The organism is Crossiella sp. S99.2 (assembly GCF_023094165.1).
Lineage (GTDB): Bacteria > Actinomycetota > Actinomycetes > Mycobacteriales > Pseudonocardiaceae > Crossiella.
Map to the genome: position 1 here is coordinate 228,163 of NZ_JALMDK010000008.1, position 56,096 is coordinate 284,258.

58 protein-coding genes and 2 riboswitches (2 of these 60 only partly in view) are annotated in these 56,096 nt (G+C 70.9%); of the genes, 33 read left to right on the plus strand and 25 right to left on the minus strand.

What is annotated here, in order from left to right:
• Both MZC64_RS29545 and MZC64_RS29550 read left to right on the plus strand, forming a co-directional pair.
• On the plus strand, window positions 1–513 hold the 3' portion of the coding sequence (locus MZC64_RS29545; RefSeq protein WP_247762469.1) for a TetR/AcrR family transcriptional regulator. It extends 120 nt beyond the left edge of the window; only the last 513 of its 633 coding nucleotides appear in the window; its start codon lies off the left edge, out of view; its stop codon occupies window positions 511–513.
• A gap of 553 nt (window positions 514–1,066) precedes the next feature.
• A complete protein-coding gene (locus MZC64_RS29550) occupies window positions 1,067–1,291 on the plus strand; it encodes a hypothetical protein (protein WP_247762470.1) in 225 nt (74 codons plus the stop codon).
• 2 nt (window positions 1,292–1,293) lie between these two features.
• Here the strand turns inward: MZC64_RS29550 and MZC64_RS29555 are convergent, their stop codons facing one another.
• The 3 genes from MZC64_RS29555 to MZC64_RS29565 all read right to left on the minus strand — a co-directional run bounded on the left by MZC64_RS29555 (window position 1,294) and on the right by MZC64_RS29565 (window position 4,950).
• Window positions 1,294–2,919, minus strand: coding sequence for a long-chain fatty acid--CoA ligase (locus tag MZC64_RS29555; protein WP_374205801.1), 1,626 nt, complete (start codon window positions 2,917–2,919; stop codon window positions 1,294–1,296).
• 17 nt (window positions 2,920–2,936) lie between these two features.
• The gene (locus MZC64_RS29560; protein ID WP_247762474.1) at window positions 2,937–4,157 is read right to left on the minus strand and encodes a lipase family protein; all 1,221 of its coding nucleotides are present in this window, start codon (window positions 4,155–4,157) and stop codon (window positions 2,937–2,939) included.
• Between the two features lie 196 nt (window positions 4,158–4,353).
• A complete protein-coding gene (locus MZC64_RS29565; protein ID WP_247762475.1) occupies window positions 4,354–4,950 on the minus strand; it encodes a TetR/AcrR family transcriptional regulator in 597 nt (198 codons plus the stop codon).
• A 363-nt stretch (window positions 4,951–5,313) separates the two neighbouring features.
• Between MZC64_RS29565 and MZC64_RS29570 the strand changes: the two genes are divergently transcribed.
• From MZC64_RS29570 to MZC64_RS29590, 5 genes are all read left to right on the plus strand, one after another.
• On the plus strand, window positions 5,314–6,801 hold the full coding sequence (locus MZC64_RS29570) for an AbfB domain-containing protein (protein ID WP_247762476.1): 1,488 nt from the start codon (window positions 5,314–5,316) through the stop codon (window positions 6,799–6,801).
• Window positions 6,798–7,865 carry a hypothetical protein gene (locus tag MZC64_RS29575; RefSeq protein WP_247762477.1) on the plus strand — a complete coding sequence of 356 codons (1,068 nt, stop codon included), beginning with the start codon at window positions 6,798–6,800 and terminating at the stop codon, window positions 7,863–7,865. Before MZC64_RS29570 ends, MZC64_RS29575 begins: the two co-directional genes overlap by 4 nt.
• 120 nt (window positions 7,866–7,985) lie before the next feature.
• Window positions 7,986–8,291 carry a hypothetical protein gene (locus tag MZC64_RS29580; RefSeq protein ID WP_247762478.1) on the plus strand — a complete coding sequence of 102 codons (306 nt, stop codon included), beginning with the start codon at window positions 7,986–7,988 and terminating at the stop codon, window positions 8,289–8,291.
• Between the two features lie 42 nt (window positions 8,292–8,333).
• Window positions 8,334–9,110, plus strand: a complete 777-nt coding sequence (locus MZC64_RS29585; RefSeq protein WP_247762479.1) for an EI24 domain-containing protein — start codon at window positions 8,334–8,336, stop codon at window positions 9,108–9,110.
• A gap of 84 nt (window positions 9,111–9,194) precedes the next feature.
• The gene (locus MZC64_RS29590) at window positions 9,195–9,716 is read left to right on the plus strand and encodes a hypothetical protein (RefSeq protein WP_247762481.1); all 522 of its coding nucleotides are present in this window, start codon (window positions 9,195–9,197) and stop codon (window positions 9,714–9,716) included.
• Here the strand turns inward: MZC64_RS29590 and MZC64_RS29595 are convergent.
• From MZC64_RS29595 to MZC64_RS29620, 4 genes are read right to left on the minus strand one after another with little or no spacing between them, the layout of a single operon-like run.
• A complete protein-coding gene (locus tag MZC64_RS29595; protein WP_247762483.1) occupies window positions 9,713–11,239 on the minus strand; it encodes a methylmalonyl-CoA mutase family protein in 1,527 nt (508 codons plus the stop codon). The genes MZC64_RS29590 and MZC64_RS29595 overlap by 4 nt on opposite strands.
• 3 nt (window positions 11,240–11,242) lie before the next feature.
• On the minus strand, window positions 11,243–12,784 hold the full coding sequence (locus MZC64_RS29600) for an AMP-binding protein (RefSeq protein WP_247762484.1): 1,542 nt from the start codon (window positions 12,782–12,784) through the stop codon (window positions 11,243–11,245).
• A gap of 1 nt (window position 12,785) precedes the next feature.
• The gene (locus MZC64_RS48130) at window positions 12,786–14,867 is read right to left on the minus strand and encodes an acetate--CoA ligase family protein (RefSeq protein WP_282106136.1); all 2,082 of its coding nucleotides are present in this window, start codon (window positions 14,865–14,867) and stop codon (window positions 12,786–12,788) included.
• Window positions 14,867–17,221: a bifunctional salicylyl-CoA 5-hydroxylase/oxidoreductase gene (locus tag MZC64_RS29620; protein WP_247762485.1), complete on the minus strand. Its 2,355-nt coding sequence runs from the start codon at window positions 17,219–17,221 to the stop codon at window positions 14,867–14,869. The genes MZC64_RS48130 and MZC64_RS29620 overlap by 1 nt, the downstream gene beginning before the upstream one ends.
• A gap of 65 nt (window positions 17,222–17,286) precedes the next feature.
• Here MZC64_RS29620 and MZC64_RS29625 point away from each other — a divergent pair, with 65 nt between their 5' ends.
• A complete protein-coding gene (locus MZC64_RS29625) occupies window positions 17,287–18,048 on the plus strand; it encodes an SDR family NAD(P)-dependent oxidoreductase (RefSeq protein WP_247762486.1) in 762 nt (253 codons plus the stop codon).
• Window positions 18,049–18,074: 26 nt separating this feature from the next.
• Here the strand turns inward: MZC64_RS29625 and MZC64_RS29630 are convergent, their stop codons facing one another.
• Both MZC64_RS29630 and MZC64_RS29635 read right to left on the minus strand, forming a co-directional pair.
• Entirely contained in the window at window positions 18,075–18,476 is a 402-nt protein-coding gene (locus tag MZC64_RS29630; RefSeq protein WP_247762487.1) for a DUF952 domain-containing protein, read from the minus strand.
• Complete coding sequence (locus MZC64_RS29635; protein ID WP_247762488.1) at window positions 18,473–20,104, minus strand: AMP-binding protein; 1,632 nt, start codon at window positions 20,102–20,104, stop codon at window positions 18,473–18,475. The genes MZC64_RS29630 and MZC64_RS29635 overlap by 4 nt, the downstream gene beginning before the upstream one ends.
• 105 nt (window positions 20,105–20,209) lie before the next feature.
• Between MZC64_RS29635 and MZC64_RS29640 the strand changes: the two genes are divergently transcribed.
• Window positions 20,210–21,070: a PaaX family transcriptional regulator C-terminal domain-containing protein gene (locus tag MZC64_RS29640; RefSeq protein ID WP_247762489.1), complete on the plus strand. Its 861-nt coding sequence runs from the start codon at window positions 20,210–20,212 to the stop codon at window positions 21,068–21,070.
• On the opposite strand, the gene MZC64_RS29645 is transcribed toward MZC64_RS29640, so the two are convergent.
• The 4 genes from MZC64_RS29645 to MZC64_RS29660 form a co-directional block, all read right to left on the minus strand.
• On the minus strand, window positions 21,060–21,356 hold the full coding sequence (locus MZC64_RS29645; protein ID WP_247762490.1) for a hypothetical protein: 297 nt from the start codon (window positions 21,354–21,356) through the stop codon (window positions 21,060–21,062). The two genes, MZC64_RS29640 and MZC64_RS29645, sit on opposite strands and share 11 nt — an antisense overlap.
• Window positions 21,356–21,898, minus strand: coding sequence for a DinB family protein (locus MZC64_RS29650; RefSeq protein WP_247762492.1), 543 nt, complete (start codon window positions 21,896–21,898; stop codon window positions 21,356–21,358). The genes MZC64_RS29645 and MZC64_RS29650 overlap by 1 nt, the downstream gene beginning before the upstream one ends.
• A 241-nt stretch (window positions 21,899–22,139) precedes the next feature.
• A complete protein-coding gene (locus MZC64_RS29655) occupies window positions 22,140–22,532 on the minus strand; it encodes a RidA family protein (protein WP_247762842.1) in 393 nt (130 codons plus the stop codon).
• A gap of 2 nt (window positions 22,533–22,534) precedes the next feature.
• The gene (locus tag MZC64_RS29660) at window positions 22,535–23,287 is read right to left on the minus strand and encodes an SDR family NAD(P)-dependent oxidoreductase (protein WP_247762844.1); all 753 of its coding nucleotides are present in this window, start codon (window positions 23,285–23,287) and stop codon (window positions 22,535–22,537) included.
• A gap of 50 nt (window positions 23,288–23,337) precedes the next feature.
• Here MZC64_RS29660 and MZC64_RS29665 point away from each other — a divergent pair, with 50 nt between their 5' ends.
• Window positions 23,338–24,516, plus strand: coding sequence for a thiolase family protein (locus MZC64_RS29665; RefSeq protein WP_247762494.1), 1,179 nt, complete (start codon window positions 23,338–23,340; stop codon window positions 24,514–24,516).
• 16 nt (window positions 24,517–24,532) lie between these two features.
• Window positions 24,533–25,330: an enoyl-CoA hydratase-related protein gene (locus MZC64_RS29670; RefSeq protein ID WP_247762495.1), complete on the plus strand. Its 798-nt coding sequence runs from the start codon at window positions 24,533–24,535 to the stop codon at window positions 25,328–25,330.
• Between the two features lie 40 nt (window positions 25,331–25,370).
• Here the strand turns inward: MZC64_RS29670 and MZC64_RS29675 are convergent, their stop codons facing one another.
• Complete coding sequence (locus MZC64_RS29675; protein ID WP_247762496.1) at window positions 25,371–25,994, minus strand: TetR/AcrR family transcriptional regulator C-terminal domain-containing protein; 624 nt, start codon at window positions 25,992–25,994, stop codon at window positions 25,371–25,373.
• Between the two features lie 56 nt (window positions 25,995–26,050).
• On the opposite strand from MZC64_RS29675, the gene MZC64_RS29680 reads away from it, so the two are divergent.
• Entirely contained in the window at window positions 26,051–26,746 is a 696-nt protein-coding gene (locus tag MZC64_RS29680; protein ID WP_247762498.1) for a hypothetical protein, read from the plus strand.
• Here the strand turns inward: MZC64_RS29680 and MZC64_RS29685 are convergent.
• Entirely contained in the window at window positions 26,671–27,126 is a 456-nt protein-coding gene (locus MZC64_RS29685) for an Lrp/AsnC family transcriptional regulator (protein WP_247762500.1), read from the minus strand. The genes MZC64_RS29680 and MZC64_RS29685 overlap by 76 nt on opposite strands.
• A gap of 125 nt (window positions 27,127–27,251) precedes the next feature.
• Here MZC64_RS29685 and MZC64_RS29690 point away from each other — a divergent pair, with 125 nt between their 5' ends.
• From MZC64_RS29690 to MZC64_RS29700, 3 genes are all read left to right on the plus strand, one after another.
• On the plus strand, window positions 27,252–28,091 hold the full coding sequence (locus tag MZC64_RS29690) for a tryptophan 2,3-dioxygenase (RefSeq protein WP_247762502.1): 840 nt from the start codon (window positions 27,252–27,254) through the stop codon (window positions 28,089–28,091).
• A 63-nt stretch (window positions 28,092–28,154) separates the two neighbouring features.
• Window positions 28,155–29,324 carry a kynureninase gene (kynU, locus tag MZC64_RS29695; RefSeq protein WP_247762504.1) on the plus strand — a complete coding sequence of 390 codons (1,170 nt, stop codon included), beginning with the start codon at window positions 28,155–28,157 and terminating at the stop codon, window positions 29,322–29,324.
• A 58-nt stretch (window positions 29,325–29,382) separates the two neighbouring features.
• Window positions 29,383–29,994 carry a bifunctional 2-polyprenyl-6-hydroxyphenol methylase/3-demethylubiquinol 3-O-methyltransferase UbiG gene (locus tag MZC64_RS29700; protein WP_247762506.1) on the plus strand — a complete coding sequence of 204 codons (612 nt, stop codon included), beginning with the start codon at window positions 29,383–29,385 and terminating at the stop codon, window positions 29,992–29,994.
• Between the two features lie 9 nt (window positions 29,995–30,003).
• Here the strand turns inward: MZC64_RS29700 and MZC64_RS29705 are convergent, their stop codons facing one another.
• Window positions 30,004–30,813 (minus strand): alpha/beta hydrolase, encoded by an 810-nt coding sequence (locus tag MZC64_RS29705; RefSeq protein ID WP_247762508.1) that lies wholly within the window; start codon window positions 30,811–30,813, stop codon window positions 30,004–30,006.
• Window positions 30,814–30,928: 115 nt separating this feature from the next.
• Here MZC64_RS29705 and MZC64_RS29710 point away from each other — a divergent pair, with 115 nt between their 5' ends.
• A complete protein-coding gene (locus MZC64_RS29710; protein ID WP_247762510.1) occupies window positions 30,929–31,201 on the plus strand; it encodes a hypothetical protein in 273 nt (90 codons plus the stop codon).
• Between the two features lie 33 nt (window positions 31,202–31,234).
• A complete protein-coding gene (glmS, locus tag MZC64_RS29715) occupies window positions 31,235–33,052 on the plus strand; it encodes a glutamine--fructose-6-phosphate transaminase (isomerizing) (RefSeq protein WP_247762513.1) in 1,818 nt (605 codons plus the stop codon).
• Between the two features lie 56 nt (window positions 33,053–33,108).
• Here the strand turns inward: glmS and MZC64_RS29720 are convergent, their stop codons facing one another.
• Window positions 33,109–33,507 carry a hypothetical protein gene (locus MZC64_RS29720; RefSeq protein ID WP_247762514.1) on the minus strand — a complete coding sequence of 133 codons (399 nt, stop codon included), beginning with the start codon at window positions 33,505–33,507 and terminating at the stop codon, window positions 33,109–33,111.
• Between the two features lie 130 nt (window positions 33,508–33,637).
• On the opposite strand from MZC64_RS29720, the gene MZC64_RS29725 reads away from it, so the two are divergent.
• The 14 genes from MZC64_RS29725 (at window position 33,638) to gcvP (ending at window position 45,392) form a co-directional block, all read left to right on the plus strand.
• Entirely contained in the window at window positions 33,638–34,357 is a 720-nt protein-coding gene (locus MZC64_RS29725) for a DUF6319 family protein (RefSeq protein WP_247762516.1), read from the plus strand.
• Window positions 34,358–34,671: 314 nt separating this feature from the next.
• Window positions 34,672–34,899, plus strand: coding sequence for a hypothetical protein (locus MZC64_RS29730; protein ID WP_247762518.1), 228 nt, complete (start codon window positions 34,672–34,674; stop codon window positions 34,897–34,899).
• Window positions 34,900–35,010: 111 nt separating this feature from the next.
• Window positions 35,011–35,637 (plus strand): CDP-alcohol phosphatidyltransferase family protein, encoded by a 627-nt coding sequence (locus MZC64_RS29735; protein WP_247762520.1) that lies wholly within the window; start codon window positions 35,011–35,013, stop codon window positions 35,635–35,637.
• Window positions 35,630–36,520 carry a DUF881 domain-containing protein gene (locus tag MZC64_RS29740; RefSeq protein WP_247762522.1) on the plus strand — a complete coding sequence of 297 codons (891 nt, stop codon included), beginning with the start codon at window positions 35,630–35,632 and terminating at the stop codon, window positions 36,518–36,520. Before MZC64_RS29735 ends, MZC64_RS29740 begins: the two co-directional genes overlap by 8 nt.
• On the plus strand, window positions 36,517–36,849 hold the full coding sequence (locus tag MZC64_RS29745) for a small basic family protein (RefSeq protein WP_185003507.1): 333 nt from the start codon (window positions 36,517–36,519) through the stop codon (window positions 36,847–36,849). The genes MZC64_RS29740 and MZC64_RS29745 overlap by 4 nt, the downstream gene beginning before the upstream one ends.
• A 1-nt stretch (window position 36,850) precedes the next feature.
• On the plus strand, window positions 36,851–37,588 hold the full coding sequence (locus tag MZC64_RS29750; protein ID WP_247762524.1) for a DUF881 domain-containing protein: 738 nt from the start codon (window positions 36,851–36,853) through the stop codon (window positions 37,586–37,588).
• A gap of 46 nt (window positions 37,589–37,634) precedes the next feature.
• The gene (gene gcvH, locus MZC64_RS29755; RefSeq protein WP_247762526.1) at window positions 37,635–38,021 is read left to right on the plus strand and encodes a glycine cleavage system protein GcvH; all 387 of its coding nucleotides are present in this window, start codon (window positions 37,635–37,637) and stop codon (window positions 38,019–38,021) included.
• A 116-nt stretch (window positions 38,022–38,137) separates the two neighbouring features.
• The gene (gene garA / locus MZC64_RS29760) at window positions 38,138–38,593 is read left to right on the plus strand and encodes a glycogen accumulation regulator GarA (protein WP_185003510.1); all 456 of its coding nucleotides are present in this window, start codon (window positions 38,138–38,140) and stop codon (window positions 38,591–38,593) included.
• On the plus strand, window positions 38,590–39,318 hold the full coding sequence (locus MZC64_RS29765) for a MerR family transcriptional regulator (RefSeq protein ID WP_247762528.1): 729 nt from the start codon (window positions 38,590–38,592) through the stop codon (window positions 39,316–39,318). The genes garA and MZC64_RS29765 overlap by 4 nt, the downstream gene beginning before the upstream one ends.
• A gap of 162 nt (window positions 39,319–39,480) precedes the next feature.
• On the plus strand, window positions 39,481–39,954 hold the full coding sequence (locus MZC64_RS29770; protein ID WP_086781012.1) for a bifunctional nuclease family protein: 474 nt from the start codon (window positions 39,481–39,483) through the stop codon (window positions 39,952–39,954).
• A 407-nt stretch (window positions 39,955–40,361) separates the two neighbouring features.
• The gene (locus tag MZC64_RS29775; protein ID WP_247762529.1) at window positions 40,362–40,928 is read left to right on the plus strand and encodes a MerR family transcriptional regulator; all 567 of its coding nucleotides are present in this window, start codon (window positions 40,362–40,364) and stop codon (window positions 40,926–40,928) included.
• 132 nt (window positions 40,929–41,060) lie between these two features.
• Window positions 41,061–41,786: a hypothetical protein gene (locus MZC64_RS29780; RefSeq protein WP_247762530.1), complete on the plus strand. Its 726-nt coding sequence runs from the start codon at window positions 41,061–41,063 to the stop codon at window positions 41,784–41,786.
• A 119-nt stretch (window positions 41,787–41,905) separates the two neighbouring features.
• A complete protein-coding gene (locus MZC64_RS29785; RefSeq protein ID WP_247762532.1) occupies window positions 41,906–42,166 on the plus strand; it encodes a hypothetical protein in 261 nt (86 codons plus the stop codon).
• A gap of 82 nt (window positions 42,167–42,248) precedes the next feature.
• Window positions 42,249–42,348, plus strand: a riboswitch (glycine riboswitch).
• Window positions 42,349–42,466, plus strand: a riboswitch (glycine riboswitch). It abuts the riboswitch before it with no gap.
• A 43-nt stretch (window positions 42,467–42,509) separates the two neighbouring features.
• A complete protein-coding gene (gene gcvP, locus MZC64_RS29790) occupies window positions 42,510–45,392 on the plus strand; it encodes an aminomethyl-transferring glycine dehydrogenase (RefSeq protein WP_247762534.1) in 2,883 nt (960 codons plus the stop codon).
• A gap of 190 nt (window positions 45,393–45,582) precedes the next feature.
• Here the strand turns inward: gcvP and MZC64_RS29795 are convergent, their stop codons facing one another.
• From MZC64_RS29795 to MZC64_RS29830, 8 genes are all read right to left on the minus strand, one after another.
• Complete coding sequence (locus MZC64_RS29795; RefSeq protein WP_247762536.1) at window positions 45,583–45,813, minus strand: DUF397 domain-containing protein; 231 nt, start codon at window positions 45,811–45,813, stop codon at window positions 45,583–45,585.
• 82 nt (window positions 45,814–45,895) lie between these two features.
• Window positions 45,896–47,641, minus strand: a complete 1,746-nt coding sequence (locus MZC64_RS29800) for a substrate-binding domain-containing protein (protein WP_247762537.1) — start codon at window positions 47,639–47,641, stop codon at window positions 45,896–45,898.
• A 173-nt stretch (window positions 47,642–47,814) separates the two neighbouring features.
• Window positions 47,815–48,771: a 3-methyladenine DNA glycosylase gene (locus MZC64_RS29805; protein WP_247762846.1), complete on the minus strand. Its 957-nt coding sequence runs from the start codon at window positions 48,769–48,771 to the stop codon at window positions 47,815–47,817.
• 23 nt (window positions 48,772–48,794) lie between these two features.
• Entirely contained in the window at window positions 48,795–49,499 is a 705-nt protein-coding gene (locus tag MZC64_RS29810; RefSeq protein ID WP_247762539.1) for a hypothetical protein, read from the minus strand.
• The gene (locus MZC64_RS29815) at window positions 49,496–50,020 is read right to left on the minus strand and encodes an RNA polymerase sigma factor (RefSeq protein WP_247762540.1); all 525 of its coding nucleotides are present in this window, start codon (window positions 50,018–50,020) and stop codon (window positions 49,496–49,498) included. The genes MZC64_RS29810 and MZC64_RS29815 overlap by 4 nt, the downstream gene beginning before the upstream one ends.
• Before the next feature lie 504 nt (window positions 50,021–50,524).
• Entirely contained in the window at window positions 50,525–51,568 is a 1,044-nt protein-coding gene (locus MZC64_RS29820; protein WP_247762541.1) for a hemolysin family protein, read from the minus strand.
• Window positions 51,565–52,923 (minus strand): hemolysin family protein, encoded by a 1,359-nt coding sequence (locus MZC64_RS29825; RefSeq protein WP_247762543.1) that lies wholly within the window; start codon window positions 52,921–52,923, stop codon window positions 51,565–51,567. Before MZC64_RS29825 ends, MZC64_RS29820 begins: the two co-directional genes overlap by 4 nt.
• A gap of 249 nt (window positions 52,924–53,172) precedes the next feature.
• Window positions 53,173–54,201, minus strand: a complete 1,029-nt coding sequence (locus tag MZC64_RS29830; protein ID WP_247762545.1) for a LacI family DNA-binding transcriptional regulator — start codon at window positions 54,199–54,201, stop codon at window positions 53,173–53,175.
• Window positions 54,202–54,325: 124 nt separating this feature from the next.
• Between MZC64_RS29830 and MZC64_RS29835 the strand changes: the two genes are divergently transcribed.
• Complete coding sequence (locus MZC64_RS29835; protein WP_247762546.1) at window positions 54,326–55,483, plus strand: Gfo/Idh/MocA family protein; 1,158 nt, start codon at window positions 54,326–54,328, stop codon at window positions 55,481–55,483.
• Window positions 55,480–56,096: the 5' portion of a dihydrodipicolinate synthase family protein gene (locus MZC64_RS29840; RefSeq protein WP_247762547.1), read on the plus strand. The gene runs 544 nt beyond the window's last position; only the first 617 of its 1,161 coding nucleotides appear in the window; it begins with the start codon at window positions 55,480–55,482; its stop codon lies off the right edge, out of view. The genes MZC64_RS29835 and MZC64_RS29840 overlap by 4 nt, the downstream gene beginning before the upstream one ends.

A 56,096-nucleotide genomic window follows, 5' to 3' on the forward strand; every position in this document is an offset into this window, starting at 1 on the left:
GCCGCCGCCAGCATCGAACGGCTCTGCGCCCAGGCCGCGGTGTCCACCCGTAACTTCTACGAGGAGTTCGGCAGCCGGGAAGCCCTGCTGATGGCCTTGCACGACCGGGTCAACACCGCCGCCATCGAGGCCGTGCGCACCGCCTTCGCCCGACTGCCCGAGGCCGGCCTGGTGGAACGCACCCAGCTCGCCGTGCACACCTACCTCGACGCCACCGCGCACGACCCCCGGCTGGCCAGGGTCGCCTACGTCGAGGTGGTCGGCGTCAGCGCCGAGGTCGAGCGCTACCGGGCAGGCTGGCGCGAACGCTGGATCGACCTCCTGGAAGCCGAGGCACACCGCGCGGTCGACCGCGGCGAGGCCCAGCCCCGCGATTTCCGGCTCACCGCGATCGCCCTGATGGGCGCGGTCAACGAACTCGTGCACCACTGGTCAGTACTCGGCGGCAACACCCCAATCGAGGACATCACCAAAGAAATCGCCCGCATAGCCACCTCCCAGATCCAGCACTAACCCACCCCACCCGAGTGTTGGCCGTTATGGGACGGGGTGTTGGCCGTTGTTGTACGCCGCTGGTCGCGATTTCGCCCTGGCGTGCCGATCTTCCGGCGAGTTGGGCCAACTGGTACGCCGGTTTGGCTCAAGTGGGCGTACCAGTTGGCCCAAGTGGTACGGGGTTTGGATCAAGAGCCGGGATGAGTAGGTTGCGGGGCGGGGTTTGGGCTGCTGGGGCCGCATCCAGCGCGGCTCCGAGGGCTCGCGTGTTCGCCGCACGACCTTCCGCAAGCCAACCACACCTCACCGAGCGGCCCTCGTCGTGGCGCCACCCTTGCCTCGCCCCACAACGGCCAACACCCCGTACGACAACGGCCAACACACCGTCCATTTCGGCCAACACTCGGATGGCGGTACGGGGTGCACTTCCGGATGAAAAGCGGTGAATGTTGCCAGTTTCCCGTTGGTGTCGATCAGTCATGCTGAATGCTCGTACGTATGAAGCTCTGTCCTGATTGCTTCGGTTCCGGCACCGTGCCCGACAAGGACTACGCGGCCTGCGGGAGGTGTGGTGGCGTTGGAGACGTCCCCGGTCAGCACTGAGACGCCCTGCACGCTGTGCCGCGGCACCGGCTTCTTCGAGTGGACCCAGCCCGCGCCCGGACCCGGTGGTTCGTTGGTGCTGCGGCAGTTGCGGCATCCGTGCGTGCACGGTTGCTCGGGCTGGTGGCGGCAGCCCGCGGCCGAACGTGGCCGGGTGGTGGACGGCGTGATCGCCGCGGTGCTGCCGCCCTAGCTTCAGTTTTCCGGGTAGAGCGCGTCCAGCTCGGCCGCGTAGCGGGCCGCCACCACCGCCCGCCGCAGCTTCAACGTCGGCGTCAGCTCCCCGGTCTCCACGCTGAAATCCCGCGCCAGCAAGGCGAATCGGCGGATCCGCTCCGGCGGCGCGTACGCCTCGTTGGCCGCGGCCACCACCTCCTCGATCAGCGCGCGCACCCTCGGGTGCCCGGCCAGTTCCGCGGGCTCGACGCTGATTCCCAGTTCCCGGGCCAGGTTCGGCAGTTCGTCCGGGTCCAGGGTGATCAGGGCGACCGGATACGGGCGGCGGTCGCCGTGCATGACCGCCTGGGAGATCCAGCGGCAGCCGCGCAGGTCGTTCTCCAGGTTGGCCGGGGTGAGGTTCTTGCCGCCGGCGGTGATGATGATGTCCTTCTTGCGTCCGGTGATCCGCAGGAACCCGTCCTCGTCCAGGGCGCCCAGATCACCGGTGTGCAGCCAGCCGTCGATCACGGTGGCCGAGGTGGCGTCCGGGTTGTTGTGGTAGCCGGGGAAGACGTTCTCGCCGCGCGCCAGCACCTCGCCGTCGGCGGCGATGCGCACCTCGATACCGGGGAAGGGTTTGCCCACGGTGCCGAACTTCCAGGCGTCCGGGTGGTTGCCGCTGATCAACGCGGTGGACTCGGTCATCCCATACGCCTCATACACCGGGATCCCGCAGCCGGCGAAGAACTCCAGCACGGCGGGCGCGATCGGCGCGGCCCCGGTTAGCGCCTCCCGCAACCGCCCGCCAAAAGCGTTGCGCACCATCTCCGGGACCTGCTCCGCCGGTAGCCCCAGGGCTTGCACGGTGGTGTGCACCTTCTCGAACAGCCGGGGCACCGACGGCAGAATCGTCGGGCGCAACGCAGCCAGGTCGGGCAGCAACTGCCGGATGTCGCCGCGGTAGAAGCCCAGTGTGGCCCCGTGCGCCAGGGTCAGGAACTGCACGATGCGGGCGAACATGTGCGCCTGCGGCAGGTACAGGAACATCACGTCGCCGGGTCCCACCCGGACCAGCGGGCCGATCGCGTTCAGCGCGGCGTGCCAGTTCCGCTCGGTCAGCAGGCAGCCCTTGGGCGGGCCGGTGGTGCCGGAGGTGTAGATGATCGTGTTGAGGTCCGGGGAGGGCGGAGCCGCGCGCACCCCGCGAGCACGCAGTTCCGCCAGCGAGACCGCCCCAGGCACCTCGGTGAAGCTCACGATGTGCTGCAGCTCCGGGAGTTCCGGCCGCAACCCGGTCACCCGGTCCACCTGCGCCGCGTTGCCGCAGAAGACCAGTTTCGCCCCGGAATCACCCAGCACCCAGGCGCATTCCGGTGCCGAGTTGGTGGGGTAGACCGGCACCACAACCGCGCCGACCGCGGCGATGGCCAGGTCGGCCACCGTCCACTCCGGACCGGTCTCGGCCAGCACCGCGACCCGGTCGCCGGGGCCGATGCCGATGCCGGTGAGGCCGTCGGCGGTGGCGCGGACCGCTCCCGCGAGTCCGGCGTAGGACAGGTCCTGCCAGTCGCCGTCCCGGTGGAACCGCAGTGCGGGCGCGTCACCGTAGACCTCGCCCGCCCAGGCGGCCAGGTCGGCGATCGCGGGATAGGTCCGCGTCACGTCAGCCATCCCCTCACTCAGCAGTTGCTCGGCGCCGGACGGTTGCCGAACCGGTCGGCCAGCCAGTGCACCGCACCGGGCGCACCGGTGATCGCCAGGCTGATGTGCTCGCTCAGCAGGCTTTCCCGCAGCTGCACCGGCACCCCGCGCGAGCACCAGCCGCGGACCAGCTGCCGGGCGTCGTTGATCGGCATGAACTCGTCGTTGACCGATTGGTAGACATAGGCCGGAATCGCCGGGGTGCCGGTGCCCAGTCTGTTGTGCGCCAGCACCTGCTGGAACTGCGGCAGCTGGATCGGATCGGGCACCTCGGTGAACTCGCTGATCCGGTGGAAGGCGTACGGCGGCGTCCACTGCGCGTGGCACTGATTCCGCACCTCGGCGAAAGCCTTGCGGCCCTTGGCGTTGAGCACCTTTTCCAGCTGCATCTCCGGATGCGCGGTGTCCAGTCCGATCGCGGCGGCCAGGAAGAAGCCGAAGAACGGGCCGCCGTCGATCTTGTAGCCGACGTTGCCGATGTCCCTGGGCACCCCGCCCGCGGCCACCCCACGCACGTTCAGCTCCGGCGCGTACCCCGGTTGCAGCTCGGCCGCCCAGGAGGAGGCGAGTCCACCTTCGGAGTAACCCCAGATGCCGACCGGGCCCTTCGGATCCAGTCCGGCCTCGGGAAGTCGTTGCGCGGCACGGATTCCGTCCAGCACCGCGTGCCCGGTGGGGCGGCCCGCGGTGTAGGTGTGCGGGCCGGTGGTGGCCGAGCCTTCGTAGTCGCTGACCACGACCGCCCAGCCCTTGGCCAGGGCCAGGGTCATCAGCGCCAGCTCGTACTCGATCCCGGCGCGGAACCAGAACGAGGGCGCGCAGTTCGAGGACAGGCCGTGGGTGCCGATGTTGTAGGCGACCAGGGGACGCGGGCCGTTGGTCCAGGGCGTGTGCGGCACCAGCACGGTGGCGACCACCGCGTTGGGCGCGCCCTGGTTGTTGGTGGAGCGGTGCAGCACCTGCCAGGCACGCACCGGGAACGGCAGCACCAATGCCTTGGCCACGATCGGCCGGGAACGCAGGATATCGCCGGCGGCCACCGGCGGCAGCGGGGCAGGGGGACGGTAGAAGGGATCGGCCGAGGGCAGTGGCACCCCGGCCGTTTCGGCACTCGCAGGGGTCGTGACCAGCGTGGACAGGGTCAGAACGGCGGTGAGCAGGCTGGTCAGTAGCGCACGACGACGGGAACTACTCGACATGTTCGCCCCTTTTCTCCGGGCGTCTGATAAGGGCTGTTGCCAGATGAACGGACCGTACCTACTCGCGCGTTAACTGACAAGACCCCTTACCGGATTGCTCCGGCAAGGGGCCTGCGGGCGATTGTGAGATAGCCGTGTCCCAAGTGTGGGTCAGCTGGAAACGAAGTCCATTGTGGACTGTCGAGTGTGGACTGGATCAGTCCTTGGCGAGCAGGCTGGTGAGCTGGCGGTGCAGCACCGCGCGCAGCCGCTCCGGCGGCATCAGGTCGGGGGCGGTCACCGCGTGCAGCACCATGCCGTCCATCAGCACGTGCAGCCGGTCCGCCTCCAGCCTCAGGTCCAGGCCCTCGGCCAGCATCCCGTTCGCCGCCAGCTCGTCCAGCAGGCGGCGGCAGGTCCGGGACAGGTGCTCGTGACCGCCGCGGTTGATCCGCCGCGCCTCGTCGTCGACCAGGGTGCGGGACAGGAAGGCCACCCACACCTCGGCCACCGCGCGCAGCTCGGACTCCATGGGCAGCATGCGTTCCAGGGCTTCCTGGGCCGCGTCCCTCGGGTCCGGCGGCAGTGTGCTCCTGGTGGGCGCCCGGCGCAGCACCTCGGAGATCATCCGCATCGCGAAGGCGAGCAGGTCGGACTGGGTGGTGAAGTAGTACTGCACCGAACTCGGCGACCAGCCTGCCTCGCGGGCCACGCTGCGCACCGAGGCGCCGTCGATGCCCTGCTGCCGGATCACCTGCCAGAGCGCCCGGCCCAGCTCGCGGCGCCGCTGTTCGTGATCGACGACCTTGGGCACCGGACAACTCCTTCCTGTGGCTACCGAACGAATACATCAGTGTCCGGTATCAGTGCGAGCGTACTGAATAAACTGTATGAAATGACTCCAAACGGGCCAAGTCGCACCCGCCTTGTTCTGCCGGTTTGGCTCCGGACGCCTACTGCCGGGGGCCAGCCGCCGCGCCGCCTTTCGTCGGGTCGTGATCAAGAAGTTGTCGTGGCGAGTAGGGAGATCGGACCTCTATGACTTACCGTGTCGATCAGGCAGTCGACGTAAGGGGTTGTGCGGCAAGCGATAGGCACCGGATGGCCGCTTCAACCCCGCCGTTTGGCTACCTACCATGGTCCGACACGCGGCATGCTCGACCAAAGGGGGTCGGCGATGTGGTCTCGCCCTGCGCGCTGGGTCGCGTTCCTGGGGATCATCGGGCTCGCCTTCGGGCTGATCGCCGAGCCGATAGCCACCGCCCAGAGCGGTCAGGCCCCGACGTACACCTCCTTGCGGGCCTTCAACATTCCCAACGGGTACGTCCGCCACGGCGGCGGCTGGGCCCGGCTGGACGACATCTACCCGCACAGCCCTGAGTGGGCGCGGGCGGACGCGACCTGGGCCGTTGTCCCTGGTCTGGCCGGCAACTGCGTGTCGCTGGAGTCGCGCAACTTCAAGCGGCACTACCTGCGGCACCAGAACGGCAGGCTGCGCCTGGACGGCTTCCAGGACAGCCGCGGTTTCCGTGAGGACGCCACGTTCTGCCAGGTGTCCGGGCTGGCCGACCCCAACGCGGTGTCCCTGCGGTCCTTCCAGTTCGGCAACGCCTTCCTGCGGCACGCCGGCGGGCAGGTCTACCTGGCGGACAACGACAACAGTCCGCTGTTCCGGGCCGACGCGACCTTCCGGACCAGCTCGCCGCTGATCTCCGGGGTGTTCTACAACTCGCTGCTGGACCGCGGCGCCGACCCGACCATGGTGCGGCACAACAACGTCTACTACCTGCTGCAGGGCGACCAGTACAACGGCAACGACCTGGTGATCCGCAAGTCCGGCTCGGTGGAGGGCCTGCGCGACGCGCCGCCGATCGTGCTGTGGCGGCATCCGCAGTGCCCGGCCATCGCCTGCACCGAGGTGTGGGCGCCGGAACTGCAACGGATCCGCAACCAGTGGTGGATTTTCTTCACCGGCGCCTCGGACAACGGCAACGGCCGAAGTCATCGGATGTTCGCGCTGCGTGGCCGTACCGACGATCCTTCGGGCCCGTACGACTATCTGGGTGAACAGCGGCTGCCGGACGGGCAGTGGGCCATTGACGGCGTGTGGTTCGAAAAGGACGGTCAGGGCTACTACGCCTGGTCCGGCTGGGATCGGGACTACGGCAACGCCAACGAGGTCCAGCACCTGTACGTGGCCAGGATGCACGATCCGATGACCCCGGCCGGTCCCCGGGTCAAGATCTCCTCGCCGACCCAGCGCTGGGAGACCCGGCCCAACCACGCGAACGTGCTGCTCAACGAAGGCCCGCAGCCGATCATCGGTCCGCAGAACCAGCTGTTCATGACCTTCTCGGCGAACGCGAGCTGGACCGACGACTACTGCATCGGCCTGCTCACCCTCAACGGCTCGCCCACCGAGCCGACCGCCTGGTCCAAGTCCGGCGACTGCGTCTTCCACGGCCAGGACAGCACCATCGCCCCTGGCCACAATGGATTCATCCAGGTCAACGGCCGCTGGTGGATCACCTACCACGCCCGGCAGTACCCGGGCACGGGCTGGATGGGCCGCAGTGTCCGGTTGCAACCGCTGTCCTTCAACGGCGCCGGCCAGCCGATCTTCGGCACCGCGGTCAGCGCGCACCAGCCGGTGCCGCTGCCGTGAGGCCGCTGCTGGACCACACCGTGTCCGTGCACTACGGACAGATGTACCTGCTGAACCGGGACAGCCCGTTCGACGGCGACCTGAGCGCGAGCTTCCGGGGCCAGTCGAACGGGCTGCTCGGCGCGGCCCGTCCCGAGCTGTTGTTCCTGATCACCGGCAGGCACACCGGCGAGGTGGGCCTGACCATCGAGCTGCACGAGCAGGAGCCCCCGCTCGGCGAGGACTGGCCGGATGTGGTCGAAGCGTCGTGTCAGCTGACCGGCGATGATCCCGTGCTCAGCGAGTGGGGCGAACGCTGGTACGCCCTCGATCTGCCGCCGGGGGAGTACCGGATCCGCTACTGCGCCCAGGGCATGGACGCCGCCAACGACGCGATTACCGAGGACGGCGTCGTGGACCGCTACCTGCTCCAGCTCTGGCCCGCCGAGCCCGCCCCCGACGCGGTGCGCCGCCAGACCAGCAAGAACGCCGCCTACTGGCATGCCGAGGCCCGCAAACTCCCGCCGCCGCCCACCCCGGCCGAACTCGCCGCCGAGGAAGCCCGCCGTAGCGCGGAGGAGCAGGTGCGGGCGGCGCTGCGGCAACGCCAGGAGGACATCCGCCGCTGGGGTGGCGAGCCGCCCAGTCCCGCGTTGCGGCACCTCAAGGGCAACGCCCGCAAGGTGATCCGCGAGCACCGGGAGGTGGCCGAGGCCCTCGCCGCGGCCGCGCCGGCCGCTCAGCGTGACCTGGCCGCCGGACTGGCCCGCCAGGCCTGTGCCGCCGCCGGGCTGACCACGCTGGACTGGATCACCGGCGCGCTGGCCGCGGTGGACCGCGGCGAGGAGCCGTTCACCGACTGGCGGGTGGCGGGGGAGCGGCTGCTCGCCGATCCCGGCGTGCCCAGCACCGTGGCCTTCCCCGGCGGCCTCCGGCAGCAGACCGCCGCCTTCGCCACCCTGCGCCTGGCCGTGCTGCCGGACCCCCTGGCCGCGGCCCTGGAGACGCTCTCGGCCACGCTGAGCACGGTCGGTCCCGAGCACCGGGACGGCCTGCTCGCCCAGGTCCGGCACACCCTGTCCTGACGCCCGCGTCAACCCCGTTCCGCTGGATTTCACCTGACGGGGTGCAAGCCTTGGACCTGCGACGACGTGACTGGCAGCCCAGCGAAAGCCGCCCCGGTGGCGTGGCCTATGTTTCTGCCCATGAGCACCGAGACCGCGCCGCGGTACATCCGGCTGAACGTCGAGCTGATCGTGGAGCTCACCGATGAGGGTGAGCTGAAGGCCGCTGCGCTGGAGCAGCTGAAGGCCGACACCGAGGTGTCGGAGGAAGCCCGCGTGGAGGCCATCGCCGCACTGGAGGCCGACCCGGCCGACGCCCTGTCCTACTTCATCGACCCCTTCGCCGTGGTCAACGAGGCCCCCGGCATCGAGCTGGTCGAGGTCGGCTGGGACGGCGAGGTCACCGAGTACGACCCCGACGCCGAGGAAGAGGCGGACGAGGCCTGATTCGCCCTCCTGGCTGGATGTGGCACCCCTACGATGATCGGTATGTCACATCCAGCCCAGGTCCCCGCCCCTGGCAAACCCGGCGTCCTCACCGGTCTCGGCTTCCTGGGCCGCGCGGTCGGCATCGCCTTCCGCAACCCGAAACTGCTGCTCCTGGGCGCCATCCCGGCGGTGCTGACCACGCTGCTGATGCTCGGCGGCCTGATCACCCTGGCCTACTGGGCCGGTGACCTGGCCACCTGGCTGACCCCGTTCGCCGACACCTGGTCGGACTGGCTGCGCCAGACCACCCGGTTCGTCGCCGGCCTGGCCGTGGTGCTGGGCGCCATCGCGGTCAGCGTGGTCGCCTTCACCGCCATCACCCTGGTCGTGGGCGGCCCGTTCTACGAGCACATCTCCGAAACCGTCGAGGACAGCCTGGGCGGGGTGCCGGACGCGGAGAAGGTCTCCTGGGGCCGGATGCTGTGGCTGGGCATCCGGGATTCGATCCTGCTGGTCGCGGTCAGCATCCTGATCAACCTGCCGCTGCTGTTCGCCGGGTTCATCCCGGTGGTCGGCCAGACCGTGATCCCGGTGCTGGTGGCCTGTGTGGGCGGCTGGATCCTGGCCCTGGAGTTCTCCGCGGTCCCGTTCACCCGCCGCGGCCTGACCCTCAAGCAGCGGCACCACATCCTGCGCAGGCACCGCGGCATGGTGCTGGGTCTTGGCGTGCCGGCCTATCTGCTGTGCGCCATCCCGTTCGTGTCCATCCTGGCCATGCCGATCGTGTTCATCGCCGCCACGCTGATGGCCCGCGAGGCGCTGTCCCGCCGCCCCTGACGAAAGTCTGGACCTGCGCTGACTAGCGGCTGCGTTCGCCTCCACCGGCTGTAGGACCCGGTCCCGGGGCCGTACGGTCTGGGCATGCGCAGTGAGGACGCGGCCACCAGGGCGATCAGCCGGGTCTGGCCCGAGGTCGTGGTGGTGGCCGATTTCGCCAAGCGGCCGGATTACGCGGTCCGCGGCTACCCGCCCAAGGTCCCCGGCGCGCCGTGGCAGCTGCACCTGGTGTGGATGGTGCCCGCGGTGCTGCTGATCGCGGTCGCGGTGTCGGCCTCGATCCTGGCCCCTGGCGGCTGGGATCGCAGTGAGCGCAAGCCGAAGGTGCGTGGGACGGGGCCGGGCGCGCTGGCGGTCGGCCTGGGCGAGGCGTCCCGGACGGTGCGGCTGGGTGGGATCAACCGGGAGCCGTGGCTGGCCGCGGGCGGCAACCGGGTGACGGTGTTCGTGACTGCCAACGGCGAGGTGCGCACGCTGTGGGAGGGCCGCTACGAGTCGATGCGGGTGTACGGCTCGCGGCGGCGACCGTTGCTGCGCCTGACCTTCGCCGATTCCTCCTCGATCGAACTGCCGCTGAGCCGGGCGCAGGGCGCGCGGGCGCGTTAGAAGGCGGTGGTGGGCTGCCAGCGGCCGTGGATCTCCCGCAACCGGTCCACGATCTCGCCCACGGTGGCGTAGGCCTCCACCGCGACTACGCAGGCGGGCACCACGTTCCCGCCCGCCTTGGCCACCGCGCTCAGTTCGTCCAGGGCGTGTTCGACCGCGGTCGCGTCCCGTTCCGCGCGCACTCGTTGTACGGCCGCGACCTGTTCGGCCTCCGCGCCCGGGTCCACCGAGAAGACTTCGAGGGGTTCGGCGCCGGAGGGGTACAGGTTGACCCCGACCACGGGCCGTTCGCCGCTTTCCACCTCCACCGCGTACCGGTAGGCGGCGTCGGAGAGTTCGCGCTGGAACCAGCCGGAGCCGATGCAGGCCAGCGCGCCGCCGCGGTCCTCGATCTCGCCGAGCAGGCCCCAGATCCGCGCTTCCAGTTCGTCGGTGAGGGATTCCACCGCGTAGGAACCGGCGAGCGGGTCGACCGTCTCGGTCAGTCCGGTCTCGAACGCGACGACCTGCTGGGTGCGCAGGGCCAGGGTGGCCGCGGCCTCGGTGGGCACGCCGAGGGCTTCGTCGTAGGCGCACACGTGCAGGGTCTGCACCCCGGCCAGGGCCGCGGCGGTGGCTTCGACGGTGGTGCGGGCCACGTTGTTCAGTGGTTGCTGCGCGGTCAGTGAGGATCCGGCGGTGAAGGCGAAGATCCGCAACTGGTGTGAGCGCGGGTCGATCGCGCCGTAGTGGTCCCTGGTCAGCCGGGCCCAGACCCGCCGGGCAGCGCGGAATTTGGCGACCTCGCGGAGCAGGTCGATGTTGCTGGAGAGGAAGGTGAACAGGGTCGGCGCGACGTCGTCCACGCTCATCCCGCGGCGTACGCACTCGTCCAGGTAGGCGCGGGCGTTGGCGAAGGTGAAGGCGATTTCCTGCACGGCGTCCGCTCCGGCCTCCCGGATGTGGTAGCCGCTCATGGCCAGGGGTACCCAGCGCGCGGCGTGCGCGGACGCGTGTTCGATGACGTCCACCGCGAGCTGTAGCGAGGCTTCCGGCGGGAAAATCTGGGTGCCCCGCGCGATGAACTCCTTGAGCACGTCGTTCTGGATGAACAGCCCGAACGAATTCGGGTCGACGCCGCGGCGTTTGGCCAGGGCCAGGAACATCGCGGCCCAGATGTAGCCGATGGAGTTCGCGGTGGTGCGCACCTGGCTGATGCGCTCCAGGGGGATGCCGTCCATCAGCGTTTCGACGTCGGCGAGTGAGTCGATGGCCACCCCGACCCGCCCGACCTCGCCTGCGGCCAGGGGGTGGTCGGAGTCCAGGCCCAGCTGGGTGGGCAGGTCGAGGGCGACGCTGAACCCGGTCACCCCGGCGGTGAGTAGCTGCTGGAACCGCCGGTTGCTGGCCGCGGGTGTGCCGAACCCCGCGTACTGTCCCATGATCCACGGCTTCGGCTCGGCCGAAACCCCACGCGTGTAAGGGAATTCCCCGGGGTGCTCGGCCCCGTCGGGCGCGTAGTCCGCGCGCAGCCGCTCCACCACGACTCAGCCCTCCCGCTCGCCGAGCGTCTGCCGCAGCACCTGTTTGGCGATCTTCCCGGTGGAGTTCAACGGAAAACTGCTCACCCGGTGTAGCTCCTTGGGTTTCTTGTACGCGGCCAGTCGATCCCGGCAGTGCGCCAGCAGCACGTCCTCGTCCACCGACACTCCATTGTGGACGGAGTAGGCGGCGACCACCCGCTGCCCCCAGTCCGGATCGGCGATGCCCACCACCGCGACCTCATGCACACCCGGCACCTCGGCGAGCACGTCCTCCACCTCCCGCGGGTAGATGTTGTACCCACCGGAGATGATCATGTCGCCCTTGCGGTCCACCAGCCACAGCCGTTCGGCCTCGTCCAGCCGGCCCAGGTCGCCGGTGTGCAACCACCCGTCCCGCACGCTCTTGCCCAGATCGGTGCGCCGCCCGGACTGCCAGTACCCGCGCATCACATGCTCGCCCCGGGTGATCACCTCCCCGATCTCACCCGCCGCGACGTCCATCCCGTCCTCGTCCACCACCCGCAGTTCGACCCCGAACGCGGGCCGCCCGGCCGAGGTCAGCAGCTCCGGCTGTTTCCCCAGACCCGCCGCGTGATCGGCCGCGTCCAGCACGGTCACCGGCGGAATGGCCTCGACCAGTCCGTAGTACTGCACCAGGTTCGGCGTGATCCGCTCGAAGGCCTGCCGGATCTGCTCCGGCGGCATCGGCGCGCCCGCGTAACCCAGCATCTTCAAGCCCCGCATGGTCTTCCGGTCGCACTCCGGCATCGCCAGCAGCCGCGCGATCATCGTCGGCACCAGTGCGGTGTGCGTGACCCCGCGCCGCGCCACCGCGTCCAGCACGGCGCCCGGATCCCACTGCGGCAGAATGAGTTGCGCCGCCCCCGCCGCCAGGAACGGCAGTACGAACAGGCCGCTGGTGTGCGTGATCGGCCCGGCGTGCAGGTAGGTGTCCGCGCCACCCGGGATCACCCCGAGCACATCCGAGGTCATGTTGACCACGCTGGCCAGCCGATTCCGGTGCGTGCGCTGCGCGCCCTTGGGTCGCCCGGTGGTCCCGGAGGAATAGTTCAACGACACCAACGCATCCGCGTCCAGCACCCCCGACGGCCACCCCGTCGCCGCGTCGCCGATCAGGCGTTCGTACCGGATCCCCGGCCCGTCCCCGATGACCACCACCCGCCCGGCCAGTCCGTCCCGCAACGCCTCGGTCGGCTCGGCGAACCGCGCGTCGTAGATCAGCGCGGTCGCCCCGCAGTCATCCGCGATGTGCTCCCAGTCCCGCGGATGCAACCGATAGTTCAACGCCACCCGCACCAGTCCGGCGGCGGCCAGCGCCAGATCAGTCTCCACATAGGTGTTCTGATTGGTCTGCAGATCCAGAACCCGATCCCCGGCGGAGAGTCCCAAGCCCCGCAACCCATTGGCCAGCCGGGCCACCCGATCCCCGAGCTGCCCGAAACTCTGCCGCCCCTGCGGCCCGTCCAGGGCAGTCCGCGCCCCGAACCGCCGTGTTGCCCGAGCGACCACCCGTCCGACATCCACCTCAGTCAGCTCCTTCGGCCAGGTACACCGCGTCCAGGACCCGAACCCCGTGTGGCAGTACCGCCACCGGATTGAGATCCACCTGCCCACCCCACCCCGACACCAGCGAACTCACCCGTACCACAAGATCAATCAGGGCATCCACGTCCACCGCGGCCCGCCCCCGAACCCCATACAGCAAGGCGGATCCCCGCAACTCACCCACCATCCGCCGCACCTCATCCGCATCCACCGGCAACGGCGCCAGCACCACGTCATCGAGCACTTCGGCGAAGATCCCGCCCAACCCCAACGCCAGCATCGGTCCACAGGGTCCAGGAGCCACCCCGACCAGCACCTCCACCGCGCCAGTCACGAACTCCTCAACCAGCACCGCCCCACCCAACCCCGCCAGCCGTTCATAAACCCCAGCCGCAGCCCCAGGATCCACATCCAGCACAACCCCACCGGCCTCGGTCTTGTGCACCAACCCGGGCACCACGGCCTTGAACACGGCGCGCCCACCCACCTCGCCCACCGCCACAACGGCGTCCTCAGCCGAGTCGACCACCCGCCCCAGCGGCACCGGAATCCCATGCTCCCGCAGCAAGTCCTTGAAGTCGGCCTCGCTGATCCCATTGGCGGGAGCCACAATTCCCCCTGCCGTGCCTGCCGTGCCTGCCGTGCCTGCCGTGCCTGCCGTGCCTGCCGTGCCCGCCGCCGCCACCGCCACCCGCGCCCCGGCCCGCACCGCGGCCGCCGCCACCAGCACCGCCCGGCCGGGCGTCGGATAAACCGGCACCCCACCAGCCCGCAACACCGCCCCCGCCCCCGGCGCCAAGTGCTCCGCCCCGGTCCGCGCGACCAGCACCGCCTTCCCCGTCTCCCGCCGCACCCGCGCCAGCCCGTCCGCGATCCCGGCCACATCCGACCCGGTCAGCACGCAGAAACAGGCCAGCACCACATCCACCGCCGGATCCGCCGCCACCACGTCCAGGCACCGCTGGAACAACTCCGGCCGCGCCATCACCGCCGCCGTGACATCCACCGGATTCTCCACCGACCCGTACGCCGGCACGACCTCCGCCAACGCCGCCCGCGTCCCGGCCCCCAACTCCGCCAGCCGCAAACCCTGCTGCGCCAACGCGTCCGCGGCCAGAATCCCGGACCCACCCGAGGTGGTCACCACCGCGACCCGGTCCCCGCTGGCCCGCATCCCGGCCGCGAACGCCTCGCCGACGTCGAGGAGTTCGTCCACATCGGACACTCGCACGATCCCGTACCGCCGCAGCACCGCGTCGGTCACCCGGTCGTCGGTGGCCAGCGCCCCGGTGTGCGAGGCCACCGCCCGCGCCCCCGCCGCCGACCGCCCGGCCTTGACCAGCGCCACCGGTTTGCCCGCCGCGGCCAACCGCCGCAACGACTCGACATCCGCCAGCGACTCCACATACCCCAGCAACCCGGTGCATCCGGGCTCCTCGGCCAGTGTCGCCAGCACTTCCAGCGCGGTCACCTCGGCCTCATTGCCGGTGCTCACCGCCCAGCCCAGCCCCAGCCCGCGCTCGAAGGCCAGGCTCACCGCCCCGAATCCCAGGGCCCCGCTCTGACTCACCAGCGCCAGCGACCCCGGCACCAGCCGGGTCGAGGCCGCCTCGAACAGCGGGCTGAACGAGGTCACCTGCCCACTCGCCACCCCAACCGACCCGATGCAGTTAGGTCCCAGGACCCGCAGTCCACTCGCTTTCGCCTGCGCCACCAGGGCTTCCTGCCGCAATGCACCCTCGTCGCCGGTCTCGGCGAACCCGGAGGAGCACACGATCGCCGCCCGCACTCCGGCCGCGACGCAGTCCTCGATCGCCGCGGGCACCCGGTCCGCCGCCACCATGATCATCGCCAGGTCCACCGGCCCGGGACACGCCGCCACCGTCGGATAGGCGGGCAGCCCGAACACCGTCTCGTTCTTCGGATGCACTGGCAGCACGCGCCCCTGATACCCGTACCGCAGCAGGAATTCCACCGGCCGCCCGCCCAGTGCCCCTGGTCGTTCGGTCGCGCCGATCACGGCCACCGAGCGGGCTGACCACAACGCGGCCAGGGCGCGCATCACGCGCCGTCCGGAGTCCAGCGCGCGTGCCGGGTGGCCGGTTCGCCTTCCCGGACCAGGTCCAGCCGTGGCCGCGGCCCGTCCGTGCGCCCGGTCTGCGGGCGTCGCCGCCCGGCCCGGAACTGCGCCGGCCAGTCCGCGGCCGGTCCGGCGTAGTCCTGTTCGGCGGCCGCGTGCAGTGTCCATTGTGGATCGTAAAGGTGGGTGCGGCCCAGCGCGCACAGGTCGGCCCGGCCGGCCAGCAGGATCGAGTTGACGTCGTCCGCGGAGGAGATGGCCCCGACCGCGATCACCGCGATGCCGTGTTTGCGCCCGATCTCGTTGCGGATCCGGTCGGCGAAGGGGGTCTGGAAGCTGCGCCCGTACGCGGGTTGTTCGGTGGAGACGACCTGCCCGGTGGACACGTCGATCCCGGCCGCGCCGTGCCGGGCGAAGGCGTCCGCGATGGCCAGGGCCTCCTCGATGTCCACCCCGCCGTCGGCCCAGTCGGTGGCCGAGATACGCACCGTCATCGGCCGCTCCACCGGCCAGGCCGCGCGCACCGCGTCGAAGACTTCGAGGGGGTAGCGCAACCGGTTCGCCAGGCTGCCGCCGTACTCATCGGTGCGCTGGTTGGTCAGCGGCGACAGGAACGAGGACAGCAGGTAGCCGTGCGCGCAGTGCAGTTCCAGCACATCGAACCCGGCCCGCGCGGCCGAGCGGGCGGCGTCGGCGAACTGCTCCCGGATCAGCAGCATTTCCGCCCGGTCCAGCTCCCTGGGCACCTGGTTGTCCGGGGCGTAGCGCAGCGGTGAGGGCCCGCACACCGGCCAGTTCCCGGCGGGCAGCGGCTGGTCGATGCCATCCCACATCAACCGGGTGGACCCCTTGCGCCCCGAGTGTCCGATTTGGACACCGATGCGGGCGGAGGTGTTGCCGTGCACGAAGTCCACTACCCGCCGCCACCCGTCCTCGTGCTCGGGCCGGTACAGCCCGGCGCATCCGGGGGTGATCCGCCCGGAGGCGGACACGCAGACCATCTCGGTCATCACCAGTCCGGCGCCGCCGAGTGCCTTGCCGCCCAGGTGCACCAGGTGGAAGTCGTTCGGGGTGCCGTCGGTGGCGGAATAGGTGTCCATGGGGGAGACCACGATCCGGTTCTTCAGCTCCAGCTCGCCGAGCCGGTAGGGCTGGAACATCGGCGGCCGGACCTCGCCGCCGGCGGCGAACCAGGAGTCGATCCCGGCCACGAACTCCGGATCGCGCAGCCGCAGGTTGTCGTAGGTGACCCGGCGGCTGCGGGTGAGGATGTTGAAGGCGAACTGTTCGGGCGCCTGATGCGCGTAGCCACCCAGGTTCTCGAACCACTCCAGACTGGCCTGCGCCGCGCGCTGGGTGGAGAGCACCACCGGCCGCCGCTCGGCCTCGTAGGCGGCCAGCGCACTGTCCACTGTGGACTCCTCGTGCAGGCAGGCGGCCAGCGCGAGGGCGTCCTCCATGGCGAGTTTGGTGCCGGAGCCGATGGAGAAGTGCGCGGTGTGCGCGGCGTCGCCGAGCAGCACGATGTTGCCGTGCCGCCAGGTCTGGTTGCGCACGGTGCCGAAGGTGACCCAGCGCGAGTTGTTCGCGTACAGCTCATGCCCGTCGAGGACCTCGGGGAACAGCTCGCGCAGCATCGCGATCGACCCCTCGTCGCTCTCACCTGGCGCGAGATCGTCCCGATAGTGCCGGGCGAACCCGGCGCGCTGCCACACGTCCTCGTGCATCTCCACGATGAACGTGCTGCCCTTGGCGTCGTAGGGATAGCCGTGGATCTGCATCACCCCGTGCGGGGTGTCCTTGATGTGGAACAGGAACGCGGGGAACACCAGGTCGGTGCCCAGCCACATGTACCGGCACCGCCGCGATTCCACGCTGGGCTGGAACACCTCCGCGTACCGGGCGCGCACCGCGGAGTTGACCCCGTCCGCGGCCACCACCAGATCGTGCGTGGCGGCCAGCTCGGCCACCTCCGGCGCCGGGGTGGACAGTCGCACCCGCACCCCGACCTCGGCGCACCGCTCGTGCAACACCTGCAACAGTCGTCGGCGGCTCATCGCGGCGAACCCGTGCCCGCCGGAGGTGATCACCTCGCCGCGGTAGTGCACGTCGATGTCGTCCCAGCGCGCGAACTCCCGCTGCATGGCCTGGTGGATCACCGGATCGGCGTGCTCGATGCCGCCGAGGGTCTCATCGGAGAACACCACGCCGAACCCGAAGGTGTCATCGGCCGCGTTGCGCTCCCACACGGTGATCTCGTGTTCAGGACCGAGCTGACGCGCCAGCGCGGCGAAGTAGAGCCCGCCTGGCCCGCCACCGACAACCGCGATTCGCACCTCGCCAGGGTATGCTGCAATCCTGACGACCGTCAACAGAACGAAATGCCACACCGGAGGTCGGGATGCGCTTCGAGGGCCGGACGGCAGTGGTCACCGGCGGCACCGGCGGCCTGGGCCGCGCGGTCTGCGCGGGCTTCGCCGCCGAGGGCGCCGCGGTCGCGGTACTGGATGTGGCGGGCGCGGCGGACTTCGCCGAGGACCTGACCAGCGGCGGTGCGGTAGCGGCGGGGTACACGGTGGACGTGCGCGACCCGGCCCAGGTCACCGAGGTGATGGCCGCCATCCACCGGGACCTGGGCGGCCCGCACCTCCTGGTCGCCCTGGCCGGCGGCTCCCTGGGCACCCCGAAGGACCTGGCGGACATCGAACCGGAACACCTGGACCTGGTGGTCGACGTGAACCTCAAAGGCACGTTCTACTGCTGCCAGGCCGCCCTGCCGTACCTGGCCGCCGCGGGTGACGGCGCCATCGTCACCACCTCCTCGATCGGCGGCCGCCAGCCCTCCCCGGTCACCGGCGTGCCCTACGCGGCGAGCAAGGCGGCCCTGGTCGGCCTGACCAAGCGACTGGCGAAGGAGGCAGGCCCGGACGGCGTGCGCGTCAACGCGATCGCGCCCGGGTTGTTCCTCACCGACCGGTTACAGGGCATGTTCGACGACCTGAGCCAGGCGGAACGCGACGAGGTGCTCAACGCGATCCCGTTGCGCCGCATGCCCGAGCTGCGGGAGGCGGTCGACCCGATCCTGTTCCTGTGCTCGGCCGAGGCTTCGTACATCACCGGGGTGGTCCTGGATGTCAACGGCGGCCGCTTCATGCCGCTCTGACAGCCCGCGCTCCGGGCCGGACTACCTCAGCGCTCGGCGGGGGTCGCCGTCCTGGTGTGGGTGCGCGCGATCGGCCAGCGATGCAGCGCCGCGGGCAGCTCGAAACCGTGCGGCTGCTCCGGGAAGTCGTGCACGGCGATCACCGCGGACACCGGGATCGTGCCGTAGACGTGCGGGAACCACGGCGCGGACGGGTTGCCCGGATCGCTGGAGGCCCGCTCCCACACCAGTTCCGCGTCCAGCAGGTCCGGGTCGACGACCAGCAGCACCAGGTCGTCCCGGCCGCGGAAGAGGCGGTTCGCCGGGAGGTGGACCAGGCCGAAGTCGCTGCAGTGCACGAAGCCCTCGGCGGCGTAGCCCGCGGGTTCGTGCCGTCCGGACTCCTGGGCCGCGGCCCAGTCCGCGTGCGAGCAGATGTGCAGGATCACCCGCCGATGGTCCCAGACTCCGCCGCGGCGCGTTCGCGCAGCCGGAATCGTTGCAGCTTGCCGGTGGTGGTGCGGGGCAGCTCGGGCAGGAACTCGATCACCCGCGGGTACTTGTACGGCGCGATCACGCTCTTCACGAAGTCCTGCAGTTCGGTCGCTTTGGCCGCGTCGCCGGTGACGTCAGGGGCGAGCACCACATAGGCGTGCACCACCATGCCGCGCTGCTCGTCCGGCGCGCCGACCACCCCGCATTCGACTACCTCGGCATGGCTGAGCAGGGCGTTCTCCACCTCCGGGCCGGCGATGTTGTAGCCGGAGGAGATGATCATGTCGTCGGTGCGGGCCTGGTACCAGAAGTAGCCGTCGGCATCGCGCAGGTAGGCGTCGCCGGTGAGGTTCCAGCCGTCCCGCACGTAGCTCAGTTGCCGCTCGTCGTCCAGGTAGCGGCAGCCGGTCGGGCCGCGCACCGCGAGCCTGCCGACCACGCCGTCCGGCGCCGGTTTCCCGTGCTCGTCCAGGATTTCCGCCCGGAACCCGGGGACCGGTCGGCCGGTGGCGCCAGGCCGGATGTCGTCATCGGCGGCGGAGATGAAGATGTGCAGCAACTCGGTCGCGCCGATGCCCTCGATGATCCGCAACCCGGTCGCCCGCTCGGCCTCGTGCCACACCGCGCTCGGCAACGCCTCGCCGGCCGAGACCGCCCGCCGCAACCCGCGTAATCGGTCCGCCAGTCCGGCCGCCAGCATCGCCCGGTACGCCGTCGGCGCGGTGAACAGCACGGTCACCCCATGCTCCCGCACCGCCTCGGCCAGCTCGGCCGGCGTGGCCCGCTCCAGCAACAGCGTCGCCGCGCCCACGTGCAGCGGGAACACCACCAGGCCGCCGAGACCGAAGGTGAAGCCCAGCGGGGGAGTGCCGGTGAAGACGTCCCGCGCGTCCGGGCGCAGCACGTGCCGGGCGAAGGTGTCGGAGTTGGCCAGCACATCCCGGTGGAAGTGCAACGTCGCCTTGGGCCGCCCGGTGGTGCCGGAGGTGAAGGCCAGCAACGCCACGTCGTCCGCCGCGGTGGCCACCGGCGCGAACCCGGCCGGTTTCGCCGCCGCGCGCACCGTCAGGTCCGCCGGGTCATCGCCGCCGTAGCTGATCACCGGCAGGTCCACGGCCGCCAGCTCGGCCAGGAACCGGTTGTCGCACAGCGCGATCGCCGGTTTCGCGATCTCGGTCAGCGTGCGCAGTTCACCCGAGCGCAGCAGCGGCATGGTGGTGACCGCGACCCCGCCTGCCCGCAGCACGCCGAACCAGCAGGCCACCAGCCACGGGTTGTTCGGCCCGCGTAGCAGCACCCGGTTGCCCGGCACCAGCCCGCAGTCCTCCACCAGCACCCGCGCGACCTGGTTCGCCCGGTCCCGCAACTGCCCGTAGGTCCAGGCCGGACCGGTGGGGCTGAGCAGGCACGGCCGGTCCGCGCCGTGCCGGGCGATGGTGTCCTCCAACAGGGTGACCGCGCAGTTCAGCCGGTCCGGGTAGACCAGCTCGGGCAGGCTGAACTCCAGTTCCGGCCACTGCTCGCGCGGTGGCAGGTGGTCCCGGCAGAACGTGTCGACGTGTGCTGAGCGGGACAGATCCACGGGCACGCACCTCGTCTCGGCGTCGGTGAGCTGCCCGGCCAGTATTCACCGTTCATGACGACAGTCAATAGGCCGACATACGCATCGACGCGATATCGTTTGCCGGTGACCACCCTGGTTGACCTGTCCGAAGTGGACGGGGGAGCGGCGGACGCCCAGTCCGCGCAACCCCGCCAGCTCATCGTCACCGTCTACGGCCTCTACGCCCGCGAGGTCGGCGGCTGGCTGTCGGTGGCCGCCCTGATCCGCCTGCTGGGCGAACTGGGCGTGGACGAACCGGCGGTGCGGTCCTCCATCTCCCGGCTCAAGCGACGCGGCATCCTGGACGCCTCCCGGGTGGGTGGCGCGGCCGGATACGCCCTGTCCGAGCAGGCCAGACTCATCCTGCGCGAGGGCGACCACCGCATCTTCGAGCGTCCGAGGGCCACCGTGGCCGACGGCTGGGTGCTGGCGGTGTTCTCCGTCCCCGAGTCCGAGCGCCAGAAGCGGCACACCCTGCGCTCCCAGCTCACCCGGCTCGGCTTCGGCAACACCGCCCCCGGCGTGTGGATCGCCCCGGCACACCTGCGTGCCGAGACCGCCGAGGTCCTCTCCCGCCTGGACCTGTCCGCCTACGTCGACCTGTTCCGCGCCGACCACCTGGGCTTCGCCGAACTGACCGACAAGGTCGCCACCTGGTGGGACCTGGCCGCCCTGCGCGCGCTGTACACGGAGTTCCTCACCGCGCACCGCCCACTGCTGGCCCGCTGGCGTCGCCGCCGCACGGTGCAGCCCGCCGAGGCATTCGCCGACTACGTCCGCCTGCTCACGGCCTGGCGCCGCCTGCCCTACCTGGACCCGGGCCTGCCTGCCGAGTTGCTGCCGGCGGACTGGCCCGGCGCCGAAGCCGCCGAGTTGTTCACCGCGCTGCAGGACAAGCTCGCCCCGGCCGCGCACGACCACGCCGAGTCCCGCATCACCTCCTGACTCCATAGAGCTGGTTGAGATCCAGCACGTGGTGGCCCAGCACCGTGCAGGCAGGCACGTCCAGCACCACCACGAGAAACACGTTCCGCGGACCGGGGAACAGCACATGCCGGAAGCCCAGCTCCGGCATGTCCCGCACCGCCTCGGGCGTGGCCGCGAACCCACGCCGCTGGGCACGCGGGACCGACTTCAGATAGGCCCGGACCACCGCGGGCACCTCGGCGGCGACGAGGACCGGATGGGTCTGGATGGTCGCGCGGAACTCCGCGTCGGTGAGCAGGCGCATCAGTGGCCGGTGACCCCGTCGGTCCGCTCCCGTAAGAGATCCGCGTGCCCGCAGTGCCGCGCGTACTCCGCGATCATGTGCACCACGACCCGGCGTAAGGCCAGCGGCCGCCCGGTGGCCAGGTGGACCCCGGTGTCCTCCAGCGCGTGCGCGGCCAGGATCTCCCGCGACTTCGCCACCTCGGCCCGCCACACCGCGAACGCCTCGTCGACGTCCCCGTCCAGGCTGTCGAAGTCCTGGCTGGGGTCCTCGTCGGAGTAGTACAGGTGCGGCACGTCCCGCTGGGCGAACTGCATCTGGAACCACCACCGTTCCGCCCCGGACAGGTGCCGCAGTAGCCCGTGCAGGGTCAGGCTCGACGGTGGAATCTGGGCGTGGGACAGGGCTTCCGGTGCGACGCCCCGGCATTTCAGCTCGAAGGTGGTCCGGTGCCAGTCCAGGTAGGCGGTCAGGATCTCGCGTTCGGAACCGTCCAGGGGCAAGGGCTGCCGGGTGTCCGCCGACCATGTCTCCGCTACATGTGCGGGCTGGGTGAGTGCCATGCGAGGAGCGTTCCACGACTCACCGACACTGGCCCCCTAGCGAACTTTTCTTCGCTATGCGAACACGTTGCGGAGGTGTGCGCAGACTGGCGCGGCAGGTCCACCACCGACCACCTAGACCGTCTGGAGACACCCAGTCATGCAGCTCACCCTACCCGCCGCCACCCGTCCGATTCCTTATCGCGCAAGGGAAAGGTCCGGGTTCACGGCATCGCGACGGCCGCTGTGCGTCCGGCTGTCCTCAGTCCAGCACCGCGGTTCCCTGCACCTCCACCAGCGCCTCGCGGTCCCACAGCCGTGCGATCCCGATCGCGGCCATCGCCGGGTACGACTCGCCGGCCAGCTCGCGCCAGACCTTGCCGATCTCCTTGCCGCGCGCCTTGTAGTCCTCGACGTCGGTCAGGTAGATGGTCAGCGTCGCGAGCTGATCCGGCCCGCCGCCCGCCGCCCGCAACGCGGTCAGCAGATTGCCCAGGGCCTGGCGGAACTGCGCCACCACATCCGTGCCCACGATCTGGCCGTCCGCGTCCAGCGCGGTCTGCCCGGCCAGGTACACCGTCCGGCCGGCCCCGGCGACCACCGCGTGACTGAAGCCCGAGGGCCTGGCCAGCTCCGGCGGATTGACCCGTTCCAGACTCACGACTGCACCGTCCCGCCGTCGATGTTCAACCCCTGTCCGGTGAACGCCGGACTCGCCACGCAGAAGGAGACCGCGTCCGCGACCTCCTCGACCGAGATCATGCGCCCGATCGGCTGTTTCCCGGCCAGCATCGCCCGGATCTCCGCCCGTGGCCTGCCGGTGCGCTCGGCGACCGCGTCCACGGTCCGCTCGGTCATCGGCGTGTCCACATACGCCGGGCAGATCGCGTTCGCGGTCACCCCGGTCCGCGCCAGTTCGGCCGCTGCCGTCCGGACCAGGCCCAGCACCCCGTGCTTGGCCGCGGTGTACGCGGCGAGGTGCGCCTCGCCCTGTTTGGCCGCGGTGCTCGCGATGACGATCAGCCGTCCCCAGCCCGCCGCGCGCATGGCCGGGATGGCCCGGCGCAGGCACTGGAACGGGGCGGTGAGGTTGAGCGCCAGGGCGGCCGACCACTCCTCGTCGGTGATCCGGTGCAGCGGGGTGGCGGTGCCCGAACCCGCGTTGGCGACCAGGATCTCCACCGGCGACCAGGCGGCCTCCACCGCGTCGAACAGGCCGGCCACCGCCCCCGGTTCGGTGAGATCGGCCGGGAGCACCAGGGACTCCCCGGGCAGGGTGGCCGCGACCGCCCGCAGTTCGGCCTCGCTGCGCGCGGTGAGCGCCACCCGGTGGCCCTCGCCGGACAACCGGCGGGCCACGGCCGCGCCGATGCCCCGGCCGGCGCCGGTGACCAGGCTGGTGCGTGCCATCACCTGCGAAGCTTGTCAAACGTTGGTGACGACCGTCAAGATGACGACATATGGACGCCTATCTGCTCGATGCCGTGCGCACCCCGTTCGGCCGCCATCGTGGCGGCCTGGCCGGGGTCCGGGTCGACGACCTGGCCGCCCTGCCCATCGCCGAGCTGACCCGCCGCAACCCCGGCCTCGACCCGGCCCTGGTGGACGAGGTCGTCTACGGCAACACCAATGGCGCCGGGGAGGAGAACCGCAACATCGGCCGGATGGCGGCGCTGCTCGCCGGGCTGCCGGTGACCGTGCCGGGCGTGACCGTCAATCGGCTGTGCGCCTCCGGTGGCGAGGCAGTCGTCCAGGCCGCCCGCCTGCTCGCGGTGGGGGCGGGGCGGATCGCCATCGCCGGTGGGGTGGAGGGCATGTCCCGCGCGCCGTTCGTGGTGCCCCGCCCCGAGGAGGTGCTGCCGCAGCGGATGGAGATGGTCTCCACCGCACTCGGCTGGCGGCTGGTCAACCCGAAGTTCCCGGCCGAGTGGACCGCGAGCCTGGGCGCCTGCGCCGAACAGGTCGCCGCGGACCTGGGCATCGGCCGGGCCGCCCAGGACGAGTGGGCGCTGCGCTCGCACCGGCTGGCGAGCACCGCCTGGGACAACGGCTCGCACGACTGGGTCCTGCCGGTCGGGCAGGTCAGCAGGGACGAGGCGCTGCGCCCGGACACCTCGGCCGCCGCGCTGGCCCGCCTGCGCCCGGCGTTCAGCCCGGACGGGGCCGTCACCGCGGGAAACTCCTCCCCGCTCTCCGACGGCGCCCTGGCCGCCCTGCTGAGCACCAGGGCAGCCGCGGCCGAGCTGGGCCTGGAACCGTTGGCGCGCATCAAGGACAGCACGACTGCGGCCACCGACCCGCACCGCTTCGCGGTCGCCCCGGTGCCCGCGATCCTCACCCTGCTGCACCGCAACGGCCTGTCCCACCGGGACATCGCCCGCTGGGAGATCAACGAGGCATTCGCCGCGATGGTGCTGTCCACCCTGGACCAGCTCGCCGCCGAGGGCTGCAAACTGGATACCGACCTGGTCAACCCGGACGGCGGCGCCATCGCCCTCGGGCACCCCCTGGGCGCCTCCATGCCCAGGGCGATCGTGGACTGCGCGCGCGGGCTGCGGCGGCGCGGTGGCGGGCTGGGCGTGGTCGCGGCGTGCATCGGGGTCGGGCAGGGCATGGCCGTGCTCGTCCAGACCGACTGAGAGGACGAGGAGAACCGTGCGGATCGAGGACTTCACCGACATCGGCTACACCGTCGAGGACGACAACCACGCGGTGATCACCATCAACCGGCCGGAGCGGATGAACTCCTTCCGCGGCCGCACCGTGGACGAGCTGATCGCGGCGTTCAAACACGCCTGGGCGGACAAGCGGGTGGCCGCGATCATCCTCACCGGCGCCGGTGAGCGGGCCTTCTGCGCGGGCGGCGACGTCAAGGAGCGGGCCGAGACCGGTGGCTACGGCGAGACCGAATGGAGCACCTTCGAGATCGAACGGCTGCACCGGCTCATCCGGGACGTGCCCAAACCGGTGATCGCCGCGGTCAACGGCGTCGCGGTGGGCGGCGGTCACGTGCTGCACGTGCTGTGCGACCTGACCGTGGCCGCCGAGCACGCCCGCTTCGGCCAGTCCGGCCCCAGGGTCGGCTCCTTCGACGCCGGATTCGGCTCCGCCTACCTGGCCCGGGTGGTGGGGGAGAAGCGGGCGCGGCAGATCTGGTTCCTGCTCGACCTGTTCGACGCGCACACCGCCGAACGCTGGAACCTGGTCAACCAGGTCGTCCCGGCCGCGGAACTGCTCGACACCGCCCGCGCCTGGGCCCGCAAGATCGGCTCCTACTCGCCGACCGCGCTGCGCTTCCTCAAGCACTCGTTCAACGCCGACACCGACCACATCGGCGGGATCTCCCACCTGGCCTTCGACGGCCTGGAACTGTTCACCGAGACCCCGGAGGGGAAGGAGGGCGCGGCGGCCTTCGCCGAGAAGCGCGATCCGGACTTCCGCCAGTACCGCTAAGGCACCGCCGCGGCTGCCACGAGCGCGCGTCGCGGCGCGGTTAGGCGGAGGCGGACTTGGTCAGCTTCGCGGCCAGCCCGTCCAGTAGCACTGCCACGCCCAGCTCGAACAACGCCTCGCCGGTCAGCTCCCGGTAGGCGGGCGCCACCTGGCGCAGGTGCGGGAACTCCGCGGGCGAGCCGGGCGAGCCGGTCAGCTCCGCGCGCGGGGCCGCGCCGGCCCGGCGGTCGTCCTCGGCGGCCGAGGCGAGCACGTGATCGGCCAGCAGCACCGAGATCGCCGCGGTGTCCGCGGGAGTGAAGCCCGCGGTCAGCAGGATCCGGGTGGTGGTCTCGATGTGGCCCAACCGGTGCGGGCCGCGGGGCGGGCGCAGCCGCAGCAGCTGGGCGGCGTCCCGGTGCGCGCGCAGCAGGGCACGGAACTGGCGTAGGCCGGTGGCGAGCTGGTCGCGCCAGGGCAGGGACTCGTCGATGTCGAACGCCTCGGCGCAGATCGCCTCGGCGACCAGGTCCAGCAGTTCGTCCTTGTCGCGGACGTGCCAGTACAGCGTCGCGGAGCGCACGCCCAGTTCGGCGGCCAGCTTGCGCGTGCTCAGCGCGGCCAGGCCGTGTTCGTCCAGCAGCCGTACCGCGGCTGCGGTGATCCGAGGGAGGTCAAGCGCCACAACCGGGACTCTATCAGTGATAGATTTTTCCCTATCACTGATAGAGGGGGTTCGAGATGGAGAGAACTGCACTGCGGGTGGCCGCCTGCTGCGCGGTCATCGGTTCGGTCGCCTACCTGGTGCTCACCCTGGTGCACGGGTTCCTGCCCGGCACCGCGCACGAGCTGGCCGGGCACGTGCTCGCGCGGGACTGGCGGGCCATCCATCTGGGCACGATCCTCGCCCTGCTGCTGTGGGTGGTCGCCTTCACCGCGGTGGGCTCGTTGATCGTGGCCGGACCCGGTGCGCTGCTGGTCCGGCTGGCCCGGCCGCTGCTGGTCATCGGCTTCACCGTGTTCGCCATCGACTTCGCGCTGGACGGGTTCGGCTTCGCCCAGCTCGCCGAGGCGGGCGCGCACGCCGAGCTGGACCTGATGTTCCGGGCCGTGGTCGGCTCCACGACCATGCTGGTCCAGGTGCTGTTCGGGCTGGCCTTCGCGGTGTGGGCGCTGGTGCTGCTGCGATCCCGGCGCGCGCCGGGGTGGCTGTGTGTGCTGGGGCTGGTCGCGGCGACCGGGTGGTTCCTCGGCGGCTGCCTGATGTTCCTGCGGGTGCCCGGCTTCGGGTTCCCGGTGGTGGCGCCGCTGGCCGGGGTGGTGCAGCTCTGGGTGCTGGGGCTGGGGATCTCGTGGTGGCGTCAGTCCGCGGGTTCGGTCACCGGGCGCCAGTCCACCGGGGTGGACAGGACCATCGCGCTGGAGGTCTCGCCGTAGGTCGACAGTCGTTCCAGCAGGCGTTCCAGGGCGCGGATGGAACTGGCCGCGACCTTGACCACCGAGCAGATGTCGCCGGTCAGCCGGACCACCTCCAGCACCTCGGGGCAGTCGTCGAGCAGTTCGGGGTGCACGGTGATGCAGCGCGCGCCGTAACACTTCATGCGCACCAACGCGATCACCGGCCGGCCGGCGATGCTCGGGTCCACCCGGGCGTGGTACCCGGCGATCACGCCGAGCTGCTCCAGCCGCCGCACCCGCTGCGCCACGGTCGGTGGCGAGACGTGCACCCGGCGCGACAACTCGTTGTAGGACAGCCGCGCATCGGCCTGCAACGCCTCCAGCAGCGCCCAGTCGACCTTGTCTAGCTCCGAGTTCACGAACGTGAGCCTAGGCGGCCCAACCGGATTCGAACGCAAGGCGCGACCACCGGATTCGCCGTCGCCGCCCATTCCGGTTTGGCCGGGACAGCGGTGGAATTGAGGTCCACCACGAGGGGAGGACCATGACCGACACCGGCGGCTGTCCGATCATGGCGGAGCCGAAGCTGGACTTCGGCGGCACCACGCCATATGAGGACTACGTGCACGCCTCGGTGCTGCATTCCTTGCAGCAGCGCTGGTCCGCCGACCCCGGCGAGATGTCCTTCCTGGTCATCACCCAGATCATGGAACTCTACTTCGGACTGTTGTGCTTCGAGTGGCGGCAGGCGCAGACCGAGATGCGCGCCGACGACCTGGACTCCGCGGTCCGCACCCTGCACCGCAGTGTGCTGCACGTGCAGGGGCTCAACGCGGCCTGGCGCTCGATCGCGCGGATGACCCCCGAGGAGTTCAACGCCTTCCGGGCCAACCTCGGCGAGGGCTCCGGGTTCCAGTCCGGCATGTACCGGCACGTGGAGTTCCTGCTCGGCGAGAAGTCGGCCTCACTGCTCGTGCCGCACCGGGCGGTGCCCGCGATGCACGCCGAACTGGAGGAGGCGCTGGCCCGGCCCAGCCTCTACGACGACGCGCTCGGCCTGCTGCGCCGCCGCGGCTACGACGTGCCGGCCTCGGCCCAGGACCGCGACTTCACCCAGCCCTACCAACCGGATCCGCGGGTGGAGCAGGTCTGGACGCTGATCTACTCCGACCGCACCAAGCACCATGACGAGCAGCGGCTCGGCGAGGTGCTCACCGATATCGCCGAGGAGTTCGCGCGCTGGCGCTACGACCACCTGCTGGCCACCCGCCGCGCCATGGGCGCCAAGGTCGGCACCGGCGGCTCGGCGGGCGTGGCCTGGCTGGAGAAACGGGTGCAGCGCACCGTTTTCCCCGAGCTGTGGACCGCGCGCAGCTACGTCTGAGGACCGCGCTGCTGTGACTGAGCGACTGTGACTGGGCGGCTGGCACTGAGGATGGAGAGCACGATGAGTTTGGCCGACACCGCGAGGAAACTGGACGCGCTCGACCCGATCGCGCACTGCCGGGACGAGTTCGATCTCGACCCGGATGTGGTCTACCTCAACGGAAACTCCCTCGGCGCGTTGCCGCGCGCGGTCGCACCACGCCTGGCCGAGGTGGTGGGACAGCAGTGGGGCCGTCGCCTGATCCGCGGCTGGGGCGAGGGCTGGTGGGGGACGCCGGAACGCCTCGGCGACCGGCTCGCCCCGCTCATCGGCAGCGCGCCGGGTCAGGTCGTGGTCGGCGACTCCACCAGCGTCAACCTGTTCAAGGCCCTGGTGGCCGCGATCCGGCTCAACCCGGGACGGCCGGAACTGCTGGTGGACGCGGCGACCTTCCCCACCGACGGCTACATCGCCGCCTCGGTGGCCCGGCTCACCGGGGTGCGGGTCCGGCCGGTGCCCATGCCCGAGGCCGCCGCCGAGATGAGCGAGCACACCGCGGTGCTGCTGGCCAACCACGTCGACTTCCGCTCCGGCGTGCTGCACGACATGGGCGCCATCACCGAGGCCGCGCACCGGGCGGGCGCGCTGGTGGTCTGGGACCTGTGCCACAGCGTCGGCGCGCTGCCGGTGGAACTGGACTCCCACCAGGTCGACCTGGCGGTCGGCTGCACCTACAAGTTCCTCAACGGCGGACCCGGCGCGCCCGCGTTCCTCTATGTGCCGCAACGCTTCCAGGACGCCTTCGACCAACCGCTGTCGGGTTGGTGCGGGCACGCCGAACCGTTCGCGATGACCCCCGACTACACCCCCGGCGCTGGCGTGACCAGGGGCCGCACCGGCACCCCGGACATCCTGTCCATGCTGGCCCTGGACGCCGCCCTGGACGTGTGGGACAAGACCAGCATCGCCGAGGTCCGGGCCAAGGGCCTGCGGCTGACCGACTTCTTCCTGTCCTGTGTGGACGAACTGCTCGGCGACCGGGTCACCGTGCGCACCCCGCGCGACGCCGGCCGCGGCAACCACATCGCGCTGTCCGTGCCGGACGCCGGACAGGTGATGAAGGAACTCATCGCGCGGGAGGTCATCGGCGACTACCGGCCCCCGGACGTGCTGCGCTTCGGGTTCGCCCCGCTGTACGTGCGCTACGCCGACGCGCTGACCGCGGTCGAGGTGATCGCCGGCGTGGTCTGATTTGCCATTCCGGCAAGGAACATTGTCAGCCGGGCCGGAACAGGCGCACGGTGTCCCCATGGACGAGACCTACTGGGACACCCTGTACCGGACCCGCGACCAGGTGTGGAGCGGCGCGCCCAACGGCGTGCTGGTCGTCGAGATCAGCGGCCTCGCGCCGGGCCGGGCCCTCGAAGTGGGCTGCGGGGAGGGCGCCGACGCGATCTGGCTGGCCGAACAGGGCTGGCGGGTGACCGCCGCCGACATCTCCCAGGAGGCGCTGACCAGGGCGGGCGAGGCCGCCAGGGCACGCGAGGTGACGCTGACCCTGCTGCACTCCGATATGCCGGCCACCCCACCGCCCCCGGCCGCCTTCGACCTGGTCGCGCTGAGCTACTTCCCGCTGCACCGGGCACTGGGACCGGCCAGTCTGCGCGCGCTGGCCGAGGCGGTGGCGCCCGGCGGGACGCTGCTGGTGGTCGGCCACGACCTGGCCGCGGGGCACGACCACCAGGGCCACGACGGCACGCCGATCAGGATGGCCGACTTCTACGCGCCCGCCGACTTCGCCGAGGCGCTGGGCGAGGGCTGGACCACCCTGGTCAACGAGACCCGGCCGCGGGTGAGTCCGGCGCCGCCGGGCACGCCGCACACCCACGACACGGTCTTCCGCGCCCAGCGGCACAACTGAGTCGGCCGGTCAGGCCATGAGGTCGGACAAAGCGCGCAGCACCTCGGGCCAGGCCGCGGAGTCCGGGTCGATCACCCCGTAGTGGCCCTCGCCGGGGAGTTCGCGCAGCTCAGTGGGGTCGCCGGCGGCCACAGCCGCGGCCGCGTAGGAGCGGCTGACCTCCGGCGGCACCCACGGATCGGCCAGGCCCTGGAGCAGGATGCCGCGGACGCCGGTGGGCACCAGGCGGGCGGGGTCGGCGGCGGCGTAGTGCTCCCAGTGCGAGTCCGGGTGGCCGCCGAGCAGACCGGCCACCGCGCCGTCGCCGAGCTGCTCCTCGTTGGCCAGCACCAGATCCAGCACCCCGGCCAGGGACACCACGCCGCGCAGGGCCGGGCGGCGCGCCAGGTGCCAGGGGTTGTGCGCGGGCAGGCGGTGGCGGCTGGCCGACCACATGGCCAGCTGGCCGCCCGCGGAATGGCCGAGCAGAACCACCCGATCGGGATCCGCCGACGCGCCGAGCAGACCGGGCAGCGCGTCCAGCGCGGCCGCCACATCGTCCAGGGTGCCCGGCCAGCCGCCCTCGGGCTGGCCGACCCGGTTGTACTCGATGGTCGCCACCAGATAGCCCTCGTCGGCCAGGGCCGCGCACATCGGGCCGGTGTGCGTGCGGTCGTACTCGGCGAGCCAGAAACCGCCGTGCACCACCACGATCACCGGGTGCGGGCCTTCGGCCACCGGGTATCTGACATCGATCACCCGGTCCGGTCCTGGTCCGTACCGCAGCACGCGGTCAGGGGCGGGTGCCGGGCGGGTCAGCACGTCACGCGAGTCGGCCACGCGGCGACGCTAACACCGCCGGACGGGGCAGTATGGGAGGCTGGCTTGCCCGAATCCGGGCAGGAATGTTGCTCAGTCGGACCGCGGCGGGGCAGTCTCGGGGCTGGAGGTACCTGTGGGCGCGCCGCCGTTGCCGGACGATCTCGTACGGCACGTGGTCGCGAGCACGGGGCTGCCACCGGCGGTCGCGGCGCGGGTGGTCAGCGATGTCCTGGGCTACTTCGCCGAACCGGTCGAGGACTACGTCCGGCGGCGGCACCGGGAACTGAAACGGCGCAACCGCCGCAACGACGACATCTGGGCGATCGTGGCGGCGGAACTGGCCGGACGGCCGGTGGCCGCGCCCGCGCTGTCCGCGCGGCAGCTGCGCCGGATCGTCTACGGCTGACCGGATCATCCACTGAGCAGGGAGAAACAGCGTATGTGCGGACTTGTCGGTTATGTCGGACACCGGGACGCGGCCGAGGTGCTCCTGGAGGGCCTGCACCGGCTGGAGTACCGCGGCTACGACTCGACCGGGCTGGCCGTGCTGAGCAAGGGCAGGCTCAAGGTGGTCAAGGCCGCCGTGCGCGTGGCCGAACTGCGCGAACTGGTGCCGGACAAGCTCCTCGGCGGGATCGGGATCGCGCACACCCGGTGGGCCACCCACGGTGAGCCCACCGACGCCAACGCGCACCCGCACCTGGACCCCACCGGGCGGATCTCCCTGGTGCACAACGGGATCATCGAGAACGCCGAGGTGCTGCGGGCCAAGCTGAGCGCCGAGGGCGCCGAGTTCAGCTCCGAGACCGACACCGAGGTGCTGGCCCACCTGGTCGCCCGCAGCTCGGCCGAGCGCCTGGAAGACGCGGTGCGCGAGGCCCTCTCCGAGGTCGAGGGCACCTACGGGATCGTGGTGCTCGACACCCGATTCCCGCAGGAACTGGTGGTGGCGCGGCAGGGCAGCCCGGTGGTGCTGGGCATCGGCAACGACGAGATGTTCATCGCCTCCGACGTCGCCGCGCTGGTCCGCTTCACCCAGCAGGTGGTCTACCTCGACGACGGCGAACTCGCCACCGTGCGCGCCGGGGAGTACGTGACCAGCAGGCTGGACCGTTCCGCGGTGGCCAAGACGCCGACCACGCTGGCCATGAGCATCGAGGACTACGACCGCGGCGGGCACGAGACCTTCCTGCACAAGGAGATCCACGAGCAGCCCGCCGCACTGGACCGGGCCCTGCGCGGCCGCCTGGACGAGCGCTTCAGCACCGCCCGGCTCGGCGGGGTGGGCCTGGACGCGCGCGAGGTGCGCTCGATCCGGCGGGTGAAGTTCCTGGGCAGCGGATCCTCCTACTACGCGGGCCAGATCGGCGCGACCCTGGTCGAGGAACTCGCCCGGATCCCCGCGGACGCCGAACCGTCCTCGGAGTTCCGCTACCGCAACCCGGTGATCGACCCCGACACCCTCTACATCGCGGTCAGCCAGTCCGGCGAGACCGCCGACACCCTGGCCGCGGTGGCCGAACTCAAGCGCAAGGGCGGCCGCCTGCTCGGCGTGGTCAACGTGGTCGGCAGCGCCATCGCCCGGGAATGCGGCAGCGGGCTGTTCCTGCACGCCGGACCCGAGGTCTCGGTGGCCGCGACCAAGTCCTTCACCAACATGGCCGCCTCCTTCGCCCTGCTCGCCCTGCACCTGGGCCGGGTCCGCGACCTCAGCCTGGCCGACGGCCGCCGCCTGGTCGACGGGCTGCGCGGGCTGCCGGACCAGATCAGCGAGATCCTCGCCGCCGAGGAGGCCATCCGCGCGGTCGCGCACAAGTACGCCGACGCCCGGCACATGTTCTTCGTCGGCCGGGTGCGCGGCTTCCCGGTGGCCCGCGAGGGCGCGCAGAAGCTCAAGGAGATCTCCTACATCCACGCCGAGGCATACCAGTCGGCCGAGCTGAAGCACGGACCCCTGGCCTTGATCAACCCGGAGATGCCCTCGGTGGTGGTCATCCCCGCCGATGAGACCTTCGGCAAGAACCTGGCCACCATCGAGGAGATCAAGGCCCGCGGCGGCCCCGTCATCGCGGTGACCAACACCGAACTGCCCGCCGGCCTGGCCGACGACGTGCTGTTCGTGCCGCGCAACGAGGTCCAGCTCGACCCGGTGCTGCTCGGCATCCCGCTACAGCTCTTCGCCCACCACATCGCGGAGAAGCTCGGCCGGGACATCGACCGCCCGCGCAACCTGGCCAAGAGCCTCACCGTGGAGTGAGCCTGCCGAGGTACCCGGGCGGCGCCGATCACCGGCGCCGCCCGGTCACTCGGTTCTCAGCCGGGCACGCCCGCGGGGGCGGCCTCCGGGACCGGCGCCGGCGCGGGCGCCTCGGGGCGGGCGCCGAAGCGGTCCACCGTCCAGCGGATCACGTTGTCCTTCAGTTCCACCCGCAGCACCACCGGCTCCGCGGACTCGCCCAGCCGGGCCAGCTGCTGCACCAGGTGCCTGCGCAGTTCGTCGACCACGGCGAAGGGCAGCGCGGCGGTCAGGGTGCGGGTCAGGCTGGAGCCGTCCGGGGCGGTGGCGGCCAGATCGGCGCGAAGGGTGACCTCGCCGGGCGCGTCCTTGCCGACCGGGTAGCCACCGAGGGCGTACACGCTCAGGCCGACCACCTGAGCGGCCCGGACCAGGTTGCCGTCGACATCGGCCAGCCACAGGTTCTGCTGCGTCATACCCCGATCATGCCCGCTGGCGGCCCGATTCGACGCCTCGGACCCTCCCGATATGTTTTGTCAGGGGTGTGCGGCAAGCTTTCTTCCGCTGACCAAGATCATCAAGATCAACCCCCTGCTAGGAGAAGAGTTGTCGATTTCCCAGGCGTTGTCGGAGCAGGATCTGGACCACGTCCGCGGTGAACTCACCGAGGGACGCCTCCCGATCGTGTGGTTCACCTCCTCGGCCGTTGGCGTCGAGGAAGGTCGTTCCGGCAAGGTGCTGGCCCTGGGTGAGGAGTCGGAGGGCGACTTCATCCAGGTCCGGCCGACCGGGTCGATGGACGTGCTGTCCTTCTCACCGAGCGAAGTCACCATCACCAAGCCGTCCCGCAAACGGACGGTGACCCCAACCGAGGAGGTTCCCGTGACCACGGCAGAGGCCGAGTCCCCCAACGAGGCGCCCGCGTCCCCCGCGCAGTCGCCCGCGGCCGAGTCGTCGGCTCCGGCCGCCCCCGCGGCCGAGTCCGCCCCGCCCGTCCCCGCCGAGAAGCCCGCGGACAAGCCGAAGCCGGCCAAGCCCGCGGCCAAGAAGGCCCCGTCCGCCGGGGCAGCCGAGCTGACGGTCACCCTCACCGCCACCGCTGACGGCGAGTGGACCGTCGAGGTCGTCAGCGGCAAGAAGAAGGTCAAGCCCGCACCGGTGGCCGCGGCCAACGTGGCGAACCTGGCCGCCGAGCTGCCGGAGGAGGCGGCCGAGGCCGTCCAGTCCGTCATCGACGCCGCCCGGGAACGGCACCGCCAGCGCGTCGAGCAGCTGCAGGCCGAGCTGGCCGCCGCCCAGCAGGCCCTGGAGGAGCTGGCCGGCTGAGGCCGCTCAACCGTTCGTCGACGGAGCCGCGCGCCCAGCGTGCGGCTCCGTCGTCGTTAGACCAGACGGCTGTCAAGGCCGCGCACCGCTCTGACCTGTTACTTCGTGTTTCGGCCAGGAAACTTCCGGTCGATAGGACATCAAGGCTTTAGCCGGGACGAAGTCCTGGTTGCCCTTCACCGACGCCGTGGCGCCGGTCACCGCTACCCAGTCCGAATCGGACCTAAACCTGTCGCGCGCACCACATCATTGGTTCATCGCCGCTAACGCTTAACCGCGGTGAGCCGAACTACCTGATGGAGGTGCCGCCCACCATGAGCGCACAGACGGTCTTCGCGACCATCGACGACCCGGCGAGTACGACCCGCCTGTCCAGCCTGCCCACCGCGCCGTGCAGTGTGGTGTGGAGCGGGGGACACGCGTTCGTCCTGGAGCAGGGCTTCGGCCGCTCCCGCTGGGCCGGAGTCGATGACCGGGGCCGCGCGCAGTTGCTGACGAATGCGGATCTGCAGCGTCAGGGGTGGAGCACCCGCCGCGACTGAGTCGCGGCGCCCTCGCCACCCGTCTGATCCCCTCGGGCCACCCCACATCGACCCCGAACCGGTGTGGCACCCTGAGCAGCGCGGATCAGACGGGTGGCTGGAGGGGAACGAGTGAGCAGCACCAGGCAGGAACCGGCACAGGCCGAGCTGCCGGACCGGGTGTGGACCGTTCCGAACATCCTGAGCTTCCTCCGGCTCGCCGGAGTCCCGCTGTTCCTGTGGCTGTTGCTGGGCCCGAAAGCGGACATCGCCGCGTTGATCGTGCTGATCGTCGCCGGTCTCAGTGACTGGCTGGACGGCAAACTGGCCCGCTGGCTCAACCAGTCCAGCCGCCTCGGCGCCCTGCTCGACCCGGCGGCCGACCGGCTCTACATCCTGGCCACCCTGATCGCCTTCCTGATCCGCGACATCGTGCCCTGGTGGGTGGTCGCGGTGCTGGTCGGCCGGGAGATCGTGCTCGGCGTCGCGGTGCTGGTGCTGCGCCGCCTTGGCTACGGCCCGTTCGAGGTGCACTACGTCGGCAAGGCCGCCACCTTCTGCCTGATGTACGCCTTCCCGCTGCTGCTGCTCACCGACGGCACCTACACCGGCGCCGAGTGGTTCCGCCCGCTGGCCTACGCCTTCACCATCTGGGGCAGCGCCATGTACGTGTGGGCGGCCGTGCTCTACCTGATCCAGCTCGGCGGCGCGCTGCGTGCGGGCGCCCCGCCCCGCCTCGCGCAGGCCGCCGGTGGCTGACCCGAAACCCGCTGAGCTGGGCATCCTGGGCCAGCTGCTCGGCGACCACCTCGACGCCGGCTACGACGAGGCGCACCAGCGTCGTGGCGGCGAGCCCCCGAAACGACGCAGTCACCGGGCTTGGCTGGTCGGCGGTGCCTTGCTGGCCGGACTGCTGATGGGCGTGGCCGCCTCCGACGCCGGTCAGCGCGCCCCGGACGCCGACCAGGCCCGGCGCAGCCTGGCCGATGACGTGCAGGCCGCCCGCGCCAACACCGAGGAGCTGAGCCGCCGCGCCGCCGAACTGGCCCAGTCCCTGGACCAGGCCCGCGGCCGCGCCCTGGACGGCGACGAGGCGGGCCGGGCCGAACTGGACCGGCTCACCGCGCTCAACCAGGCCGCCGGCGCGGTCGCGGTGCGCGGACCGGGACTGCTGATCACCGTCCGGGACCCGATCGAGGCCCGCGGCGGGCAGAACCACCAGAACATCCTGGACCGGGACCTGCAGGTGCTGGTCAACGCGCTGTGGTCGAGCGGGGCCGAGGCGGTCGCGGTGGGCGGCGTCCGGTTGCAGCCGCGGGCCACCATCCGGCAGGCCGGCGGCGCGATGCTGGTGGACAACCGGCCGATCACCCAGCCCTACCTGCTGGAGGCGATCGGCTCGCCCGCCGAGATGCGCGACGCGCTCGCGCTCACCGAGGCCAGCCGCCGCTTCCTCGGCTTCGCCGCCGACTACGGCACCGTGTACACCGTGGAGACCCGCGACGAGCTGCGCCTGGCCGCCGCCGGGATCACCGAAGGCAGAATGGCCGCCACCGTCACCCGCCCGCCGGTCTCCTCGACCACCCAGCCGCCGCCGCGTTCGACCACCCCGCCCACCAGCACCACTGGAGGAAAACGGTGATCGCCCTGTTCGCCCTGGCCGTGGGCGTCCTGCTCGGCCTGTGGCTGGACCCCACGGTGCCCGAATGGGCTCAGCCCTACCTGCCGATCGCGGTGGTCGCCGCGCTGGACGCGCTCTTCGGCGGCATCCGGGCCCGGCTGGACGGCAAGTTCGACGCCAAGGTCTTCGTGGTCTCCTTCGTCTCCAACGTCGTCATCGCCGCGCTGATCGTGTGGCTGGGCGACGAACTGGGCGTGGGCGCGCAACTGTCCACCGCGGTCGTGGTGGTCTTCGGCATCCGGATCTTCGGCAACGCCGCGGCCATCCGGCGACACCTGTTCAAGGCCTGAGATGGCCGAACCGGAATCGCCGCAGCGCACCGGCGCCAAACACCGCCTGGTCCGGATCAGGGACAACCGCTGGGTCACCGGCTCCACCATGGTGCTGCTCTGCCTGGTGCTGGGCGTGGCCCTGGTCGCCCAGGTCCGGCGCACCCAGACCGGCGAGGGCCTGGCCGAGGCCCGGCCGCAGGACCTGATCGTGCTGCTGGACGGCCTGCAGGCCAAGGAAGCCTCGCTGCGCAAGGAGATCGCCGAATCCGAGGCCACCCTGCGCAGGCTGCAGGAGGGTGGCAACGCCTCGGCCGCGGCCCTGGAGGAGGCCCGCCGCCGGGTCACCGCGCTGGCCGTGCTCACCGGCACGGTGCCGGTGGCCGGACCCGGACTGCGGATCGAGATCAACGACGGCACCGGCAAACTCGGGCCCGAGGTGCTGCTGGACGTCATCCAGGAACTGCGCAACGCAGGCGCCGAGGCACTGCAGGCCGGACCGGTGCGGGTGGGCGTGGACACCGCGCTGACCGGCGCGGACGGGCTGATCCGGATCGACGGGACCACCCTGACCCTGCCCTACGTGATCACGGCCATCGGCGATCCCCCTACTCTTGCCGCGGCACTGAACATCCCCGGTGGGGTGGTGGACACAGTGGAACGCAAGGGCGGCTCGACACGCATCCAGCAACAGGACCGCGTGGAGATCACCGCGTTGCGAGCGGAACGCAAGCAGAAATACGCTCGACCAGCCGGTTGACACAAGTTGGTCGGCGCGTCGCACCGGCACGGGAGGAGAACACTCGGTGAATGTGCCCGAGCAGTTGAAGTACACGGACGAGCACGAGTGGGTGCAGGTCACCGGCGACGGCGTGGTGCGCATCGGCATCACCGACTACGCGCAGAGCGCGCTGGGTGACGTGGTGTTCGTGCAGCCGCCCTCGGTCGGCGAGACGGTCAAGCCCGGCGATTCCGTCGGCGAGGTCGAGTCGACCAAGAGCGTCTCGGACATCTACGCGCCGCTGGCCGGCGAGGTCACCGCGGTCAACGAGGTCGTGGTCACCGCGCCGGAGACCATCAACTCCGATCCCTACGGCGACGGGTGGCTCTTCGAGCTGCGGCTGGACGACGCCGCGGCGCTGGAGCAGCTGCTCGACGCCGCCGCCTATGCCGAGAAGATCAGCGAAGCGTGATCTCGATCTTTCGCCGGCTCTTCGGCAAGCGCAGGAGCCGCTCAGGGAACGACGAGACCAACACGGTACGTTGGCAGGACACTTCGCATGATCCATCCGGCACGAGGAGCACTCAGGTGAGCACGCACGACGGGCCCGGCGTTCCGCCGGAGCGTCCCGCAGAGTCCACTTCGATCTTCCGCGCCGACTTCCTCTCCGAGGTCGAAGGCACCGAGACCGCGGCTCCCGAGCCCGCGATCTCCGGCGTTGACGCGCTGCCGTCGGGTTCGGCCCTGCTGGTGGTCAAGCGTGGCCCGAACGCGGGTTCGCGCTTCCTGCTCGACCGGGACACCACCAGCTCCGGCAGGCACCCCGACAGCGACATCTTCCTCGACGACGTCACGGTTTCCCGGCGGCACGCCGAGTTCCGCCGTGAGGGCGGGGAGTTCGTCGTGGTCGACGTCGGCAGCCTCAACGGCACCTACGTCAACCGGGCTCCGGTGGACACCGCGGTGCTGGCCAACGGGGACGAGGTCCAGATCGGCAAGTTCCGACTGGTCTTCCTGACCGGCCCCGGCGCACCGGCTCAGTGACGGCGGCCGGGCGGCCCCAGCGTGGTGGCCTCAGCATCGGCACGGTGCTCTCGCAGCTCCGGGCCGAGTTCCCCGAGGTGACCATCTCCAAGATCCGGTTCCTGGAATCGGAAGGCTTGGTCCGCCCGGCGCGTACCCCCTCGGGGTACCGCCAGTTCTCCCCGATCGACGTCGAACGTCTCCGTTTCGTGCTCGCCGCCCAGCGGGATCACTACCTGCCGCTGAAGGTGATCAAGGAGCAGCTGGAGGCGATCGACGACGGAGAGGTGCCCTCCGGTCCGGCCCCGCGCCCGCCGCGGACGCTGGTCGCGGTGGACGGCCTGCCCACCGCCACCGCCTTCGAGCGCGGCGGCGAGATCCGGCTGACCCGCGAGGAGCTGCTGGAGACCACCGGCATCGACGCGGCCACCCTGATCGAGCTGGAGCGGTACGGGCTGGTGCGGGCGGGCGCCGCCGGGTTCTACGACTCCGACACCGCCGCGCTGGTCCGCACCGTGCGCGCGATGACCGAGTTCGGCATCGAACCCCGCCACCTGCGCGCGTTTCGTTCCTCCGCCGACCGGGAAGTCGGGCTGGTGGAGCAAATCGCGGCGCCACTGGCCAGGCAACGCGACCGGGACGCCAGGGCCAGGGCGGATGAGGTGGTCAGAGAGCTGGCCGCGTTGTCCGTGACGCTGCACACGTTGCTGGTCAAGATCGGACTGCGGGGCGTGACCGGCGGGTGACTCCCGCGCAGGTCGCGGCCGAAACGTGATATTCGTGCCCGCGATGACATGGACTGGAGCGGGCAACCGTGTCCTGCGGCGGGTAGCGTCGAAGGAGTCGGTACGCGATCCTCGTCATGGTGGGGATGTTGCGGTCCAACGCACTGGAGGAGGCGAGTTCCGATGAGCGAGATGCGCGTCGTCGGTGTGCGGGTGGAGCTGCCCGCGAACCAGCCGATCCTGCTGCTGCGTGAAACCGAAGGTGACCGCTATCTGCCGATCTGGATCGGCTCGGTGGAGGCGACCGCGATCGCACTGGAGCAGCAGGGGGTGCGGCCCTCCCGGCCGCTGACCCACGACCTGCTCAAGGACGTGATCGGGGCACTGGGGCGGCAGCTCGAACAGGTCCGGATCACCGACCTGCAGGAGGGCACCTTCTTCGCGGAGCTGGTCTTCGACGGGGATGTGCGGGTCTCGGCCCGGCCGAGCGACTCGGTGGCGCTCGCGCTGCGGGTCGGGGTGCCCATCCACGCCGAGGAGTCCGTGCTCGCCGAGGCGGGTCTGGTCATCCCGGACGAGCAGGAGGACGAGGTGGAGAAGTTCCGCGAGTTCCTGGACTCCGTGTCACCGGAGGACTTCCGCGGGGCAGACACCTAGAGACAAACGCTGACTTTTGCCAGGGCCCGGCGACACCGCGTGAGCGGCGTCGCCGGGCCCTGGTCATTGGGTGATCAACAACCTTCGTCCATCACACCATCGTGTGGTCAAGCTGTGATCTTGTGGCGGTTGTGCTGGGATGCGTGGCCGCTCGTGACCGTCCGACCAGGTGACAGCGCGGGGATCGGTTCAGAAGAGTGAACCGGACCCGCGCTCCGAGCGTGACGCGGGAGCCTTCCCCGCGCGTCGCGTTGACCCGGGGGATGGGCCGTCTTACCGTCGGTGGCGAGTCAATCGCGCCGGGGTGGATCCACTTCCCGGCCGCCTGCTCAGGACCGGCACGCCAGTGTGCGCACGGGCGTGCGGTCGCCGTTGCCGACCAGATGGTCGGCCGAGGGGAGGCACGCGTGGTCGAGGAAGCGCCCAGCGATCGAGGCGCGCCCGAGCAGGGTGCCTTGTTCCCGGACCTGTCGTTGCCGGACGAACTGGTCGGCTACCGGGGACCCGCCGCCTGTCAGATCGCCGGGATCACCTACCGGCAGCTCGACTACTGGGCCCGCACCGGATTGGTCGCGCCGACCATAAGGAGTGCCCACGGCTCCGGGAGCCAGCGCCTCTACTCCTTCAAGGACATCCTGGTCCTGAAGGTGGTCAAACGTCTGCTGGACACCGGGGTCTCGCTGCAGAACATCCGGGTCGCGGTGGATCACCTGCGCCGCCGCGGCGTGCGCGACCTGGCCCGGATCACGCTGTTCAGCGACGGCACCACGGTGTACGAGTGCACCTCCCCGGAGGAGGTGGTGGATCTGCTGCAAGGCGGCCAGGGCGTGTTCGGGATCGCGGTCAGCGGGGCGATGCGCGAGATCAGCGGCACCATCCACGAGTTCCCGGCCGAACGGGCCGACGGCGTGGAGCTGCTGCCCGGCGAGGACGACGAGCTGTCCCGCAAGCGCCGGGACCGGCAGACCGGCTGAGCCGCCGTTCCTGCTCCGAACGGGTCGACCGCCGGGGCAGGAAACCGCTGCCGCTCTTCTGCCAGGGCGCGGGGTGCCCAACACTGACCGCGGGCCGCCGGAGGGTGGCCGCGATCAGGGGGTTCACCAGTCATGATTCGACGTGTTGTGTTGCTGTTGCTCGCGGTGCTGGCCGCGGCGCTCGGCCTGGCCGCGCCCGCCGTGGCCGGTGCCGAGGGCGTCACCAGGCCGCTGATCCTGCGGCACGAGCAGGCCGGTTTCGCCGCCCAGGTCACCAGGGTCTGCGATCCCGGGTGCACCGACACGGTGCGCGGGGTCTTCGTCACCGCGGGCCCGCCGGGGGAGTGCTACCGGCTGGAAGGTTCGATGCGCGGGTTGTGGTTGCCGTTCACCGAACCCCAGTGCGGCCTGGACAAGAGCCAGGTCGCCAAGTCCTGGCGGGACTTCCCGCCTGGCTTCTACCGGATCTGCCGCGGTGACTGGCCGGACTGCGGCCCGCAGGCGCGCACCCCGGTCTGGGACATCCACGGCCGCATCGCCGCCGCGCCGCTGGGCTCGATCAGCGTCAGCCACCCCGACGGCCGGGCCCAGCTCAGCGCCTCGGCGCAGACCGTGTGCACCCCGCAGTGCGTCACCACCGTCGCCGGGATCTTCGACACCAGGGCGCCCGCGGAGAACTGCTACTGGGCGGAGGCATTCGCCGGCACGAACTGGACCGACATCTCCCAGACCCAGTGCGGCGCCTCCCGGGAACAGGTGCGGGAAGCCTTCCGGTTCAGCACCCCCAGCGCCTACCGGGTGTGCCGCCAGGGCAGGCTCGGCCAGCCCGCCGAGTGCGGCCCGCCGAGCAGCGGCTGACCAGGGGCTGTCCAGGTAACCGCGATCGTTACCGCCGATGACCCGAACGACCTAGTCCCACCGACCGGGACCGGACGCATCCTCGCTGGTGCGAACGGTCTCCGGATTGGGGGAGGGCTATGGCCTTCGAACGTAGCGCCGCGGTCATCGGGGCTGTCGGCGCGGTGGTGGCGGCGGTGGTCGGGGTGTTCCTGACCCAGGCGGTGCTCGAACCCGGTGGCAGCTCGCCGAGCCCGACCAGGGTGGGCAGCCAGCTGCCGCTGACCAGCACCACGATCAGCCGGACCAGCACCACCCGGCCCACCACCAGCAGCACTCGGCGCAGCACCACCACGACCACTCGGCGTACCAGCACGACCACCACCTGTATCTGTCCCTGACCACCGTTGGTGACCTGGTGTTCTTGGGCACGTCGGAAACTTCCGGTGAACTCCGGCGGGGTAGGATCTCGCGCGTAGTCGTGATCCCCACGCGGGAGAGCCCGGACCGGAGCCATCGGTCCGGCGCCGAAGGAGCAACTCCTCCCCGGAACCTCTCAGGCCAAGCGGACCGTGTGGGCAGACACCTCTGGAAAGCGGTCCCCGCGCGCTGCGCGTGGACCCGCCGACGGTGCAAGTCCGGTCCGCCGTGACCGGGTGAAGCTCTCAGGCGCTCGGACACCGGGTACGGACAGAGGGGGAGGGCAGTTCCGCATGCCCACCCCTAGGCGCCGGAGGCGAGAGCATGACCCAGCCGAACCCCGATCGCATCCCGTTGGCCGCGCTGGAGCACGGCACGCCCTTCGCCGACCGGCACGTCGGTCCGCGGCCCGCCGAACTGGCCCGGATGCTCGACGTCATCGGGGTCGGCTCGCTGGAGGAACTCGCCCAGCGGGCAGTGCCCCAGGTGATCCGCGAGGGTGAGCTGACCCTGGCCCTGCCCGCCCCGGCCACCGAGTCCGAGGCGCTGGCCGAACTGCGCGCGCTGGCCGACCGCAACACGGTCAAGGCCCCGATGATCGGGCTCGGCTACTACGGCACCGTGACCCCGCCGGTGATCAAGCGCAACATCCTGGAAAGCCCGGCCTGGTACACCGCGTACACCCCGTACCAGCCGGAGATCTCCCAGGGCCGCCTGGAAGCCCTGCTCAACTTCCAGACCATGGTCGCCGACCTGACCGGCCTGGACACCGCCAACGCCTCCATGCTCGACGAGGGCACCGCCGCCGCCGAGGCGATGACGCTGGTGCGCCGCGCCGGCAAGTCCAAGTCGCCGCGGTTCGTCGTCGACGCCGACTCGCTGCCGCAGACCATCGCGGTCATCGAGACCAGGGCCGAACCGCTCGGCATCGAGATCGTGCTCGCCGACCTCAGCCAGGGCCTGCCCGAGGGCGAGTTCTTCGGCGTGCTGCTGGCCTACCCCGGTGCGGGCGGCGAGGTCCGCGACTACCGGGCCCTGGTCGAACAGGCGCACGAGCGTGGCGCCCAGGTCGCCGTCGCCGCGGACCTCCTCGCGCTGACCCTGCTGGTCCCGCCCGGCGAGTTCGGCGCGGACGTCGTGGTCGGCACCACCCAGCGCTTCGGCGTGCCGATGGGCTTCGGCGGCCCGCACGCCGGCTACATGGCGGTGCGCGCCGGACTCGAACGCCAGCTGCCCGGCCGTCTGGTCGGGGTCAGCGTGGACGCCGACGGCAACCCCGCCTACCGGCTCGCGCTGCAGACCCGCGAACAGCACATCCGCCGGGAGAAGGCCACCAGCAACATCTGCACCGCCCAGGTGCTGCTCGCGGTGATCGCCGCGATGTACGCGGTCTACCACGGCCCCGAGGGCCTGCGCGGCATCGCCACCCGGGTGCACCGGCTGGCCACCGTGCTCGGCGCCGGCCTGCGCGCCGGCGGCGTCGACCTGCGGCACGAGCGCTTCTTCGACACCGTGCTCGCGCACGTGCCCGGCAAGGCCGCCGAGATCGTGGCCAAGGCCCGCGCCCTGGGCGTCAACCTGCGCCTGGCCGACAACGACCACGTCGGCATCGCCTGCGACGAGACCACCACCCGCGAGCACCTCGCGCTGGTGTGGCAGGCATTCGGCGTCACCGGCGACGTGGACGCCCTCGACGCCGAGACCCCCGACGCCCTCGGCGGCGCGCTGAACCGCACCTCGGACTACCTGACCCACCCGGTCTTCCACGCGCACCGCTCGGAGACCGCGCTGCTGCGTTACCTGCGCGGCCTCTCCGACAAGGACGTGGCGCTGGACCGCAGCATGATCCCGCTCGGCTCCTGCACCATGAAGCTCAACGCCACCACGGAGATGGAATCCATCACCTGGCCGGAGTTCGCCGGGCTGCACCCCTTCGCCCCCGCCGCCGACGCCGCCGGCCTGCTCTCCCTGGTGCACGACCTGGAGGCATGGCTGGCCGAGGTCACCGGCTACGACGCGGTCAGCGTGCAGCCCAACGCGGGCAGCCAGGGCGAGTTCGCCGGCCTGCTCGCCATCCGCGCCTACCACCGCAGCCGCGGCCAGGAAGCCCGCGACGTCTGCCTGATCCCCTCCTCCGCGCACGGCACCAACGCCGCCAGCGCGGTGATGGCCGGCATGCGGGTGATCGTGGTCCGCTGCGACGACAAGGGCAACATCGACCTCGGCCACCTGCGCGAGACCGTCGAGGCCCACCGCGACGACCTGTCCGCCATCATGATCACCTACCCGTCCACGCATGGCGTGTACGAGGAAACGGTCGCCGAGGTGTGCGCCCTGGTGCACGAGGCGGGCGGCCAGGTCTACGTCGACGGCGCCAACCTCAACGCCCTGGTCGGTCTGGCCCGCCCCGGCAAGTTCGGCAGCGACGTCAGCCACCTGAACCTGCACAAGACCTTCTGCATCCCGCACGGCGGCGGCGGCCCCGGTGTCGGCCCGATCGGCGTCCGCGAACACCTGGCGCCCTTCCTGCCCAACCACCCGCTGCAGCCCACCGCAGGCCCGGCCACCGGCGTCGGCCCGATCAGCGCGGCACCGTGGGGCAGCGCCTCGATCCTGCCGATCTCCTGGGCCTACGTCCGGATGATGGGCCCCGACGGCCTGCGCCGCGCCACCCTGACCGCCGTCGCCGCGGCGAACTACGTGGCCCGCAAACTCGACGAGCACTTCCCGGTCCTCTACACCGGCGAGGGCGGCTTCGTCGCCCACGAGTGCATCCTCGACCTGCGCCCCATCACCAAGGCCACCGGCGTCACCGTCGACGACGTGGCCAAGCGCCTGGCCGACTACGGCCTGCACGCCCCCACCATGTCCTTCCCGGTGGCGGGCACCCTCATGGTCGAACCCACCGAAAGCGAGGACCTGGCCGAGCTGGACCGCTTCTGCGAGGCCATGATCGCCATCCGCAAGGAGATCGACAAGGTCGGCGCGGGCGAGTGGCCGGTGGAGAACAACCCGCTGCGCAACGCCCCGCACACCGCGGAATCCCTGACCGGGGACTGGGACCACCCGTACACCCGGGCCGAAGCGGCCTTCCCGATGAAGTCGGACCGGCCGAAGATCTGGCCGCCGGTGCGCCGGATCGACGGGGCGAAGGGCGACCGGAACCTGGTGTGCTCCTGCCCGCCGATCAGCGCCTTCGAGAGCTGACCGGCAAGAACAAGAAGCGCCCCGGGCCAACGGTCCGGGGCGCTTCTGCTATCGAGTTGGCCCAACTGGTACGCCGGTTTGGCCAAAGCGGGCGTACCAGTTGGCCCAAGTGGTCCGGGGGTGTGGATCACGCCGCCGGTTCGGCGGCAGCGTCCGGTCGGCCAACCGTCCACAAAGGACCACAGCCGCCTCAGTCCTCCCCGTCGCCGTGCCCCTCTCGACCGCGAGCATCCAACTCATCCAGATTGTTCAGAAAAGCCGCGAACGCCCCCCGGGAGAACGACAGCTCAGGCCCGTCCTGATTCTTCGAGTCACGTACCACCACCGCGTCCGGGGAACCCGCCACCTCCACGCAGTTCTCCCCGTTGCCGCTGCTGTAGCTGCTCTTGCGCCATCGCGGCGCGGGGCGGTCTGCTGCCATTACCCACTCCATTCGTGCCCGGGTGCGGCATGTGCGTCCCGGCCACCGTCACGTCGACAGGGTCCTCGGCGGAGGAACGAGGTCAGCCGGCGGAGAGCAACTGCGCCAGCGCGGGGTCGATCGCCGCGCCGTCCGCGGCGACGGACACCGAGCCGCCCGTGGACTGGGCGATCTTGGTGAGTGGGGCGCGTTCCGGGTCGGGGCCGATCGTGATGAAGCTGATCGAGACCTTCTTGTTCGGGTTACGCACCTTGTCCAGCTCGGCCTGCAACTGTTGCAGGTTCAGACCGCCGTCGTTGGGGCCGTCGGTGAGCACCACGATCCGGTTCGTCCGCCCTTGCTCGTAATTCTCCACAGCCGAGCGGTACACCACAGCCAGGCTTGAGTACAGCTGGGTGGCGCTCACCGGCTTGAGGCCCTCGATCGCACCCCGCAGAGCGTTGCGCTGCTGCTCAATACCCTTGGTCGGCACCAGTTGGCGGTACGGCTTCTTGCCGTCCAGGGACCGGGAGAACTCCCACATACCCAAAGAACCCGACACCGACCGGTCCACCTGGCCCCGCAACGCGGCTTTGAGCCAGTCCATCCGGGATTTGTCCTGGCCGCCGTCGGCGTGCATCGACCCGGACACGTCCACCAGCATGGTCACCGTCTGGCCGTTGTCGGCCGAACTGGCCCAGGACGCGGCCAGCTGTTGCGAGGTGTTCTCATCCGCGGGCGCCAGCAGGTCGTCGTTGGCGATCCAGGTGATCCCCGGCGAGGTCAGCGGGCGTTCGTTGGTGCTGCGCACGCGCACCCCGGCCTGCTGGGCGAGGACCTTCTCCTGGGCGGGCTCGCGCAGGAAGTCGCCGAACTTCTGCGCCGCGCGCACCTGGGCGTCCTTGATCCAGTCCCCGGACAGCGGCAGCAGCGGGAAGTCCGCCGAGGGCGCCGGGCCGGTGGCCGGGATGCCGTAGAGCGGCTTGTCCGGCTTCGGTTTGCCGTCCACGCCCAGGTTCCGGCGGAACAAATCGATCTCCAGCACCGGCACGCCGTCGTAGGGCGAGGTGGCCAGGTCGGGGGTCTTGCTCAGCTCGACCAGGGCGTCCTGGGTGGTCGGCGGCACGCCCGCGACCTTGGCCTTGGCCACCTGGTTCAGCGCGGCGCGCACCGCGGGCTGGGTCAGCATGTCCATGGTCACCGGGCCGCGTTCCTTCTTCCCGGCCCAGGCCAGCGCGCACTGCACGGCCAGCGCGCTGGCCGGGTTGCGCACCAGGTCCGGCACCCCCATGGTGAACCGGCCCCAGTCGCTCATGCCGAAGCGCTTCCAGCCGTCCGGGGCGGCGAGCAGTCCTGGAACCTCGCTCCAGCGGAACCCCTGCCCGGAGCGCAGTGGCTGCGCCGCGGGTTCGGGCACCGCGAGCACCACCGGGGAGTTGCCGATGGACTCCGCCGGCGCGCCCAGCAGCGACTTGTTCTGCGCGCGCAGCTGGTTGACCCACAGTGAGGACTCCGGCAGCCAGGCCGAGGGCGGCTGGCCGAGTTTTCCGGTGTCCCAGCCCTGGGTGAGCGCGGTGAGCACGGTGGGGGAGTCCAGCGCCTGGATCTCCACCCGCAGGCAGTAGTCGTCGATCACCGGGCGCTGCCCGTTCCAGGCGATCGCGGCGCTCTGCAGTGGATCGGCCACGCTCGGCGTGACCGCCATCCGCAGCACCAGCTCACCCTGCCTGCACTCGCCGGCCTGCGCGGCGGCCCGGCGGTCCAGGATGCCGCCCAGCCAGGTCCAGCTCAGATAGCCGAGCACGAACAGCGCGACGACACCAACGATGACAAAGGGCCATCGAGCCATCCCGCGCCGGGTGCCTTCCCCAGCCGCGCGGTGTCGAGCCATCCGACGTCCCCTTCAGCCCCGCGTGACCATCCGGCATTTCCCACCGGGATCACCATCAAACCGTTGGTAATCAACAGCCATCAGCCGTTGACGTGTCACGCTAACAGGTGACACAAGAGCGTCAAGATATGTTACGGAGAGTGGATGGAAGCCGAGGTTTGCGGAAACGTCTCGTGATCGTCATGGTCGGCCTCCGGCGTCCCCGCTCCCGGCCATCGGAGCAGCGTACGGCACAGGTCGACCAGCGCGGCGCGGAGCGGCTCGGCCCGCTGGGAAAATGCACTTTGCATTTTGACGTACTCGGCGCGGCCTTCCGTGGTTTCGATCCGGACCGGCGGATAACCCAGTGCGGCGAGATCGTACGGGCTGGCCCGCATGTCCAGTTCGCGCACATCCAGGGCCAACTCGAAACAGTCCGCGATCAGTGCCGAAGGCGGGTACGGGGCGAGTTTGTAGGCCCACCGGAACAGGTCCATGGTCGCGTGCAGGCACCCCGGCTGCTCCAGCGCGACCTGGCTCTCCCTGGTCGGCTGCAGGGTGTTGCGCGGCCGGGCGGGCTCGGTGAAGAACCGGAAGGCGTCGAAATGCGAACACCGGATCTGGCTGTTCTCCACCAGTTCGTCGGTGCCCGCGTGGCCCAGCCGCAGCGGCCAGCCCACGTGCCGGACCTGCTCCGGATCGGTCCGGTAGACCATCGCCCACTCGTGCAGACCGAAGCAGCCCAGCCGGGGCGGACGGCTCGCGGTCGCGCTCAGCAGTGCCGCGACGAACTCGGCGGTGCGCCGCCGGGCGGGCGGGAACGCGGCCGGATCCAGGGTGACCCCGTCGGGGGTGCGGGTGTAGGCGGGCTTGCGCAGGTACTCCGCGGCCGAGTCCCCGGCCAGGGTCACACCGGGCCCCGGGTGCCACCGTTCCAGCTGCGCGGGCTTGAAGCTGTAGTAGGTGAACATGAAGTCGAGCACCGGGTGTTTCTCGCCCGCCGCCTTGCGTTCGCGGTGCCCGTCGGTCCACGGGCGGATGCGCTCCAGGTAGGTCGCGCGCTGTGCATGCCAGTCCGCCTCGCCGAGGACGAGGTGCTCTGCTGACAGCGCGGCCACCAGCCGATTCTAGGTCACTGACCGCGCAGCACCGCCCAGGAGACCCCGCCGCCAGGGCTCGGCGTGCGCCCGTGCGCCAAGGCCAGCTGACCGAGCACGGGCGGGGTCTGGGTCAGCGCGTCCGGTGTCCGGTCCCGCACCGACAGGGTCAGCCGGATATCGCGCAGCCGCACCCGCACCCACAGTTCGGGGCCGCCCTCGGCGACCGCGGCCGACACCAGTTCCTGCACGATCAGCAGCGCGTCGCCGAGGGGCTCGTGCTGCCCCCAGTCCAGGCACGCCTCGGTGACGAACAGCCGGGCGCGCAGCCCGCTGATGTCCCCGCACGGCAGGTGCATCTGCCGCTGCCGGACCGAGGGCGGACTGCGGCACACCCGCACCGCCTCGGTCAGCGTCGGACACACCGGCAGCAGCCGGGCCAGCCGGCCCGCCGCTATCGCCTGCTGGAGTTCCGGGTCCTCGGCGACCAGGGCCATCGGGATGTCCGGCCACACGTTCACCTGCCGCCAGACCCGGTGGAAGATGCCCAGCGACGACGGTGAGCCCAGCTCCAGTTTGTCCAGGATCACCACCAGTGCGGCGGGTTCGGTCGCGGCGACCTTGAACAGGCCGTCCAGCAACCGTTGCTGGGAGGACAGGTCCAGCCGGCCCACCGGCTGGACCACCGCGAGGTGATGGCGGCTCCAGACGATCAGCTGGAGCGGGCTCGGTCTGGTCATCGTTCGGCCGATACCACCTGTCCGATCTTGCGGCGTAGCCTGCGGCGTCCGGCGCGGGCGGCCTGTTCAACCGCCAGTTCGCTGATCCGCAGCCGTGCGCCGACCTCGCGGTAGGAGCGGCCGTCGGCGAGCAGCATCAGGATCCGCCGGTCGGCCTCGGCCAGCAGATCGGGCTGGTCGAGCATCCAGCGGGCGTGCATCCGGTCGGTGACCGCCTCGGCCACGCCCGCGCCTGCCACCGGGGCCAGCATTGGATGGTCGAAGATCCGGTTGGCCACCGACTGGCGGCGCAGATGGTCCACGCACAGCCGTTTGACCACGGTCATCAGGAACGGGCGCAACCGGCTGCGATCCAGATCCGGGTGCGCGGCGGTGCGGATGAAGGCCTCGTGCACGAGGTCTTCGGCATCGTCCCCCGCGCCACGGCGGGCGGCGAGGCGGACGAGTTCGGGGCGCAGTCTGACGCACTGGCCCCAATCGGCGGCGGAGAAGGACATGGCGGGCGGCGACGCGTTCCGCATGGGGTGTCCCCACTAGCGAGGAGGATTACAGTCCGTGATTCTCTCGCTATTCTGTGTACAGGCGCGTCGTCCGAGAGCGTGTGAGTCAGCTCACAGTTCAGGGGTGTGACTCCCGTTCGTACCCATACGGGGGCAACGCCAAGGGTCGTCAGCGGGACGGTGCGGTCGGAGCAGGGCCGACCGCGCCGCCTCCGTCGCTGGCAACCACCAGGGCGGGATACCGCGACTCGAGCGGGCGGATGTCACGATTTGCCCCGAGCGCGGAGGTTCCCGCGCAACGGGGCCGGCACCTGGCATGTGGGTGCCGGCCCTGTTGTCTTTGGCGCGCTCCGCGCCGCTGGATTTTTCGCTTCGAAGTCGCCTCGTCGTGTACCCGCCGCACGCGAAGCAAGCTTCGGATGCGTCGGGCACACGACAAGGCAACGCGAAAAATCGGTACCCCGCCTCTGGTTAACGGCTCGCCGTGTCGCTGCGCGCCACGCCTGTTTCGCAACAGGTGGACGATTAGCTTGGGACGTGGGTGGCGTCTCGGACCGTGCCTACGTACTCCTCGACCAGGTCCTCCAGCGCGACTACGCCCAGTACCGCGCCGTCCGCGGCGACCGCGCCCGCGAGGTGGCTTTGCGCGCGCCGCAGCGCCGCGACCGCCTCGTCCAGGCGGGCGTCCGCCGGGAGTTCGGGGAGGCCGCGGATCCGGTTCAGGGGCACGGGGGTTGCCGGGTCGGCGCTGGCCAGGTCCAGGACGTCCTTGACGTGCAGGTAGCCCCGCACCGACCCGGTGGCGGTGCGCACCGGGAAACGGGAGTACCCGGTGCGCACGACCGCCTGCTGCACGTCGCCGACCGTGGGGCGTTCCGGCACCGTGGTCAGTTTGTCCAGTGGCACCAGCACATCGGCCACGGTGCGCTGGGCCGAGGACAGGGTCTGGGTCAGGCGGCGGTGTTCGGAGTCATCGAGGAGGCCCTCGCGCCGGGATTCGGCGATCAGCTCGGACAGTTCGGTGGGGGTGTAGGCGGTGTCGATCTCGTCCTTCGGTTCCACCTTGAGCAGCCGCAGCACGCCGTTGGCCAGCCAGTTCAGCACCGTGATCACCGGGCGGACCAGGCGCACGAAGAACACCAGCGCGGGCACCATGCGCAGTGAGGTGCGCTCGGGGCCCGCGATGGCGATGTTCTTGGGCACCATTTCGCCGAGCACGATGTGCAGCACCACCACGATGAGCACCGCGGCGATGAAGGCCAGCACATCGGCCACCGCCTCGGGCACGCCCAGCGGCAGCAGCAGCGGGCTCAGGTGCGCGGCCACCGCCGGTTTGGCGATGGCGCCCAGCGCGATCGAGCACAGCGTGATGCCCAGTTGCGCGCCGGCCAGCATCAGCGAGATCTGCTCACTGGCCCTGATCACCGTGCGGGCCCCGGCCGAACCTGCGTCGGCGAGGGCCTCCAGGCGATCCCGGCGGGCGCTGATCAGAGCGAACTCGGCGCCGACGAAGAAGGCGTTCAAACCCAGCAACAGCAACGAGACGATCAGGGCTGTTCCGCCGCTCATGCCGGCACCTCCTCGGGGACGACCGCGGTCCCGGCAGGCACGGCCTCGGGCACGCGGGTGACCCGCAGGTCGGCGATCCGGTTGCGGTCCATCCGCATCACGGTGAGCCGCCAGCCGTCGTGCCGTACCTCGTCGCCGACCTGGGGGATCCGGCCGAGCCGGTAGAGCACGTAGCCGGCGATGGTCTCGTAGTCGCCTTCGGGCAGGTCGAAGCCGGTGGCCTCGGCCACCTCGTCGCCGCGCAGCAGCCCGGAGACCATCCAGCTCTGCTTGCCCAGCGGGCGGACCGGGTTGACCTCGCCGCGATCGTGCTCATCGCGCACATCGCCGACGATCTCCTCGACCAGGTCCTCCAGGGTGACCAGTCCGGCGGTGCCGCCGTACTCGTCCACCACCAGCGCGACCTGGAGTCCGGAGGCACGCAGCCGGTCCAGCAGCGCGTCGCCCTCCAGGGTGTCCGGCACCGTCGGCACCGGCCGGGCGAGGGAGGCGACCCTGGTGGTGTCGCGCTGGTCCACCGGCACGCCGAATGCCTGCTTGACGTGCACCACGCCGATCACGTCGTCCAGATCGCCGCTGTGCACCGGGAACCGGGAGAACCCGGTGCGCTGGCTCAGCTCGATCAGATCGGGCACGGTGGCATCCGAGCGCAGCGCCTGCACGTGCACCCTGGGCGTCATCAGCTCGTCGGCGAGCCGGTCGCCGAAACGCAGCGACCGGTCCAGCAGGGTGGCGGTGCCCTTGTCCAGGGAGCCGCGGGCCGCGCTGGTGCGCACCAGGGAGCCGAGTTCGTGCGGGGACCGCGCCGAGCGCAGCTCCTCCACCGGTTCGACGCCGAAGCCGCGCACGATCCAGTTGGCCGCGCCGTTGAGTCCGGTGATCACCCACCGGAACACGCCGGAGAACCCGGCCTGCAGGCCCGCGGTGGCGCGGGCGGTGGGCAGCGGCCGGGCGATGGCCAGGTTCTTGGGCACGAGTTCGCCGAAGACCATGGACAGCACGTTGGCCAGCAGCACCGCCAAAGCCACCGCCAGCACCAGCGCCACCGACTGGGGCAGGCCCAGCCAGATCAGCAGTGGTCCGGTGAGCCGGGCGATGGCCGGTTCGGCCAGGTAGCCGGTGACCAGGGTGGTGATGCTGATGCCCAGCTGCGCGCCGGAAAGCTGGAAGGACAGGGTCCGGTGCGCGTGCTGGACCTGCTTGGCCCTGCGGTCGCCGACGGCACGGGCGTGCGCGTCGACGGTGCTGCGCTCCAGCGCGGACAGGGAGAATTCGGCGGCCACAAAAAGGCCGGTACCCAGGGTCAGCACCAGCAGGCCGACCAGGCTGAGCACGATGGATAGCGTTCCGGTCACCGCTCGCCTCCGCGGAGGCGGGTGTCCGGGCCGCTATGACAGCCGGGGCTTTCCCCCGGCTCGCTACTGTTTCCGGGGGACCGCGCGTCTGGCACGGGGTGCTTCACTCCTCAAACAGGATGGATCACAGAATCGGACCCGCGTGCGCGGATCCTACCCAGTGTAAGCGCTGGACAAACGCGGTCCGGCCGCGTTTCTGTGACCCATGTCCCCTCTAAGTGGGAATGTCCCGCGTGTCTGAGGGTGCTCTCAGCGCGGCGGTGCCGTCGAGTCGCGCAGCACGACCTCGCCGTTGATCCGGATCGAGCGGGTCTGCGGTGGCGGCTGCTCGTCCAGGGCCAGCCGGGCCGCGCGCTCGCCCATCTCCTCCAGGGGCAGCCGGACCGTGGTCAGCGAGGGCACCAGGTCGGACAGGGTGGGGATGTCGTCGAACCCGGCCACCGAGATGTCGTTCGGCACGGTCAGTCCGGCCTGCCGGAAGGCGGCCATCGCGCCCAGCGCCATCACGTCGTTGACGGCGAACACACAGGTCGCGCCGGTCTTGCCGGTCAGCAGCTGCTGAGCCGCCGCGAAGCCGCCGTCCCGGGTGAAGCCGCCGTGCAGCACCGCGTCAGCGGCGAGTTCGATGCCGGATTCGGCCAGTCCGGCGCGGAACCCGGCCAGCCGGTCCCTGGCACTGACCAGCTCGGCGGGTCCGGCCAGCACGGCGAAGCGCCGGTGACCTTGCTCGACCAGGGCGCGGGCCAGTTTGGTGGCGCCCAGTTTGTTGGCCGGGATCACCGTGTCCGCGGGCAGCCTGGCCTGGGACACGCACGCCAGCCGGCCGCCCTGCGCGGTGAACGCCTGCACCTCGGCGGCCAGTTGCGCGGTGGTGTTGCGGTCGGTGGTGCGGGTGCCGGCCAGCACGATCGCCCTGGCCCGGTGCGCGCGCAGGGTGGACAGCAGCGCCAGCTCCCGGCCGGGATCCCGGTTGGTGGTGCCGAGCACCACGATCAGCCCGTTCTCCTCAGCCACCTTGGTCACCCCGGCGGCGATGGAGGAGAAGTACGGATCAGCGATGTCGTGCACCACCAGGCCGACCAGCACGCTGGAGTTGCGCGCCAAAGCCTGCGCCGAAGCGTTCGGGAGATAGCCGAGGGAACGCGCCGTGGACAGCACCCGGTCCCGCAGTTCGGTGCTCACCTGCCGCGTGCTGCCGTTCAGCACGCGGGACGCGGTCGCCAAGGACACGCTCGCCTGTCTGGCCACCTCGGCCAGCGTGACCTGCCGTTGCGTCAACGGTCCACCTCCATACTCGCGGTACGCAGAGTAGCTGGCCCGCGCCTTGACGGTGGCGAGCCCGTGACCGTAGCGTGTTGGAAAGCGCTTTCCAGACTGCCGCCGGAGTTTACGGGAGGTCGATATGTCGGTGCGCCCCATCGGGATCGCACTCAACGGAGTCACCGGACGCATGGGCTACCGGCAACATCTGGTGCGCTCGCTGCTGGCGATCCGGGACGAGGGCGGCATCCGGTTGCCGAATGGGGACACCTTGTTACCAGAGCCGGTGCTGGTGGGCCGGGATCCGGCCAAGCTCAAGGACATCGCCGACCGGCACGACCTGCCGCGCTGGAGCACCGAGGTGGACGGTGTGCTGGCCGATCCAGGGGTGGCGGTCTACTTCGACGCCCAGGTGACCAGCGCCAGGGTCGCCTCGGTGCACCGGGCCATCGCCGCGGGCAAGCACGTCTACGCGGAGAAACCCGTCGCCCCGGACGTGCCCGCCGCGCTGGAGCTGGCCAGGGCCGCCGAGGCCGCCGGGATCCGGCACGGCGTGGTCGCGGACAAGCTGTACCTGCCCGGCATCAAGAAGCTGCGGCGGCTCCTGGACGGCGGGTTCTTCGGCCGGGTGCTCAGCGTGCGCGGCGAGTTCGGCTACTGGGTGTTCGAGGGCGACTGGCAACCGGCGCAACGACCCAGTTGGAACTATCGCGCGCAGGACGGTGGCGGCATCGTGCTGGACATGTTCTGCCACTGGAGTTACCTCCTGGAGGGCCTGTTCGGCCCGATCACCGCGGTCACCGCGCGCGCGGTCACCCATGTCCCGCAACGGTGGGACGAACAGGGGGAGCCCTACCAGGCGACCGCGGACGACGCCGCCTACGCCATCTTCGAGCTGGGTGAGGGTGTGATCGCGCAGGTCAACTCCTCCTGGTGCACCCGGGTGCGGCGGGACGAGCTGGTCGAGTTCCAGGTGGACGGTGTGCAGGGCAGCGCGGTGGCCGGGCTGCGCGAGTGCGTGGCCCAGCACCGCGCGCACACGCCGAAACCGGTGTGGAACCCGGATCTGCCGGTGGAGGCGGACTTCCGCTCGCAGTGGCATCCGGTGCCGGACAACGCCAGTCACGACAACGGCTTCAAAGAGCAGTGGACCGAGTTCCTCCGGCACCTGGCCGACCCGGAACCGGCCGAGGCGTACCCGCACAACTTCCACACCGCCGCCCGCGGCGTGCAGCTGGCCGAACTGGGCCTGCGCTCCTCCGCCGAGGGCAGGCGGCTGAGCGTGCCGGAGCTGACGTGACCGAGGTCCGGCTGCCCCAGCCCGGCGGCGCCCTGCACCGGCACACCCTGGACACCCGCGGCTGGCGCTGGCCACCCCCGGCCAGACCGTCGAGTTCGCGCCAGGTCCTGGCCGCCGCGCACGTGGTCGCCTGCCCGTTCGCCGACAACACCCCCGGCGCCCCGCCCGAACTGGACTGGGACAGCACCCTGGCCTACCGGCACCACCTGTGGCGGCACGGACTCGGCGTGGCCGAGGCGATGGACACCGCGCAACGCGGCATGGGCCTGGACTGGCCGACCGCGGCCGAGCTGATCCGCCGCAGTGCCAAGGAGGCCCGCGCCTGCGGCGGCCGGATCGCCGCCGGCATCGGCACCGACCACCTCACCGGCCCGGCCACCCTGGACCAGGTCGCCGATGCCTACCTGGCACAGCTGGAGGTGGCCGCCGAGGCCGAGGTCCAGCCGATCCTGATGTGCAGCCGCGCCCTGGCCGCCACCGCCCGCGCACCCGAGGACTACCACCGGGTCTACGACCGGGTGCTGCGCGCCGCCGACCGTCCGGTGATCCTGCACTGGCTGGGCCCGGCCTTCGACCCCGCGCTCACCGGATACTGGGGCAGCACCGAGGTCGC

What these genes read in the sequence shown, in the direction of transcription:
- MZC64_RS29560 (WP_247762474.1), bottom strand. Translation starts at nt 4,157, where the DNA reads ATGTCGAGTAGTTCCCGTCGTCGTGCGCTACTGACCAGCCTGCTCACC.
- MZC64_RS29570 (WP_247762476.1), top strand. Translation starts at nt 5,314, where the DNA reads ATGTGGTCTCGCCCTGCGCGCTGGGTCGCGTTCCTGGGGATCATCGGG.
- MZC64_RS29580 (WP_247762478.1), top strand. Translation starts at nt 7,986, where the DNA reads ATGAGCACCGAGACCGCGCCGCGGTACATCCGGCTGAACGTCGAGCTG.
- MZC64_RS29585 (WP_247762479.1), top strand. Translation starts at nt 8,334, where the DNA reads ATGTCACATCCAGCCCAGGTCCCCGCCCCTGGCAAACCCGGCGTCCTC.
- MZC64_RS29590 (WP_247762481.1), top strand. Translation starts at nt 9,195, where the DNA reads ATGCGCAGTGAGGACGCGGCCACCAGGGCGATCAGCCGGGTCTGGCCC.
- MZC64_RS48130 (WP_282106136.1), bottom strand. Translation starts at nt 14,867, where the DNA reads ATGCGCGCCCTGGCCGCGTTGTGGTCAGCCCGCTCGGTGGCCGTGATC.
- MZC64_RS29625 (WP_247762486.1), top strand. Translation starts at nt 17,287, where the DNA reads ATGCGCTTCGAGGGCCGGACGGCAGTGGTCACCGGCGGCACCGGCGGC.
- MZC64_RS29645 (WP_247762490.1), bottom strand. Translation starts at nt 21,356, where the DNA reads ATGCGCCTGCTCACCGACGCGGAGTTCCGCGCGACCATCCAGACCCAT.
- MZC64_RS29650 (WP_247762492.1), bottom strand. Translation starts at nt 21,898, where the DNA reads ATGGCACTCACCCAGCCCGCACATGTAGCGGAGACATGGTCGGCGGAC.
- MZC64_RS29660 (WP_247762844.1), bottom strand. Translation starts at nt 23,287, where the DNA reads ATGGCACGCACCAGCCTGGTCACCGGCGCCGGCCGGGGCATCGGCGCG.
- MZC64_RS29665 (WP_247762494.1), top strand. Translation starts at nt 23,338, where the DNA reads ATGGACGCCTATCTGCTCGATGCCGTGCGCACCCCGTTCGGCCGCCAT.
- MZC64_RS29680 (WP_247762498.1), top strand. Translation starts at nt 26,051, where the DNA reads ATGGAGAGAACTGCACTGCGGGTGGCCGCCTGCTGCGCGGTCATCGGT.
- MZC64_RS29690 (WP_247762502.1), top strand. Translation starts at nt 27,252, where the DNA reads ATGACCGACACCGGCGGCTGTCCGATCATGGCGGAGCCGAAGCTGGAC.
- kynU (WP_247762504.1), top strand. Translation starts at nt 28,155, where the DNA reads ATGAGTTTGGCCGACACCGCGAGGAAACTGGACGCGCTCGACCCGATC.
- MZC64_RS29700 (WP_247762506.1), top strand. Translation starts at nt 29,383, where the DNA reads ATGGACGAGACCTACTGGGACACCCTGTACCGGACCCGCGACCAGGTG.
- glmS (WP_247762513.1), top strand. Translation starts at nt 31,235, where the DNA reads ATGTGCGGACTTGTCGGTTATGTCGGACACCGGGACGCGGCCGAGGTG.
- MZC64_RS29720 (WP_247762514.1), bottom strand. Translation starts at nt 33,507, where the DNA reads ATGACGCAGCAGAACCTGTGGCTGGCCGATGTCGACGGCAACCTGGTC.
- MZC64_RS29730 (WP_247762518.1), top strand. Translation starts at nt 34,672, where the DNA reads ATGAGCGCACAGACGGTCTTCGCGACCATCGACGACCCGGCGAGTACG.
- MZC64_RS29750 (WP_247762524.1), top strand. Translation starts at nt 36,851, where the DNA reads ATGGCCGAACCGGAATCGCCGCAGCGCACCGGCGCCAAACACCGCCTG.
- MZC64_RS29770 (WP_086781012.1), top strand. Translation starts at nt 39,481, where the DNA reads ATGAGCGAGATGCGCGTCGTCGGTGTGCGGGTGGAGCTGCCCGCGAAC.
- MZC64_RS29780 (WP_247762530.1), top strand. Translation starts at nt 41,061, where the DNA reads ATGATTCGACGTGTTGTGTTGCTGTTGCTCGCGGTGCTGGCCGCGGCG.
- MZC64_RS29785 (WP_247762532.1), top strand. Translation starts at nt 41,906, where the DNA reads ATGGCCTTCGAACGTAGCGCCGCGGTCATCGGGGCTGTCGGCGCGGTG.
- gcvP (WP_247762534.1), top strand. Translation starts at nt 42,510, where the DNA reads ATGACCCAGCCGAACCCCGATCGCATCCCGTTGGCCGCGCTGGAGCAC.
- MZC64_RS29795 (WP_247762536.1), bottom strand. Translation starts at nt 45,813, where the DNA reads ATGGCAGCAGACCGCCCCGCGCCGCGATGGCGCAAGAGCAGCTACAGC.
- MZC64_RS29800 (WP_247762537.1), bottom strand. Translation starts at nt 47,641, where the DNA reads ATGGCTCGATGGCCCTTTGTCATCGTTGGTGTCGTCGCGCTGTTCGTG.
- MZC64_RS29810 (WP_247762539.1), bottom strand. Translation starts at nt 49,499, where the DNA reads ATGACCAGACCGAGCCCGCTCCAGCTGATCGTCTGGAGCCGCCATCAC.
- MZC64_RS29815 (WP_247762540.1), bottom strand. Translation starts at nt 50,020, where the DNA reads ATGCGGAACGCGTCGCCGCCCGCCATGTCCTTCTCCGCCGCCGATTGG.
- MZC64_RS29820 (WP_247762541.1), bottom strand. Translation starts at nt 51,568, where the DNA reads ATGAGCGGCGGAACAGCCCTGATCGTCTCGTTGCTGTTGCTGGGTTTG.
- MZC64_RS29835 (WP_247762546.1), top strand. Translation starts at nt 54,326, where the DNA reads ATGTCGGTGCGCCCCATCGGGATCGCACTCAACGGAGTCACCGGACGC.